The sequence below is a fragment of the Methylobacterium sp. Leaf117 genome, assembly GCF_001422985.1.
In the GTDB taxonomy this organism is placed as follows: domain Bacteria; phylum Pseudomonadota; class Alphaproteobacteria; order Rhizobiales; family Beijerinckiaceae; genus Methylobacterium.
Map to the genome: position 1 here is coordinate 1 of NZ_LMNL01000002.1, position 55,730 is coordinate 55,730.

Sequence of the window (55,730 nt, forward strand, 5' to 3'; positions counted from 1 at the left end):
GACCCGACCCGCACCTCGACACCCCGCCCGGCTCGCGCCGCGGCGGGGTTCTTGTTCGCGTCGGCCCCGGCGACCCATCAGCTCCGGGCCAACACCAGCTCCGGCGAAAACACCAGGGCGAGGTTGTTGGCCGGCAGGTCGAGGCGGGTCTCCAGGCAATCAGCAGCGCGTGAAGCGCGGAGATCCTGCAGCAAGATTGCTCAATCTCGGCCAAGACCGGTCGAAGAGGGCGTGAGCCCTGCCGCACCCGCGGCCAAGCCGCTGGAAGGCCAGTGCGAGCGCTCATGAAGCCTCGTGCGGTCAGCGCTCGCCACTGCGCCCGTCCCTGGCTATACCGACCGTGGCGTGTGTCCGCGCTGCCGCCGCTTCACCCTGCCGACCTCCGTATCGAGGATGGCGCTCCCCTCCAATCCAGGCGGGTCCCCCTCAGGCAGGCGGGCACCCCTCAGGAGCGTGCCGCCGAAGGGATTGCCCGTGTCCGACCGCGCCTGCCATTGCCCGAGCTGATGCCGCCACACCTCCTTCTCGCCACCGCCGCGATCCTGCCCTTCCTCGGCAGCGTGGTCGCGATCTGTCTGCCCGGACAGGCGCGCAACGCCGCCGCGATCCTGGCCGGCTTCGTCATGGTGGTGTCCCTCGTCTGCATCGGGCTCCTGTATCCGGAGATCGCCGGCTCCGGCACCGTCGCCTGGACGGTGGACTGGCTGCCGACGCTCGGCGTCCGCTTCGTCCTGCGGCTCGACGGATTGTCCTGGCTCTTCGCCGTTCTGGTGCTGGGGATCGGCGCGCTCGTGGTGCTTTATGCGCGCTACTACATGGCCGCCGAAGACCCGGTGCCGCGCCTGTTCAGCTACCTGCTCGCCTTCGTGGGCGCGATGCTGGGCATCGTGCTCGCCGGCAACCTGATCCAGCTGGTGGTGTTCTGGGAGCTGACCAGCATCGTGTCGTTCCTGCTGATCGGCTACTGGACCGACAACGCGTCGGCGCGCGACGGGGCGCGGATGGCGCTCACCATCACGGCGGCCGGCGGGCTCTGCCTGTTCGTCGGCATGGTGCTGATCGGCCAGATCGTCGGCAGCTATGACCTCGCCGTGGTGCTCGCCTCGGGCGACACGATCCGCCGGAGCCCGCTATACCTGCCCGCCCTGGTGCTGGTGCTGGCCGGCGCGCTCACCAAATCGGCCCAGTTCCCGTTCCACATCTGGCTGCCGCGCGCGATGGCGGCGCCGACGCCGATCAGCGCCTACCTGCACTCGGCCACCATGGTGAAGGCCGGCATCTTCCTCATGATCCGGCTCTGGCCGGTGCTGGCCGGCACCGAGAGCTGGTACTGGATCGTCGGCACCGCCGGCATGGTGACCATGCTGGTGGGCGCCTGGAGCGCGATCTTCCAGCACGACCTCAAGGGCCTGCTGGCCTATTCCACGATCAGCCATCTCGGGCTGATCACCCTGCTGCTCGGGCTCGATTCCCCGCTGGCGGTGGTGGCGGCGATCTTCCACACGGTGAACCACGCCACCTTCAAGGCCTCGCTGTTCATGGCGGCCGGGATCATCGACCACGAGACCGGGACGCGGGACATGCGCCGCCTCAGCGGCCTGTGGCGGGCGATGCCCTACACGGCGACGCTGGCCATGGTGGCCGCCGCCGCGATGGCGGGCGTGCCGCTTCTCAACGGCTTCCTGTCGAAGGAGATGTTCCTGGCGGAGGCGGTCGACAATGCCGGCGAGCACCTGCTGAACCTCGCCCTGCCGGTGCTGGCGACCCTGGCGAGCGCCTTCACCATGCTCTACTCGGTGCGCTTCATCCGCCAGACGTTCTTCGGCCCGGCGCCGCACGACCTGCCGCACGCCCCCCACGAGCCGGTGCGGTGGATGCGCATCCCGATCGAACTGCTCGTGCTGGTCTGCATCGCCATCGGCCTCGTGCCCAACCTCACCATCGGTCCGCTGCTGGCCGGCGCGGTCCGGTCGGTGCTCGGCGAGCGCACGCCCGATTACGACCTCGCGATCTGGCACGGCTTCAATGCGCCGCTGGCCCTCAGCATCGTCGCCCTGGTGGGCGGGGTGGCGCTCTACCGCGCGTTCGGGCGGCGGATCAACGCCAATCCCCGGGGCGGTCCCTGGCTGATGGACCGCCTCGACGGCGGCCGCCTGTTCGAGCGGACGATGACCGGCCTCGTCCTCGGCGCCCGCCACTGGGAGCGCCACCTCGGCAGCGAGCGCCTCCAGGTGCAGCTGCGCATCCTCTTCCTCACCGTGCTGCTGGCGGCCGCGACGGCGGGGGCCGTCCGGGGCCTCGACCTGTTCGCGCCCGGCCGCAGCACGGCGTTCGATCCCGCCTTCGCGCTGATGTGGCTCGTCGGCGCGGCCTGCGCGATCGGGGCGGCGGAGCGGGCAAAGTACCATCGCCTGTCGGCCACGATCTTCGTCGGCGGCGCCGGGCTGGTGAGCTGCCTGACCTTCCTGTGGCTGTCCGCCCCCGACCTCGCCGTGACCCAGATCCTGGTCGAGATCGTCACCGCCGTCATGCTGCTGCTCGGCCTGCGCTGGCTGCCGAAGCGCGACGCGGCGATCCGGGTCCCGGCCTCCGAAACGGCGCGAGCCCGGCGCCGGCGCATCGTCGATTTCGGCATCGCCGCCGTCGCGGGGCTCGGCCTCGCGGGCCTCGCCTACGCGGTGATGACGCGGCCGGCGGTCGACGGCATCGCCCGCTGGTTCGTGGAGGAGGCCTACCCGAAGGCGGGCGGGCGCAACGTGGTCAACGTGCTGCTGGTCGATTTCCGGGCCTTCGACACCCTGGGCGAGATCTGCGTCCTCGGCATCGTCGGCCTCACGGTGTTCGCCCTGCTGCGCCGCTTCCGCCCCGCCGCCGACAGCCTGGAGCGGCCGCGGCAGCAGGTCAGCCACGACGCCTACGACGCCGCCCGCGCCGGACGCAGCCCCGGCGACACCGCCGCCGACGCGCTCCTCGTCCCCCGGGTGGTGATGACGTGGCTGTTCCCCTTCATCGTCCTGCTCGCCCTGCACCTGTTCCTGCGCGGGCACGACCTGCCGGGCGGGGGATTCGCCGGCGGCATCACGCTCACCATCGCGTTCATGCTGCAATACATGGCGCAAGGGGCCGAGTGGGTGGAGGCGCGCCTGCGCATCCAGCCGATTTCCTGGATCGGCATCGGCCTGCTGGTCGCCGTCCTGGCCGGAGCGGGCTCCTGGCTGTTCGGGCGCCCCTTCCTCACCGCCTTCTTCGCCTATTGGGAGCCGCCGCTGCTCGGCAAGGTACCGGTGGCGAGCGCGCTGCTGTTCGATCTCGGCATCATGGTCCTGGTGGTGGGGGCGAGCGCCCTGATGCTGGTCGCTTTGGCGCACCAGTCCCTGCGCCGCACCCGCACCGTCGAGGCCGAGGCCGAACGGGCCGCCGAGAGGGAGATTGCCTGATGGAAATCGTGCTCTCGCTGGGAATCGGCGTCTTCGCCGCCTCCGGCATCTGGCTGATGCTGCGGCCGCGGACGTTCCAGGTCGTGCTCGGGATCTCGCTCCTGAGCTACGCCGTCAACCTGTTCATCTTCGCCATGGGCCGGCTCACCGTCGGGGCGCCGCCGGTGCTCGGGGCAGGCGCGGAGGTCGTCTCCGTCGACGATCCGGTGCCGCAGGCCCTGGTCCTCACCGCCGTGGTGATCAGCTTCGCGCTGACAGCCCTGTTCCTCGTCGTCCTGCTCGCCGCCCGCGGCATCACCGGCAGCGACCACGTGGACGGTCGCGAGCCGCATCAGGCCGATTCGCAGCCGGACTTCCCGCAGCCGGACTTCCCGCAGCAGGACTTCCCGCAGCAGGACTTCCCACTCCCGAAATTTCCGCAATCATGAGTCCCGCAATCCTGACTGCCTCCGCCGACACCGCCTGGTCGGATCATCTCGTGGTGCTGCCGGTCGTGCTGCCGATCGCGGTGGCGGGCCTGATGTTCCTGCTGGACGAGCGTCGGCGCCGCCTGAAGGCGGCCCTGAGCCTCGGCACGGTGCTGGTCCTGCTCGGCATCGCCCTCGTGCTGGTCGGGCGCGTCGAGGCCGGCGCGCAGGTCTACCGCCTCGGCAACTGGGCCGCGCCCTACGGCATCGTGCTGGTGGCGGACCGGCTCTCGGCCCTGATGCTGGCGCTGGCCAGCGTGCTCGGCCTGTGCGCCCTGGTGTTCTCCTTCGCCCGCTGGGGCCGGGCCGGGCCGCGCTTTCACGGCCTGTTCCTGCTGCTGCTGATGGGCGTCAACGGCGCCTTCCTCACCGGCGATCTGTTCAACCTGTTCGTGTTCTTCGAGGTGATGCTGGCCGCCTCCTACGGCCTCGTCCTGCACGGCTCGGGCGAGGTCCGCATTCGGGCCGGGCTCGGCTACATCGCGGTGAACCTCGTCGCCTCGCTGTTCTTCCTCGTCGGCGTCAGCCTGATCTACGGCACCATGGGGACGCTCAACATGGCCGACCTCGCCCGTCGGCTCGCCGGCCCGGCGACCGAACCGGCCCTGTTCGAGATCGGCTGCGCCGTGCTGGGCATCGCCTTCCTGATCAAGTGCAGCGCCTGGCCGCTCGGGTTCTGGCTGCCGACGACCTATGCGGCGGCGAGCGCGCCGGCGGCCGCGATCCTGGCGATCCTCAGCAAGGTCGGCATCTACGTGGTGGTCCGCCTCAGCCTGCTGCTGTTCGGCGCCGGGACCTCGCAGGGATTCGGACAGACCTGGCTGCTGGCCGCCGGGCTGGCGACCATGGCGTACGGCACCATCGGCCTGCTGGCCGCCCGCGACCTCACCCGAGCGGCGGGCTACGCGGTGATGATCTCGTCCGGCACGGTGCTGGCCGCCCTCGGCACCGGAGGCGACCGGGCGCTGGCGGGAGCGCTGTACTACCTCCTCGGGTCGACGCTGGCGGCCGCCGCCCTGTTCCTGCTGGCCGAGATCCTGCAACGCGGCCGCGACCCGGGCGACGCCCGGCAGGCGGTGTTCGCGGACGAGTACCGCGATCCCTTCGACGACGCCGACGCGACCGAGATCGGCCGGGCGTTTCCGGCGGCGGTGGCGATCCTGGGCTGCGGCTTCGTGGTCTGCACGCTGATGCTGGCCGGCCTTCCGCCGCTCGCCGGGTTCGTGGGCAAGCTCGCGCTGTTCACGGGGCTGGCCGCCGGCCCGATCACGGCCTCGGCCTGGGCCCTGATCGCCGCCCTGACGCTGTCGAGCTTCGGCACCCTGATGCCGCTGGTGCGCCTCGGCATCCTCACCCTCTGGGTTCCGAGCGACGACCCGCCGCCGGTGCTGCATCCCACCGAGTTCGCGGCCCTGGCCGGGCTGCTCGCGGCCTGCATGGCGCTCGCCCTCTGGGGCGGTCCGGCCCTCGCCTACGCGGACGAGACCGTGCGCTGGCTCGCGCAGCCGCAGGCCTACATCCAGGCCGTGCTCGGCAACCAGGAGGGCGCCGGATCGTGACGCGGCTGCTGCCCTATCCCTGGCTGTCGCTCGGCCTCGCCCTGACCTGGCTCCTGCTGAACGCACCGCTGACCCCGGGAAGCGCCGTGCTGGCGCTCCTCGTCGGCCTGGCGGTTCCCGCCGTGATGCGGGCCTTACGTCCCCCGGCGGTCCGGGTGCGCGCGCCCGGCACCCTCGTGCGGCTTGCCGGACTCGTGGTCTACGACATGGTGCGCTCGAACATCGACGTCGCCAGGATCATCCTCGGGCTCCGCCGCGGCGAGCGACGGACCGGCTTCGTCACGATCCCCCTCGACCTGCGCGATCCCTTCGGACTCGCGGCGCTGTCGATCATCCTGACGGGCACGCCCGGAACGCTCTGGGTCCAGTACGATTCCCAGAGCGGGAGCCTGCTCCTGCACGTACTCGACGAGACCGGCGGGGACGAATGGGTGCGGCGGGTCAAAGACCGCTACGAGCGCCCTCTCATGACGATCTTTTCCTGATGGAGTTTCCGGCATGACGGCCATCGCGGTGCTCGATGGGGGGCTCGGCCTCGCGCAGGGAATGCTGGTGCTGGCGATGGCCATCGCCGCCTGGCGGATGCTGCGCGGCCCGCGCGCGCAGGACCGGATCCTCGGCCTCGACACCCTCTACCTCAACGGGATGCTGGCGATCGTCGTCCACGGGATGCGGACCGGCAGCGGCCTCTACTTCGAAGCGGCGCTGATCCTCGGCATGGTCGGCTTCACCGCCACGGTGGCGCTGGCCAAGTTCCTGATGCAGGGCGAGGTGATCCAGTGACCGGCGCGGCATTGCCCGTCTGGGCGGCCTGGCTGGTGGTCGCGCTGGCGATCACCGGCGCCGGTTTCTCGCTGACCGGTGCCCTCGGCCTCATCCGCCTGCGGACGTTCTACGAGCGCGTCCACGCGCCGACGCTCGGTGCCACCCTGGGCATGGCCCTGATCCTGACGAGTTCGATGGTGCTGCTGTCGCTGATCGAGGGGCGCCTCGTCCTGCGCGATGCCCTGATCGGCATCTTTCTCACCATCACGACCCCGGTCACCCTCCTGGTCCTCGCCCGGGCCGCCGCCCAGCGCGACCGCCACGAGGGCAATCCCGGCGCGCCGCCCGAACTCTAATCCGGCAGGGCTCCGGCACCCGCCCGGACGGCGCCCGGATGCCGCCACCTTCCGGGTGGATCAGGGTCCGTCGGCAAACCCGGCGCCCAACGCCGCGATACCCAGATCTCGACACCCAGATCCCGCCACCCAGATACCGACAGCCGGATTTCGACAAAGGCCCCGACACCCCGTTCGGACAGCGCGTTCGTCCCGTCCCGGAGAGCCCCCCCGCATGCGCCTCGATGCCGTCACCGCCGCCCTGGGGCTCGCTTTCGCGGGACTCCTCGCCGCGAACACGCGTCCCGCCCCCGCCCTGGCCGCGCCGGCCGCGTCGGCTCCCGCCCAGCCGGACTCCACCCCGGCCAACCGCGCGCCTGCCCAGATCGCCCCAGCCGAAGTCGCCCCAAATGAAATCGCGACATCCGGGATCGCCGGGCGCCTCGACGGAGTCCATCTCTGGACCCTGCCGGACACGCCGAACGGGCTGCACCCGACCCAGAGCTGGCACGCGACGGGCTCGGCCCCGAACGGCGACCTCTACGTCGCCGGAATGGACCACCGCACCAACGCGGCCCTGTACCGCCTGCCGGCCGGCAGCGACATGCTGCGGCTCGCCGGCGATGCCCGGTCCGCCTCGGAAGCCGCCGGCAACTGGAAGCCCGGCGAGACCGCCGAGAAGTTCCACACCCGGCCGCTGTGGTTCGGCGGCAAGGTCTATGTCGGCACCATGGACCGCTCGACCCTGGACGACGGCTACCGCGACCGGCGCGGCTTCCACCTCTACGCCTACGACCCGGCCACGGCCCGCTTCACCGACCTCAGCGCCGCCGAGCCGGGCGGCACCGGCCTGCCGCATGGCAGCCTGGTGACGCTGGCCGGCGATCCCGCGCGCAACGTGATCTACGGCGCGGTGGTGCCGACCGCCGAGATCGTCCGCTACGACGTCGCCGCCGGCACCACCGCGTCTCTCGGGCGGCCCGCCGCCTACGATCGCCCCTTCGTCTATACCGGCCGCTTCATGTTCACCAATGCGCGCGGGCGCCTCTACTTCTCGGCCGGCAACCCGCTCACCGGGCCGGCGCACGACCCCGCCATCTACGGCCACCTCTACAGCTACGATTCCCAGCAGGGCATGGTGGCGCGGCCGGACTTCGCCCTGCAGGCGCCGCGCGCCCTGGAGGTCGGCCGCTGCCTGCCCGCGCGCGGGCTCTGCTACGCCGCCGACGACAAGGGCTACCTCTACCGCTTCACCGAGGCCGCGGCGGGGACGCCCGAAACCTGGACCGCCCTCGGCCGGGTGACGCTCGACTGGACCGCCAGCTTCTTCTGGATGTTCCAGGTCGCCCCCGACGGCCGGACGGCCTATGCGGCGGTGACCAGCTACGTCCCGGGCACAGGGCCGTCCTCGCTCTACGAAGTCGACCTCGCGACGGGCGCCGCGACCCGCCTGTGCAGCCTCGCCGACCTCGATCCCCGCCTGGAGCGGCTCAACGTCCACACGGGCTCGGATGCCTGGGACGACCAGGGCCGCTTCGCCTTCGCGAGCTTCGCGGGCGACGGATCGAGCGAGGTGGTGCTGACGCGGGTCGATCCCGTGCGCCTGAAGGCGGCGCTCGCCCGACACTGACGCCGGCGTGCTGCGCGGGCGCACCCGTTCGTCGAGCGGGCGTGTCAGTCGAGCGCGCGAAGCTCCTCGCGGTAGCGGCGCCCGTTGGCGACGTAGCTCTCGGCCGTGCGGGCGAGCCGGGCGGCGGCGGCCTCATCGAGGGTCCGGGCGACCCGGGCGGGGGCGCCGACGATCAGGCTGTTGTCGGGAAATTCCTTGCCCTCGGTCACCAGCGCGTTGGCGCCGACGAGGCAGTTGCGGCCGATGCGGGCGCCGTTGAGGATCGTGGCGCCCATGCCGATCAAGGTGCCGGCCCCGATCGTGCAGCCATGCACGATGGCGCGGTGCCCCACGGTGACGTCGTCGCCGAGATCGAGGGGAAAGCCGGGATCGACATGCAGCACCGCACCGTCCTGGATGTTGCAGCGGTCGCCGATCCGGATGGTGTCGTTGTCGCCCCGCAGGGTGGCGCCGAACCAGATCGAGACGTCGCGGCCGAGATGGACCTGCCCGATCACGTGCGCCCCGGGCGCGATCCAGACGCGGCCCGCCTCGGCGAGCTGCGGGTGATGGGGGCCGAGGGCGTAGAGGGTCATGGCGATCCGATCCGGGTTCAGGTGCCCGTCCAGGCGGCGGGCCGCCGGGCCAGGAAGGCCTCGACGCCCTCGGCGAAATCCCGGCTGCCGTAGCACTCGGCGATCAGGTCGGTCGCGTCCGCTTCCGCGTCCCGGGCGAGGCGGCGCAGCATCGCACGGGTCACCCGCAGGGTCACGGGGGCATGGCCGAGAAGCCGGTCGCAGATGCCGGCGACCTCCGCCTCGAGGGCGTCCGGCGCCACCACGGCGGCGAGGTAGCCCAGCGGCGCCAGGGTCTCGGCACTCGGCATCTCGGCCAGCAGCAACATGCGGGCGACGAGGCTCGGGCCGAGGGTCGCGGTCAGGCGGCGCAGGTTGGCGGGCGACAGGCAATTGCCCAGGGTCCGGGCGATCGGCACGCCGAAGCGCGCCCCGGCCTCGGCGATCCGGATGTCGCACGCATTGGCGATGGCGAGGCCGCCCCCCACCGCGAAGCCCTCGATCACCGCCACGGTCGGCACCCGGACGGCTTCCAGACCGGCGATGTAGCCGTCGATGCGGGCCTCGTAGGCGACGCCGTCCTGTCCCGTGAACCCAACGAACTGCTCGATGTCGGTGCCGGCCACGAAGGCCTTGCCGCCGGCGCCGCGCAGCACGGCGACCCGCACCGCCGGGTCGGCCTCGATCCGCCCCAGGGCCTCGGCGAGGGCCTCGTACATCGCAAACGTCATCGCGTTGCGGGCGGACGGGCGGTCGAAGGTGAGATGGGCGACGCCGCCCTCGACCCGGTAGCGGACCGCGCCGTCATCGGCGGGGCGGGTCATGCGGCGAAGGCCCCGTCGTCGCGCAGGCGCGCGATCGCCTCGCTGGTCAGCCCGAACTCGCGCAGGACCTCGTCGGTGTGCTCGCCGAGCAGCGGCGCGTGCCGGCGCACCTCGGCGGGCGTGCCCGAGAGCTTCACCGGGAAGCCGATATTCGGAACGCTGCCCTCGATCGGGTGCGGCACCTCGATCCGCATCTGCCGATGGCGGCCGTGTTCGCTCTCGAAGGCCTCCGGGTAGGTGTTCATGCGCCCGGCCGGGATGCCGGCGGCGAGCAGATCGCTCACCCAATCCTCGGCGTTCCTGGCCGCGAAGCTCGTCTCCAGCGCGGCGATCAGGGCCTCCCGGTGGGCAAGCCGCCCGGCGATGTCGCGAAAACGTTCGTCGGCCAGAAGGTCCTCGCGCCCGAGCACGTCGCAGAGCAGGCGCCAGAGCTTCTGGTTGGTCGCCCCCATGACGAAGTAGCCGTCCGCCGCCCGCACCGCCTGATAGGGCGCGCTCATGCGGTTGGCGGTGCCGAGCGGCTCCGGAATCCGGCCGGTGCCCCAGTATTCGCTCGTATCCCAGATCGAGAAGGCCAGGGCCGAGTCGAACAGCGACGCGTCGATGTACTGGCCCGCGCCGCTGACCTGCCGGCCGATATACGCACTGAGGATGCCATAGACCGCGAACAGCGCGCAGCCGATATCCGCCACCGGCACGCCGGCCTTCACCGGCGGCCCGCCGGGATGGCCTGTGACGCTCATCACGCCGGACATGGCCTGGGCCATCAGGTCGTAGCCCGGGCGCTTGGCCCAGGGACCCGACTGTCCGAAGCCCGAGATGCTGGCATAGATCAGGCCCGGATTGCGCGCCCGCATCGCCTCGTAACCGAGGCCGAGCCGGGCCATGACGCCGGGGCGGTAGTTCTCGACCACGATGTCGGCGGTCTCGGCCATGTCGAGCAGGAGGTCGCGCCCGGCCGGGCTCTTCAGGTTGAGGGCGAGGCTGCGCTTGTTCCGGTTCATGTTGAGGAAGCCCATGCTGTCGGGCCCCTTCATCTTGAACCCCATGGCGCCCCGGGTCTGGTCGCCGGTGCCGGGCGGCTCGACCTTGATCACGTCGGCCCCGAGATCGGCCAGCAGCATGCTGCAGACCGGACCGGCCATCACCTGCGTCACGTCGAGGACGCGCAGGCCCGCGAGGGGCAGGGGGCGCGGGGTGAGGGTGTCGTGCACGGCTTGGTCCATCGTGCCGGGTTCCTGTGTTGTGCCGGAATCGGGCGCAGCCCGCCGGCTGGAATGTCGCTGACGGCGGCAAAGTCCGCCCGCATTTCCTCGCCTCGCTCGCCGGGCACCACGCCGTCATTCCGGCGCGCTGGAGGCGTTCAATCCAGACACTCGGGTGGTGCCGGATCTGACGCCGTCGGCGGCTCTCGAGCTCGGGCTCCGCTGCGCGGCCCCGGGATGACGTGGTGCTGCGCCTGGGTTTCCGACGAGCACAGCGCCAGCCGTGGGGAAACGGGAACGCCCGCTACTCCGCCGGCACGACCCGCCCCAGAGGCACCTCCGGCGCCTCCACGAAGGGCTGCTCGGGGTGCATGGTGAAGGCGAGGCCGGCGCCGAGCAGGCACAGGCCGATGGAGCCGGCGAAGGGCAGGGTCCAGCTTCCCGTCATGTCGACGATCATCCCGAAGACGATCGGCGAGATGATCGCCGCCACCGCCGAGCCGGTGTTCATCAGGCCGGCGGCCGTGCCCGAATATTTCGGTGCGATGTCCATCGGCACCGACCAGATCGGGCCGATCACCAGCTCGGCGAAGAAGAAGCCCGAGCTGAGCAGCAGCGCCACCAGGGTCAGGTCGCGGGTGAAGAACACGCCGGTGAGGCTCGCGGCCGCGCCGAGGAAGCCGACCACGATGACGCTGAGCCGGGCCAGCTTGAGGTTGCCGGTCTTCTTGAGAATGCGGTCGCTGAAGACGCCGCCGAGGGTGTCGCCGACGACGCCGGCGAAGAACACCCCCGAGGCGAACAGGGCCGAGTTCTTCAGGTCGAGGCCGTAATTCAGCTTGAAGAAGCTCGGCAGCCAGCCGAGGAACAGCCACAGGGTCCAGCCGTAGCAGAAATAGGTCACCGTCACCGGCAGCATGCGCCGGGTCAGGCGGCCCCAGGGCACGGTCTGCTTGGCGCCGACCTTGCTCGGCGGCGGCAGCACCGCGAGTTCCTCCGGCGTGATCGCCGGATGGTCCTTGGGGTCATCGCGGAAATACGCGTACCAGACGACGACCCAGGCGAAGCTCGCGACGCCCAGGATGACGAAGCCGATGCGCCAGCCGAACTGGTAGATCAGGAAGGCGACGATGGGGGGCGCCACCGCGTTGCCGAGCCGCGCGAAGGCGTGGGTAATGCCTTGGGCGAAGCCGCGCTTGCCCGGCGCGGTCCAGTTCTGCATGGCGCGGGTGGCGGTCGGGAAGGTCGCGCCCTCGCCGAAGCCGAGCAGCACGCGGGCGAGGAACAGACTGATCAGGCCGCCGACGAGACCCGTGAGGATCGTCGCCGAGGCCCAGATCAGGCCGCAGACCAGCAGGGTCCGGCGGGCGCCGAACTTGTCGCCGACCGAGCCGCCGATGACCTGGAAAATGGCGTAGGGGTAGGCGAAGGCGGAGAGGATCAGGCCGAACTGAGTGTTCGACATCCCGAGATCCTTCATGATCTCGCCGCCCGCCGTCGCGATGTTCACCCGGTCGAGATAGGTGACGAAGTACATCAGGCACAGCAGGAACAGGACCATGTTCGACGCGGAGACGCGTCGTTTGGCAGGGACTGACGCGGAGACGCGTCCAGTTGCTGGCGTCATCGGGGTTTCCTCCAGTTGAACGCGACACCCCGCCCGGTCTGATCGCCGGGCTTTTTTGCGGGGGCACGCAGGATCGGTTTAATCGGCTGGCGTTAGGGGCTTTCAGTTTTACGAAGTCTTCGTCCCAGGCCCTTCGTCATCCCGGGGCCGCGCAGCGGAGCCCGAGATCCAGAACCGTAGGTTCGATCGCGTCCGGCACCGTCGGCGGACCTGGATTCCGGGCTCGCCTTCGGCGCCCCGGAATGACGGTCTGTCGGGTCCGCCGGAGGTGTTGTTCAGTCGTCGAGGCCGGAACGGAGCGCATCCATCGCCGCCAGCACGCCGCCGCGCGTGTGCGGCACGCCGCCCGCCTTCAGGCCCATCTCGACGCCGGACAGGGCCGCCATCAGCATGAGGTCGTTGGTCTCGCCGAGATGGCCGATGCGGAAGACCTTGCCGGCGACCTTGGCGAGCCCGGTCCCGAGGGACAGGTCGTACTTGTCGAGGATCAGGTTGCGCAGGGCGTCGGCGTCGTGGCCCTGCGGCATCACCACGGCGGTGAGCACCGGCGAGTATTCCGACGGCTCCTGGCACAGGACCTCGAGGCCCCAGGCCTCGACGGCGGCACGGGTGGCGGCCGCAAGGCGCTGGTGGCGGGCGAAGACCTCGGGCAGGCCCTCCTCCATCAGGATGGCGATGGCCTCGCGCAGGCCGTAGAGCAGGTTGGTGGCCGGCGTATAGGGGAAGTATCCGGCCGCATTCGGCTTGAGCATCTCCTGCCAGTCCCAGTAGGAGCGCGGCAGCGTCGCGGTCTTCGTGGCGGCGAGCGCCCGGTCCGACAGGGCGACGAGCCCGAGGCCGGGCGGCAGCATCAGGCCCTTCTGCGAGCAGCTCACCGAGACGTCGACGCCCCAGGCGTCGTGAGCGTACTCGGCCGAGCCGAGACCCGAGATCGTGTCGACCAGGAACAGGGCCGGGTGGTTGGCCCGGTCGATGGCCTTGCGGATCTCGGCGATCCGGCTGGTCACGCCCGTGGAGGTCTCGTTGTGGACCACCATCACGGCCTTGATCGACTTCGCGCGGTCCTCGGCCAGGATGGCCTCGACCCGGGCCGGGTCGACGCCGCGGCGCCAGTCGCCGGGCATGAACTCGACCTCGATGCCCCAGCGGGCCGCCATCTGGCGCCACAGGGTGGCGAAGTGGCCGGTCTCGAACATCAGCACCCGGTCGCCGGCCGAGAGCGTGTTGACGATGGCGGCCTCCCAGGCCCCCGTGCCCGAGCCCGGATACAGGATCACCGGGGCGCGGGTCTGGAACACCGCCTGGGCACCTTCCAGAACCGCCCGGCCGAGCTTGGCGAAATCCGGCCCGCGATGGTCGATCACCGGCATGTCCATGGCGCGCAGGACGCGCTCGGGCACGGGGCTCGGCCCCGGGATGTGCAGGAAGTGGCGTCCGGTGCGTGTCGTCATCGCGGGCCTCGCAGGGCGATTGGGGAGCAGGCGACGGGGAAGTCCGGGTCCGAGGCGGAACCGGTCCGACCGGCGGTGCCGGACCGTCCCGAGGACCAGAACGGTGCCGGAAATCCTGCGCGGTGCCGGAACGCAGCGCGCGATTGTCGGCGACGAGCCCCGGTTTCAATTGCGTTGCCCCGAAATTTGCATTCATTTTTCGAACGCACAAGCACTATTTTGCGAACGGTTCCGCTCGACCCCGCCGCTTCGGGCTGATAAATCTGGAACGATGATGCTTGAGTCCGCCCCGGATCCCGCGACCGACGCGGGCGCCGCCGCCGCGCCCACGGGACTGCCAATCCTCGCCGTCGCCTCCCTGCACGGCACGCTCTTGGCCAACCTGCGCGACTACATCGTGGAGGGGAACCTGGCGCCCGGCGCCCGGGTGCCGGAGCGCCTGCTGTGCGAGCGCTTCGGCATCTCCCGCACCCCGTTGCGCGAAGCCCTGAAGGTGCTGGCCTCCGAGGGGCTGATCGATCTGTTGCCGAACCGGGGCGCCCGGGTGCGCCAGCTCGGCGCCGACGAGATGGTGGCGCTCTTCGACGTGATGGGCGGCCTCGAGGCCCTGGCCGGCCGGCTTGCCTGCGAGAAGATCAGCGACGCGGCCTATGCGGAGATCGAGCGCCTGCACCACGAGATGTACGCGTCGTACCTGCGCCGGGACCTGCACGGCTACTTCGCCTGCAACCAAGCGATCCATGACCGCATCGTGCGCGCCGCCGACAACGAGCCCCTGGCCACCACCTACGCCAACTTCGCCGGCCGCCTGCGCCGGGTGCGCTACTCGGCCAATCTCGACCAGAACCGGGACCGGTGGGGCGAGGCGATGCGCGAGCACGAGGAGATCCTCGACGCCCTGCACCGGCGGGCCGGCCATGAGCTGAGCGACATCCTGTTCCGGCACCTGCGCAACAAGCGCAAGGCCGCTGCCGTCCGCGAAGCCGCCCCCGCCCCCGACGCGACCGAGGGCTGACCCGGGGCGATGGCGGTTGCCCTGGCGGTCATCCTGCTCGGTGAGGGTTCGGACCGCGTCCGGTCGATGGACCCGGATGGGCAGAACACGACCGGGTTGGCGAAACCCGGCCCCGAACGACGCTCCTCCCCAGAGGTCATCGCGTCCACGCCTCGATCTCGCAGACCCCGCGAGGGTCTCGTCCCGGCACGGGTCGACCCATCCCCCTCTGCGGGGGAGGGTGGTCGCGCAGCGACCGGGAGAGGGGGTGCGCGGACCCCGCGCTGCGGCCAGACCCGTCTCCGAATCGCGCGAGCGAGCCCCGTGTCAGCCCCGCAGGGCCGACAGCCGTTCGGCCTCGGCCCGGATCACGTCCGCCGCCCGGAGGATTCCGGGTTCGTCGACCTCCAGATGGGTGGTGGCGCGGATCTCGTGGGCGCCGATCGCCCGGACCCGGATGTCCTGCGCCAGGCAGGCCTCGGCGAAACGGGCGGCCGTGACCCCGAGGGGCGCCACCGAGAAGCACAGGATGTTGGACTGGGCCGCCCCGGCCGCGATGGCGAGGCCCGGCGCGCCCGCGATCCGGTCGCGCAGCAGGGCCGCGTGGGCGTTGTCGCGGGCCAGCTGGTCGACATGGTGATCGAGCGCGTAGAGCCCCGCCGCCGCCAGGATGCCGGACTGGCGCATGGCGCCGCCGAGGCGGTACTTCCAGCGCCAGGCCTGGGTGATGAAGTCCCGGTCGCCGCACAGGACGGCACCGACCGGGCAGCCGAGCCCCTTGCTCAGGTCGATCCAGGCGCTGTCGAAACCCTCCGCATAGGCTTTCGCGGCGATGCCCGTGGCCGCCACGGCGTTCAGCAGGCGGGCCCCGTCGATATGGGCCTTGAGCCCACGGGTTTTGGCGATGTCGCGGATGCGCCGCATATCGGCCAGATCCCAGACCGAGCCGCCCGAGAAGCTGGTGGTCTGCTCGATCGAGACCAGGGCCGAGCGCGGCGCGGTGCGAGCCGGAACCCGGATCGCGGCCTCGAACGCCTCCGGCGTGTAGACCCCCGCCGGGGTCTTCAGCGCCGCCACGGACACGCCGCCGATCGCCGCCGAGCCGGCGGCCTCGGTGTTGTAGATGTGAGACTGGTCATCGACGATGATCTCGTCGCCGGGCCGGGTCTGCACCAGGATCGCCACGAGGTTGCACATCGTGCCGGAGGGCATGAACACGCCGGCCTCCTGCCCGAGCAGGTCCGCCACCCGCGCGCACAGAGCCAGGGTGGTCGGATCGGAATCCGATTGCTCGTCGCCGACCTCGGCCGCCGCCATCGCGGCCCGCATCCCCGGCGTCGGCCGCGTCTGGGTGTCGCTGTACAGGTCGATCATGGTGCCCCCCTATTTTGCATGCAGATTTTGCGGGTTATCTTATCCGCATCGCGGCGGGCCGCCACCCTGTCAGGCCTCGGACGCATCGGGTCTTGGACCCGTTCCCCCGGGCGTTCTCCGACTCGCCTTCGTTTCGTCTTGCCTTCCCCCGTCTTGCCTTCCCCCGTCTTGCCTTCCCCCCGTCTCGCGGCGCGGAGGCCCACCGGCCCCGCGCGAGGACCCGATGCATGACCGCCACGGCTGAGCCCTTCGTCGCGCCGCGCGCCGCCACCCGCCGGAATGCCGGGCTGCCCCGGCGGCTGGCCGAGGCGCTGGAAGGAGAGGCGCGCTTCGACGCCTTCACCCGCGGACGCTACGCCACCGATGCCTCGATCTACCAGATCGTCCCGGCCGGCGTGGTCCTGCCCCGCTCCGCCGCCGACATCGCCGCCACCCTGAAGATCGCGGCCGAGCACGACGTGCCCGTCATCCTGCGCGGCGGCGGCACCTCGCAGAACGGCCAGCCGATCGGGCGCGGGCTGGTGGTCGACTGCTCGCGCCACTTCAACCGCATACGCGCCTACGATCCGCAGGCCGGCACCGTCACGGTGGAGCCCGGCATCGTGCTGGAACAGCTCAACAGCCAGGTGAAGGCCGACGGCTGGTTCTTCCCCGTCGAGCCCTCCACGGCGACCCGCTGCACCATCGGCGGCATGGCGGGCAACAATTCCTGCGGTGCGCGCTCGCTGCGCTTCGGCAAGATGAGCGACAACGTCCTCGCCATGGAGGCCCTGTTCCACGACGGGGTTCCGTTCGGCTTCGGGCCGACCGGAAACGACAGCACGGGCGTAACAGGTCTCGGCGTAACAGGTCTCGGCGTGATCGGTTCAGGCGTGACAGGCTCGGGCCGCGCCGAGTCCCTGGCCGCCGCCATGCGGGCGCTGGCCGAGTCGGAGCGCGCGGAAATCCTGGCCCGCTTCCCGCAGGTCCAGCGCCGGGTCGGCGGCTACAACCTCGACGCCCTGATCGAGCCGCGGCCGAACCTCGCCCACCTGCTCGTCGGCTCGGAGGGCACGCTGGCGGCCACCACCAGCGTCACCCTGAAGCTGTCGCGGCTGCCCGCCCACCGGGTCATGGGCGTCTGCCATTTTCCGTCCTTCCGCGCCGCCATGGAGACCACGAAGGCGCTGGTGGACCTCGATCCCGTGGCGGTCGAACTGGTCGACAACAACGTCCTGGTGCTGGGCGCCGACATTCCGCTGTTCCGCACCACGCTCGCCGACATCACCCGCGGCACCCCGAACTGCCTGCTGCTGGTGGAATTCGCCGGCGACGACCGGGCGACGCTCCTGGCCGACCTGAAGCGCCTCGACGCCTGCATGAGCGATCATGGCTTCACCGGCGCCGTCGTGGAGGTGCCCGAACCGGTCCGGCAGAGATCCGTCTGGGAGGTGCGCGAGGCCTGCCTCAACATCATGATGTCGATGAAGGGCGACGCCAAGCCGGTCTCCTTCATCGAGGATTGCGCGGTGCCCCTGGAGCACCTGGCCGACTATACCGACGCCGTCACCGCGGTGTTCACCCGGCACGGCACCCGCGGCACCTGGTACGCCCACGCCTCGGTGGGCTGCCTGCATGTCCGCCCGATCCTCGACATGAAGCAGGGCGGCGACGTCGCCAAGATGCGCTCCATCGCCGAGGAGGCCAGCGCCGCGGTCCGGCGCTTCAAGGGCTCCTATTCCGGCGAGCACGGCGACGGCATCTCGCGCTCGGAGTACATCGAGCCGATGTTCGGGGCGCGCCTGACCCGCGCCTTCGAGGCGGTGAAGGACGGATTCGACCCGGACAACCGCCTCAACCCCGGCAAGATCGTCCGGCCGCTGCGCATGGACGACCGGTCGCTGATGCGCTTCCAGCCGGGCTACGCCGTGACCGAGCCGACCGTGCCGGCCCTCGACTGGTCCGACTGGGGCGGCTTCGGCCCCGCCGTCGAGATGTGCAACAGCAACGGCACCTGCCGGAAGCTCGCCGGCGGCGCCATGTGCCCGTCCTACCGCGTCACCAAGGAGGAGCAGCACCTGACCCGGGGCCGGGCCAATTCCCTGCGGCTCGCCATCTCGGGCCAGCTCGGACCGGACGCCTTCACCGGTCCGGAGATGAAGCGGACCCTGGACCTCTGCGTCTCCTGCAAGGCCTGCCGGCGCGAGTGCCCGACCGGCGTCGACATGGCCAAGATGAAGATCGAGTTCCTGCACCATTACCATGCCCGGCACGGCCTGCCCCTCAAGGAGCGCCTGGTGGCGGCGCTGCCGCTCTACGCCAGCACGGCCGCCCGGCTGGCCCCGCTTCTCAACCTGCGGGACCGCCTGCCGGCCCTGGCCCGCCTGTCCGAGCGGCTGGTCGGCCTCTCGGCGCGCCGGACGCTGCCGCAATGGCGCCGGCCCTGGCGCGAATCGGGCGAGCCCGCCCATCCCTCCGACGTCACCGGCGATTTTCGCGACATCGTCCTGTTCGGCGACACCTTCAACCGGGCCTTCGAGCGCGAGAACCTGGAGGCCGCCGAGCGGGTTCTGCTCGCCGCCGGCTATCGCCTGCACCGGGTCTTCCCGCATCGCGGACGCCGTCCGCTCTGCTGCGGCCGGACCTACCTCGCCTCCGGCCAGACCGACCGGGCCCGGGCCGAAGCGCGGCGGACGCTCACGGCGCTGCTGCCCTATGTCCGGGCCGGCGCCCGGATCGTCGGCCTCGAACCGTCCTGCCTGCTCACCTTCCGGGACGAGTTCGCCTCGCTCCTGCCCGGACCCGAGGCGGCCGAACTCGGACGGGCCAGCCTGCTGTTCGAGGAGCTGCTGGCCGCCGACCTCCAGGCCGGCCGAATCGACCTGCCCCTCGCCGATCAGGGCGGCCGGGTCGCCCATCTCCACGGCCATTGCCACCAGAAGGCCTTCGGCGCGATGGGCGCCGTCGAGACCGTGCTGCGAGCGGTGCCGGGCCTCGACGTCCGGGTGATCGAGTCGAGCTGCTGCGGCATGGCGGGTGCCTTCGGCTACGGAGCCGACACCATCGACGTGTCCCTGGCCATGGCCGAGCTGTCGCTGTTCCCGGCCCTCCGGGCCGCTGGTCCCGACGATCTCGTCGTCGCGGACGGAACCAGCTGCCGGCACCAGATCCACGACGGTCTCGGCCGAGACGCACGTCATGTGGCCCGCGTCCTCGACGAAGCCCGCGCGACCTCGACGCGACCCTCGGGGAATACACGGGTCTGCAATCCCGCGATTTCACCCTGAAGCGCGCGCCGCAGACGCGACGGAAACTCAGCTGACGAGAGCCTGAACGGGCGCAGACGTGCGGCGCAGCACGCGGCTCCGCTTGCCATTTTAAATTATATACGTCATTTATAAAGGGACAGGCCGACAGGTTGGCCCTGCCAGGAGAGCGCCATGGGCCAAGCCATCCAGAAGACCGCCATCGTCACCGGAGCCTCCTCGGGCATCGGCCTCGCCACCGTTCGGGCCCTGCAGGCCGCCGGCTATCGGGTGTTCGGGACGAGCCGGCGGCCCGGCGCCGCCCTGGGAGATGCCGGCACCCTGCTCACCTGCGAGATAACCGACGAAGCCTCCGTGGCCGCCATGGTCCGCACCGTTCTGGACGAGACCGGCCGGATCGATCTCCTCGTCAACAATGCCGGCTACGGCATCAGCGGCGGCGCCGAGGAATCCTCGGTCGCGCAGGCGCAGACGCTCTTCGACGTCAATCTGTTCGGCGTCATCCGCACCATTCGGGCGGTCCTGCCGACCATGCGCGCCCAGAAGAGTGGCCGCATCGTCAACATCAGTTCCGTCCTCGGCTTGGTACCGGCGCCCTACATGGCGCTCTACGCCGCGAGCAAGCATGCGTTGGAAGGCTATTCGGAATCCATCGACCATGAGATCCGTGGCCAAGGCATCCGCGTCGTCCTGGTGGAACCCGCCTATACCCGGACGTCCTTCAACCAGAACCTGGTCGTGCCCGATGCACAACTGAGCATCTACGCAGAGGCCCGCGCCGGTGCGGACACGATGCTGCGGACCGTGATGGCGACCGCCGACGCCCCGGAGGTCGTCGCCCGAACAGTGGTTGAGGCCGCCGCCGCAGCCGTGCCCCGCCGCCGCTACACCGCCGGGAAGGTCGCCCGTCAGGTGAGCCTGCTCCGCCGCTTCGCGCCGGCCCACCTCTTCGACAAGAGCCTGCGTAAGCAGATGGGTCTGCCGAACTGAGCGCCGGACGCCGCCGCGGGATCTAGAATTCCATGCCGAATTTAACCCGAAGGTTGTGCCGCTCGAACTGGTTCAGGCCCAGGCCGCGACTGGCCAGGGTCGAATCCCTGTCCCGGCCCCAGACCTGTCCGGCATAGGCCAAGGTGAACCAGGTCTTCTCGGTGAAGCGGTGATGGAGGGCCGGGCCGACGAAGACCGCCTGGCTCTCCAAGTCGTTGAGAAACGTGCCGTTATAGCCCCGCAGGTAACGGACTTCCGGCCCCAGATAGGTGCTGTCCCCGACCCGCGCCACAAGGGCGTTCGACCAGAGGAAGGTGGACGAGCGATAGCCGGATGCCCCGACGCCGCGCTGGCGCCCGGCCGCCGGCTCGAAGCTGATGTTGCTGCCGTACCAGAGTTTGTCCGGCACCACCTGGACATCGAGTTGCAGCACGCTCTCGATGTCGAAGATGTCGGCTCCGTTGCCCTCAATCGGCAGCACGCGGGCAAACCGGGGCCTCACTTCGAGGGCGAGGCCCAGGGGCTGCTCCTTGCTGCTCTTGAGAAACTGATATTTCACTTCGACGGATATGCCATCGAAGGTGCCGTAGGACTTGTCGTCGAGGTCGGTGATGTTGCGGACGTTTCGAAGGTTGCCGAAGGCTCCGATCTCGATGCTCAACTTGTCCATCGGATCGAACTGATAGCCGAGCTTGGTGTCGAGAACGCGGTAGCGGCCCCGGCCGGGACCGGCCGGCCGCTTGCCCAGCCGGGACACCGTATCGACCACAACCTCCTGCTCGCCCTTCTCGCCCGTATCGGCGCCCTCGGTGAAGCCGAACAGATGTTCGGTATCGACCTCCTTCGCGGCTTTGTCGTCGCCAGCACCGGAATCCGCTCCGGTCTTGGCCGTGCCATCGGTTTTCGGAGACGTGCCCGAAGGCTTCGACCCCGCTCGCTCCGCAGTCCCGGAAGCCTGGACGGCATGCGCGGAGACGTTGGCCAAGACCGCCGCAATCAGCCCGAGCAAAACCCCGACCGGACGCGTGTAACGCGATGTCATCATTGAGAAACCCCGTGGCGTCGCACAACCCGATGACGGTCCGGCAACTGCCGGCACCTTAGATACGCTTCGGCTTATGTTGCCTGCGGCCGCCTGGACACAGATGCAGGAAATGTGAATTTTCCGGGATTAACCCCGCAGCATCACAGCCGTCGCTCCCCGCGGGGAGGGGCCCGGATTCCCGCGCGCGCTGCCGTATCGACCCGGGGAACGGCGCAGGGGCAAGGCTGTTTCTTCGACACAGCAGCCAGGAGTTTCACCATGCGGATCATTGCGACAGCGTCGGCCCTCGCCCTTCTCACCTTCGGCAGCGTCGGGGCGGCGGAAGCCAAGGGGTGCATCAAGGGCGCCATCATCGGCGGGATCGCCGGGCACTACCTCGCCGAGCGCGGCGTCGTCGGTGCGGTCGCGGGTTGCCTCGGCGGTCGCTATCTGGCGAACCGTCAGGCGCGGCGTCAGCGGGAGATCGATTACGGTTCGCGAGTCGAGCCACGCGGCACGGGCTACGGCCAGCCCGCCTCCGGTCCGCGTCGCAACTACAGCTACTGATGCGACGTCGGCTCGGCCCTCATCGAAGGCCGGGCCGACCCAGGGTCAGGGTGCCGCGAAGGTCAGAGGCGCCTCGGGCCGCGTCGCCATCCAGAGAACGTGACGAGGCCCGTCGTTGCCCTCTTTGGCATGAACCCGGACCTCGTCGACCCCGTATCCATGCAGGCGCAGGCGCGCCTTGAAGCGACGATCCGGTTTGCCCGACCAGACTCCCAGGATGCCGCCCTTCCGCAGGGCGTAATGGGCTCGCTTGAGACCCCAGGCATCATACAGGCGGTCATTCTCCCGCCGGGTCATCCCCGAGGGGCCATTGTCGACATCCAGCAGGATGGCGTCGAACTGCTCCGGTCCTGACTGGATCAATCGGTTCACATCCTCCTCCACGATTGTGACGCGGGGATCGTCGAGGCTGCCCGCGAAGAGGTGGGCGAGGGGGCCACGTGCCCAGGTCACCACCGCGGGAATGAGTTCGGCGACGACGATGCACGCCTCCGGCCCAAGCGCGGCGAGCGCCGCCCGAAGGGTGAAGCCCATGCCGAGTCCACCGATGAGGACGCGCGGGGCAGGGCGATCCCGGAGCCGCTCGCAGGCGATCGTGGCGAGTGCCTGTTCCGAGCGACGATCCAGATTGGTCATCAGCTCCGCATCCCCGACCTGGATCGAGTAGGCATCGCCCTGTTGCAGAAGGGTCAGCCGGGCCTTGGTGCCCGGAATGGCGCTGGTGTCGATGGAGACCCAGGGAGGCGAGGGGATCAACGCTGAACTCCGTCCGCGCAGGCATCGGGCCGCGCTCGCACGGGCCTCATCCGAATCCCACCCGAAGGTCAACCGGATTGCGGGCCTGCACCGGGCGGATCAGCGCGTCAGGAATTCGCGGAGCGCCACGTTGACGGCGTCGATCGCCTCATGGTGCAGCCAGTGCGTCGCCTCGGGAAACCAGGTGAGCTGGCCCTGCGTGCAACGGGCCAAACTCTCCGTGGCAAGGCCGGGCGAGAGGGCGAAATCCTTCCGGCCCCAGAGGATGTGTGTCGGCACGCCGATCGGCCCGTCCTGCGTCCGGCGCTTCAGGCGCAATGCCCGATACCAGTTCAGCATGCCCGTTGGCGCACCGCGCTGTGTCCAGGCCTCGGCATAGCGTTCGAGATCCGCTTCGATGAAGGTTCCGGGCCGGCTCGTCAGACGCAAGGTCTGGCGTAGGGCACGGAAGTTTCCCGCACGAAGAGCTGCCTCCGGCAATCGAGGGATCTGGAAAGCGGCGACGTACGAGGATCGGAGTGCCTGGATCGGGTGTCGACGCGTATAGGCCCCGATCACGTCGGGATGGGGCGCATTCAGGATGACGAGGCGACGAATGCGCTCGGGGTTACGGGCGGCGAGCCACCAGGCGACGATCCCGCCCCAATCGTGCCCGATCACCTGAACCTGCTCGGCGCCGAAATGGTCCGCCAGCGCCAGGACATCGTCGGCGAGCCGGTCGAGATGATAGGCCGAGAGAAGCCGAGGCTTGCTGCTCCGGTTGTATCCGCGTTGATCGGGGACGATGATGCGCAATCCTGACGCTGCCAAGGCGTTGATCTGATTGCGCCAGCCGAACCAAGCCTCGGGAAACCCATGGAGAAGGATCGTCGGCGCTCCATCCCGAGGGCCTGCCGTGGCGACCTGCAGGGTGACGTCGGGCAGGGTCAAGAAGCTTAGATCCGGATCACGCGGCGCCATGGTGCCGTCTCTCCTCGGGTCAGGGAGAAGCGAGGGGAACGACCGGCCACTCGGCGCATCCCTCGCCCACGAGATGCCAACGCCGCCCGGACGGCTTTTTCTCCCCTCGCGCCTGTCGAACTCCCCTCGCTCCTGGCGAAATGGGGCTCGCCCATGAACCAGGGGCTCGTCGCAAAGCCGGCCCGGCCGAGGCCGAATTCCCGTCAGGGGATCATGCTGCCGGCTGATGCGGTTGAAAGTCGGGTCAGCCGTGAAACACCAGCCTCCTGCCCCGCCCGATGCCGATACCCTTTGGACGTCCAAAGCTTCCCTCCAGCCAGCAGGACCTCGAGGAATCCGCGCGGCCGACCTACCGGCCGCCCCAACCGTCGGGCCTATCCCCGGTCTTAGCGCGCAACATCGAGGCCTTGCAGCAGCGGCGCGCGGCCGAGGAGCGCCGGTCGAGCGCGGCGGACCGGATCGCGGAGACGATCACCCGCTTCACCGGCAGCATGCCCTTCGTCGTCCTACACGTGGTGGTGTTCGGTCTCTGGACGCTGATCAACACCGGCCTCCTGCCGGTCCTACCGAGATGGGATGCGAGCTTCGTCATCCTCGGCACTTCCGCATCGGTGGAGGCGATCTTCCTCTCGACCTTCGTGCTGATCAGCCAGAACCGCATGGCGGCCGCAGCCGACAAGCGCGCCGACCTCGATCTGCATATCGGACTTCTGGCCGAGCATGAGGTCACGAAGCTGGTCACGCTGGTGTCGGCGATCACGGATCATCTCGGCATCGCCACGGAGGCGGACGCGGAGGTCGGCGAACTCAAGCAGGATGTCTCTCCCAACCTGGTCCTCGATACCATCGCGGAGACGCAGCCGGGCAGAACCTGATGTCCCGGTACCTCTTGGGTCGAGCCTTCAGACCAGGGCACCGGATTGCGCCGGCGCGGCCGCCCGGGCAGCGTCGGGCCCTGGAGTGGGCACTTCGACGGCGGGCGGCTGGACGACCTTAGCGCCCGCCTGCCGCTCGAGTGTCACGACGGTGCGGAAGGCGAGAACGATGCCGGCCAGACCGAACAGGACGGAGCCGGCACCGACCCCCGCGATCACGCCCTTTGGTCCGTAGTAATGGGCGCCGATCAGGGCCGGCGGCACGGTTCCCAACGTGGCGCGGCCCCAGTTCAGGGCGGTCGAATAGAACGGGAAACCGAGGTTGTTGAACGAGGCGTTCGCTAGGAACAGGAGCCCGGTGAAGAACCAGACACCGCCGCTCACGAGGCAGAAGAACCCAAACAGGTCGGCCGCGACGCCCTGAAGTTCGAAGAGCCTGATGAGAGGAGCCGCGCCCAGTGCCAAGGCGAGCCAGACCACCAACACGTAAGCCGCCGTCACCAGGGTGCCGTCACGCAGAACGCCGCGCATCCGGTCGAAGCGTCCCGCGCCCCAGTTCTGGCCGAGGATCGGCCCGATCGACCCCGACATCGCGAACAAGCCACCGAAGGCCACCGGGGTCAGCCGATCCACCACAACATTGCCGGCCACCGCGACGGCGCCGAACTGCGCCAGCGCATGGGCGATGAAGGCACTGGCCACGGAGGGCGCCAGGTTCGTCAAAACGGCGGGCAGGGCGATGCGCATGACGACGGGCGCATCCGCGATCACGTGGGCGAGGCGCGGCCGGGCGAGCATTCGATGCTGACGCACGCCCCAGAAGCCGATGATGGCGAAGGTCGCGCGCGCAAAGCAGGTCGTGATGGCCGCCCCGTCGACGCCGAGGCCCGCGCCAAAGATCAGCAGCGGGTCGAGGCCGGCGGTCACGATCGCCCCCCCGAGCGTGACGTACATGGCCTGACGCGCAGCGCCAACGGCGCGCAACAGGCCGGAAAACATCATGCCGGGTCCCATCAGCAGGTTCGACGGCAGCGTGATCCAGAGGAAGCGCGTCGCCACCGGCAGGGTCTCGGCATCGGCCCCGATCCAGCCCAGGAACATCGGCAGGAACGGCAGCATCCCGAGCACGAGAAGCCCCGACACGACGATGCCGTGGATGGTGCCAGAGGTCGCCAGCCGACGGGCGCCCTCTCCATCGTCGGCGCCGATTGCCCGTGAAACCAGGGCGCCGGCCGCAATCATCAGGCCGATATTGATGGCGATCGCGAAGAACTGGACGATGGTGGCAAAGCCGACGGCCGCCGTGAGGGTCGGATCACCGAGCTTGGAGACGTAGAGGAGAGACAGGAAGTCGACGACGAAGATTGCCATCAGTCCGACCGAACCGGTGGCGCTCATCGTCACGACATGGCGCAGGATCGAGCCTTCGACGAAGCGCGCCGAGCCGCTTCGGGTCACTTCAGCCATCCGATCAGGCATCCGATCAGGCATCCGAGCGAACATCCTGGTGGACGTCGTGCACTTCGAGGGTGCGGGTGGCCGCCTCCCGCTTCTTCGAGCCGATGATGTCGCGGGTCTCGGCGTTGAGCGCGCGTGACGGACGTTGAGGCTCGGTCAGCGGCTCCGGCTTGATCTCGGACACGCCGCGCGTCCAGATCGTCGTGTCCGGCAGGGTGCCGGCCTGTTGCAGCACGAGACGGGCGACGTCGCGCTTGCGAACATCCTCGGCCGTCGCGGCCGCAGCCTCGGCGCTGAGGCCGAGACCTTCCAGGGTCGCGCGTCCGAAGGCGAGAGCGGATTCGACCGTCTCACGCAGTTGGAAATCTACGTCTCGATTCATCAGTTCCACCGCATGCATGCGGTCATAGGCCCTGACGTAGGTCCGCACGGTCGCGAACTCCTCGTGGACGATGTCGATGATTTTCAGGGCCGCCTCGCCGTCGTCGACGCAGACGCAGAGGAGTTCGGCCCGGCCGATGCCGGCGGCACGTAGCACATCGAGGCGGGTTCCGTCGCCATAATAGATGCGGAAGCCGAAGCGCGACGCGCTGCGGATCTGTTCGACATCCTTGTCGATCACCGTGACGCTGATGCCCTCGGCCAGGAGAACCTGAGTCAGGATCTGACCGAACCGGCCGAAGCCCACGACGAGGACGCGGGCCTCGGTACTCTCGATGGCTTCCGGCATCGCCTCGGGGCCTTCGGGACGGCGGGCGAGCACGGTGTCGAGGGCCTTTGCGGCGACCGGACCGACCAGCATGGTGAGGGCGGCGAGCGCGACGGCGAAGCGCGTGCTGGCCGAATCGATCAGACCGAGTTCACCGCCAGCCGGGAGCAGCACGAAGGCGAATTCGCCCGCCGGCGCGAGGATCGCGCCCCCGCGCACAGCATCGAGCCAGGGTGAGCCGAACAGGCGGAACAGCCCCGCCACCAGTGCCACCTTCAGCAGAATCGCGCCGGCCGTCGCCCCGAGAAGGGTCGGCCATTCCGACTTCAACAGACCTCCGTCGATCGACATGCCCACGCTCATGAAGAACAGGCCGAGCAGCATGCCGCGGAACGGCTCGATGTCGGCCTCGAGCTGGTGCCGAAAATTCGACTCGGCGAGCAGCACGCCAGCGAGGAAGGCGCCCATCGCCATCGACAGCCCGACATGCTCCATCAGCATCGCGGTGCCGAGCACCACCAGGAGGGCCGCCGCCGTCATCACCTCGCGGGCGCCGCTGGCCGCCAGCAGGCCGAAGAACGGATTGAGGCCGTAGCGGCCGACCAGCACAACGGCGAGGATCGCAGCCCCGACGGTTCCGGTGGATTGCAGGGCCGAGAGGAGCCAACCATCGCCTCCGCCCATGCCCGAAGAGGCGAAGAGCGGCATCAGCGCCAGGATGGCGACGACCGAAATGTCCTGGAACAGCAGCACCGCGAAAGCGCGCCCGCCATAGGGCGACCCCAGATCGCCTCGCTCCTCCAGCAATTGCAGCGCGACGGCCGTCGCCGACAGTGCGAGCGCGATGCCGATGAGCAGGCTAGCGGAGGGCTTCGCTCCCATGAGGATGCCGACACCTGCGAGCGCCGCCGAACAGACGAGCAGTTGCGTGGTGCCGAGCCCGAAGATGTCGCGGCGCATCGAGACGAGGCGCGAGATCTGCAGTTCGAGCCCGACGATGAAGAGCAGTAGCACGACGCCGAGTTCCGCAACGCTGGCGGCTGTCTCGGGCTCGGCAATGAGCGAGAAACCGAACGGGCCGATCACGACGCCGGCCACGAGGTAGCCCAGTACAGCGCTCTGCCCGATGAGGCGGAAGATCGGGACGCCGATGACCGCCGCCGACAGAAATGTCAGCACGGGTGGCAGGAAGCTGACATGGGTCGTGGCGCTTGCCATGGGAATCCGAGACTGGAGAAATCCGAGACTGGAGGAATCCAGGGCTGAAGGAGGCCAACCTCGATCGAACGTGATCCTGGAGTGCCGGGCAGGCCCGTCTTACCCACGGCCGGGCCATCCGTCACGTCCACGGGTATCCCGATGGCATCTGGGACTGGGTCCAGCGGTGCGAATCATCACCTCACACCGTCCCGGCTGGTATGGGCAGGGTCGGTGCCACCACGCCTCTCAGCGATCGTGCGGAGACCGCGTCTCGACCGAAATGCGGCCACGGCCCTGTCGACGCTCCTCACGACGTCCGATCAGGAAGGTCGATGCATCGCCTTCCAGCAGCAGCATTTCCGAATCCCACACATCCTGGCGGATTAGGCCAATGTCCTTCAACTCTCGATCGGACATCACCGAGAGTTGCCGGACCACGCGGCGGTTGAGAGCGGCCCGTGACAGGCCCTCCGCGATGGCGGTCCTCAAACCAAGCACCCAAACCCTGCATCGCACCGCTGCCGCTCGGACCGCAGCTAAATGTCCGTAACGGATGATCGTCCCTTTCCTCCGGGTTGTGGTGATGGTGTCCATGATGCGCGTCCTCCTTGATGGGCGTGCAAAGCCGCCGCGCGTCAGTCGCGAGCGCCAATGCCGAACAGTGCGGCGACGGTCCTGGCGCCGACAGGGACAATCCAGTACAATCTGGTAAAATTGTCCGGGACAAGGAGCAGGACAGATGAAGGCCGTTCCGCAATCGGCACCAACGCTGGTCGAGACCGTCGCGGCCGTCATCACCGAGAGAATCGACGGGCGTCAGCTCATGCCGGGGGCACGCCTCCCCTCCGTCCGAGCCTTCGCGGAAGCCATGGGTGTCTCCAAGTCCACGGTCGTCGAAGCCTATGACCGCCTCGGAGCCGAGGGGGCGATCGTCGCGCGTCGAGGCTCCGGTTTCTACGTGGCCGGAAAGTTGCGCCCGCTCTGCCTCAAGGCAGTGGGTCCGCAACTCGATCGTGCGGTCGACCCGCTGTGGATCACCCGGCAATCGATGCAGGCCGGCTCGGATCTGGTCATGCCGGGGTCAGGCTGGCTTCCCCCAGCCTGGATGCCTGACGAGGCAGTCCGTCGAGGCCTGCGACAGCTCGCACGCGGAGCCGAAGCGAACCTCGTCGCACACGATCAGCCCCTCGGCTTTCCGCCCTTGCGCGCACAGATCGCCCGGCGTCTGGCCGAGAAGGGGGTGGAGGCGGGCGCCGACCAGGTCGTGCTGGTCGATTCGGCAACGCAGGCCCTGGATCTACTCTGCCGCTTCCTGCTTGAGCCGGGCGATACCGTGCTGGTCGATGACCCCTGCTACTTCAACTACCACGCCCTGCTTCGGGCACAGCGGGCGCGGATCCTGGGCGTGCCGCTGACGCCGAACGGCCCCGATTTGGCAGCCTTCGCGACGCTGCTGGCCGAACACCGGCCGCGCTTCTACGTCATCAATTCCGCGCTCCAGAACCCCACCGGCTCGACCCTTTCCCCCGCTGTTGCGCACCGCATCCTCAAGCTTGCCGAAGCGCACGACACCCTCATCATCGAGGACGACATCTTCGGGGATTTCGAGAGTGAGCCGTCTCCGCGCCTTGCTGGGTTCGACGGGCTTGAGCGGGTGATCCAGATCGGCAGCTTCTCGAAGACCCTTTCCGCTGCCATCCGCTGCGGGTTCATCGCCCTGCGCGATGATTGGGTTGAGCCGCTCGTCGACCTGAAGCTCGCCATGAGCCTGGGCAACAGCCATCTGTCGGCAAGCCTGATGCATTGCCTCCTCACCGATGGGACCTATCGTCGGCACCTCGCAGACGTCCGGGAGAAGCTCGGACGGGCCATGGCGCCGGCCCTGCGGCAGCTGGAGGGCTGCGGCCTCAAGGCTTGGCTGGAGCCGTCAGGCGGGTTCTTCCTCTGGATGCGTCTGCCCGACGGCCTCGACTCGGCCGATGTCGCCCGGTGCGCCCTGGCACGCGGGCTCGTGCTCGCCCCGGGGGGAGCCTTCAGCCCGTCGTCGCTGAGCAACCGCTTCCTGCGCTTCAACGTGGCCCAGTGTGCCGATCCCCGGATGGTCCCCCTGCTGAAAGCAGCCTTGGCCGAATGCGCGGCCGTACGCCCCCTTCCGGCGACCCGAGGGCATGTTCCTGGCGCGTCCTCCGACGTTTGAACGCCATACGGACCCGCTTTCGTGGCACCGCAGGTGCCTGTCCGGGAGTTTTCCGCTATGACAGGTTGACAGGGGCGTCCCCGCCTCGCCACATCCCGGCTATCATGAGCGACGCGAATCTGACGACCTCCCCCGTTTCCGGCGAAGCGGTCAAGCCGCCCCTGGAGATCCTGCTTTGCGCACCACGTGGCTTCTGCGCCGGTGTGGTGCGGGCGATCGACGTGGTGGAGCGGGCGCTCGCCATCTACGGACCTCCGGTCTACGTCCGTCATGAGATCGTCCACAACAAGTACGTGGTCGAGAGCCTAAAGCGGAAGGGCGCAGTGTTCGTGCGCGAACTCGATGAGGTTCCCGACGGCTCCGCCCCGGTGATCTTTTCGGCCCATGGCGTGGCCAAGACCGTTCCTCACAACGCCGATTCCCGCGGTCTCACCACCATCGACGCGACCTGCCCGCTGGTAACCAAGGTCCACCGCGAGGCGGAAATCCATCACAAGCGCGGGCGCCATGTGCTGCTCGTCGGCCATTCCGGCCACCCCGAGGTCGTCGGGACCATGGGTCAGTTGCCAAAAGGCTCGATCACTCTGGTCGAGGATCTGGAGCAGATCGCGGCCCTCGAGCCGGAGAACCGCGACAACCTCGCCTGGGTGACGCAGACGACCCTGTCGGTCGACGACACCCACCACATCGTGGAAGCGCTCAAGAAGAAGTTCCCGACCATCACCGGGCCGCATAAGGACGATATCTGCTACGCGACCACCAATCGCCAGGAAGCGGTGAAGCAGGTGGCACCGCTGGTCGACGCCGTCATCGTGGTCGGTTCGTCGAACTCGTCGAACTCGCAGCGCCTGCGGGAGGTCGCCGAACGCGTCGGCTGCCCCATCACACGCCTGGTGTTGCGGGCCGAGGAGATTGACTGGCCTGCCTTCGAAGGCATTCGCAAGCTCGGCCTCACGGCTGGCGCTTCCGCACCAGAAGTGCTGGTCGAGGAAATCATCGACGCCTTCGCGGCCCGCTACACGGTCACGGTGGATACGGTGTCGACGGTCGTGGAGGACATGTCCTTCCCGCTGCCACGCGAGTTGCGCAGCGAAGCCGCCGAATAAGCCTCACGTCCATTTGGAAAATTGCCGTCAGCAAGGGCGCCATCTGGCGCCCTTGTCCTTTTCATCCCTAAGAATTCAAGCGAAGCGCAGTGGCTGTCTACACAGAGGTCTCCGACGCGGCGCTGACCGCCTTCCTGGCCGCCTACGACATCGGCACCCTGCTGTCGTACAAGGGCATCGCCGAAGGAGTGGAGAACACCAACTACTTCCTACACACCACCGGCGGCACCTTCATTCTCACCCTCTACGAAAAGCGGGTGCGCGCCGACGATTTGCCGTTCTTCCTGAACCTGATGGAGCATCTCGCTGCGCAGGGCCTTGCCTGCCCGCAGCCGATCCGCGACCGGGCCGGGATCGCACTGGGAGAGCTTTGCGGCAAGCCGGCGGTGATCGTCACGTTTCTTGAGGGCGTGTCGGTCAAGCGCCCCGGGATCGACCATTGCCGGGCCCTCGGCGGAGCGCTTGCGGGTCTGCACGCCGCCGGCGCCGACTTCGGCATGCGTCGCGCCAACAATCTCTCAGTGGAAGCCTGGGAGCCGCTGTTTCATCTGGCGGAGCCAGAGGCCGATAAAGTCTCGCCGGGCCTCGGCGAGCGCATCGCCGGCGACCTTGCCATCCTTGAGGCCGGCTGGCCCTCGGGACTGCCCTCCGGGGTGATCCATGCCGACTTGTTCACCGACAATGTCTTTTTCATCGGCGACGATCTGTCGGGCCTGATCGATTTCTATTTCGCCTGCACCGACGCGTTCGCGTACGATCTCGCGATATGCCTGAATGCTTGGTGCTTCGACGCGGACGGCACGTTCCATCGCGAAATGGGCGCGGCGCTGATCGCGGGCTACGAGGCGGTGCGTCCGCTGACCCCCGCAGAGGTCGAAGCCTTGCCGATCCTGTGCCGGGGTGCCGCCCTGCGTTTCCTGCTCACCCGCCTCGTCGACTGGCTCAACGTGCCGCCGGGAGCCCTGGTTCAGCCGAAGGACCCGCTGGAATACGACCGCCGGCTGACCTTCCACCGGAGCATCACGCACGCGCGGGATTACGGTTGGGGCGGGGTGGCCTCGGCCTGACGACACCGACGGCTCGCTGCCCCACCACCCTGAGCCCGCCACATGGGGCACAGGATGGTGCGGTATCGTCGGGCGTCAGAGAGGTGCCCGGAGGCGAAGGATCTTCAGATTACCTTGAGCAGAGCATCGACGCCCGAGATCTCGGTCTTGGCCGGGGAATCCTCCACGTTCAGGATGCGGACGACGCCGTCATCGACGAGCATGGCGTAGCGCTTCGAACGAGGCCCGAGGCCGAAACCGGCGCCATCCATGTCCAGGCCGATGGCCTTGGCGAACTCGGCGTTGCCGTCCGCGAGAAACTCGAGGCTCTCTGCACCGCTGGCCTTCTGCCAGGCGTCGAGAACGAACACGTCGTTGACGGAGGTGATTGCGATCGCGTCGATGCCCCGTGCCTTGATCTCCGCCTGCTTCTCGACAAAACCGGGCAGATGGTTGCGGTGACAGCTGGGCGTGAAGGCGCCCGGGACGCCGACGAGAACAACGCGGCGCCCCTTGAAGAGGTCATCGGTGGTCTTGGCTTCCGGTCCGTCCGTGCCGCTCACACGAAACGTCACCTGGGGGAGGTGGTCGCCAACCTGAATGGTCATCCGTCGTCTCCTGAAGATCGCTGGGGCACCCGAACCATCGGGACCCTGGTCGTGCCACGCATTCCGGCCGTGCGGAACCCGTTGCCCCGCCGCGCAGGCCCGCTTCGCACCGCGCTCGAGCCCCACGAAAAACCGTCTAGCTCGCAGGAGTTAGCGTGTCGAGTTGCAGATCTGTTGCGTCGAGTGCGGCCGGCCTCGGACGTGACCCGGTGGCCCATCCGACACGGCTGCGCCCTGGACAAAGCCGCCATGCGGCGTAGCATGCCGGCATGCAGACGCCTCGACCCCGTGCGGGTGATCCCGCCTATCTCGACGGTCAGTTCCTGGTAGCGATGCCGGGGCTTACGGACTCGCGGTTCGCGCGTTCGGTCATCTACCTGTGCGCCCATTCGGCCGATGGAGCGATGGGGATCATCCTGAACAAGGCGGTATCCGACCTCAATATGCCGGACCTGCTGATTCAGCTCGACATCGCCAGCGAAACCGACGCCATCCGCCTTCGTGAGCGCGTCGGGCACATGCCCGTCCTGATGGGTGGCCCGGTCGATGCCAAGCGCGGCTTCGTCCTCCACACCGATGATTTCCACATCGATCAATCGACATTGATCATCGATGACGGGATCTGCCTGACGGCGACCGTCGACATCTTGCGGGCGATCGCGACGGGCGATGGGCCCGCAAGCGCGGTCCTGGCCCTCGGTTATGCCGGGTGGCAGGCTGGCCAACTGGAGGATGAGATCCTGGCCAACGGATGGCTGGTTTGCCCGGCCGATCCCGATATGATCTTCCATACGGCGCTCGACGCCAAATATGAGCGGACTCTTCGCAACAACGGCATCGACCTCGCGATGCTCTCCGTCAGCGCGGGCCATAGCTGAGCTAAGCCAAGTTTTACGGCTCGACGAAGGGTGCTCCACCGGAGTCGGGGTTCATGCCTTCCACCGGGGGCTTACGGCGCGGGCGGGGTGGGGCCGCCGAGGCGCTCGGTGCCGCCGTGCCGATCGTGACGCCAAGACGGGTGGCGAGGGCGAGCGCCCGCGCTTCGGTGAAGCGTAGATTGCAGAAACCGTGCGTGCCCTCTCGGGCGTAGGTCCGGCACATCTGCTCGCGATCCGAGGAGAAGGCGGCCTGCTCCGTCACCACCGGACGCAGATCCGAGCCCCGGAGACGCTGGCTCATCAGCTTGTAGTTTTCTCGCACCGCCCGATCGGCCCCGCCGCGCGCAGCCTCGAACTCGCCGGCCCGTGGAAGCAAGGTCGCGGCGGCAGGCCCCCAGAGGCCGTTCGGGGTCGTGGCGCAATCGTCTGCCGCGAAGGTGCAATTCGGCCCGGAGAGCGACCGAACCAGCACGGCGCCGTCGAGCACCTCGAAGCGCAGGGGGCACTCCCCACCCGTTATTTCAAAGCGGCTGACACCCTCCGGACGTCCTTCGGAGGAGACCGCGATCGGCGCGCCGCCGTTCAGGGGAACTTTACAGGTCTCGACCGGCTGCGAAATCTTGTTGCCGGGCAGGGTGATCCGGGCCGTCGTGCCACCGCCTGCCTTTTCCAGCTTGAGGCTTCCATTGAGGCCATTGAGCTGCAGGTCCTGCCCCATCACGCTCTCCTCCGATGGAGCCTTGAGTACCACGGGCTGCCGCGGCGCCGGAGGGGCACGAGGGATATCGGCGGCTGGCGGCGGCGCTTCGCCCGGGGCACCCGGCGGCGGAGCCCCGGGTGCGGTGGGAACCCCGCGCGGCGGTACCGGAGGCTTGGCAGCACGCCCGATACCGAACAACTCCTCGAAGAACGACTGAGCGGATGTCGGTTGAGGCATCAACGCCAGCACCGGCAGAAGGAGAAGCACGCGGGTCAGACGCATCGAGACTTTCGGGCCTATGGCAGGGGAGGTACAGGACTGCGCAGCCAAGCATGTTTACCTCATGCTTACCATGCGTGAACCGCCCAGCCGCGGCGGCGACGACACTTTAGCACTGAGCGGATCCTAGTCTGAAGCCGTGGCACGATCCGATCCGCAGCGTGAGCGAACGGCAGACACGACACCTTGGAAACTCCAAGGCGCTGAGACGGGTAACGCGTTTTGCCCGGATCGGATGCACCTCGTCGCGGCACTTCGCCTTGCGGCCCTGAGGCACCCTTCTTATATCGGCCGAGACGCGGGATTAAGACCCGGCTCCGCACCGTTCCGGGGCGCGAACCGGTGCCCGAACCCGTTCTCATACATTCAGTTTCGCACAGCCATGGGCCGAGCTGCTTCGGGGCTCGGCGGTCTGCTTGACCAAACGACAACAGAGGGATCCCACCATGGGTAAGGTTATCGGTATCGATCTCGGCACCACCAATTCCTGCGTGGCCGTCATGGAGGGCACGCAGCCCAAGGTCGTCGAGAATTCGGAAGGTGCGCGGACCACGCCGTCCATCGTTGCCTTCACCGACGAGGGCGAGCGACTCGTCGGCCAGCCGGCCAAGCGCCAGGCGGTTACGAACCCCGAGCGCACCTTTTTCGCCATCAAGCGTCTCGTCGGTCGCACGTATGACGACCCGATGACGCAGAAGGACAAGGGCTTGGTTCCCTACTCGATCGTGCGCGGCGACAACGGCGACGCCTGGGTCGAGGCGGACGGCAAGAAATACTCGCCGTCGCAGATCTCGGCCTTCACCCTTCAGAAGATGAAGGAGACGGCAGAGGCGCACCTCGGGCAGCCCGTGACCCAGGCCGTAATCACCGTGCCGGCCTACTTCAACGATGCTCAGCGTCAGGCCACCAAGGATGCCGGCAAGATCGCTGGTCTCGAAGTGCTGCGTATCATCAACGAGCCCACCGCGGCGGCCCTCGCGTACGGCCTGGACAAGAAGAAGGCCGGCACCATCGCGGTCTACGATCTTGGCGGTGGCACCTTCGACGTCTCGATCCTTGAGATTGGCGACGGCGTGTTCGAGGTGAAGTCCACCAATGGCGACACCTTCCTCGGCGGAGAAGACTTCGACAACCGCGTGGTCGAGTACCTGTCGGCGGAGTTCAAGCGTGAACAGGGCATTGACCTGACCAAGGACAAGCTCGCGCTTCAGCGCCTGAAGGAGGCGGCTGAAAAGGCGAAGATCGAGTTGTCTTCGGCGACGCAGACCGAGATCAACCTGCCCTACATCACGGCCGACGCTTCGGGACCAAAGCATCTCGCCCTGAAGCTCAGCCGCGCCAAGTTCGAGTCGCTCGTGGATGATCTCGTCCAGCGGACGATCGAACCGTGCCGCAAGGCGCTCAAGGATGCGGGTGTTTCGGCGTCCGAGATCGATGAGGTCGTTCTCGTCGGCGGCATGATTCGCATGCCGAAGATCCAGGAAGTCGTGAAGTCGTTCTTTGGCAAGGAGCCCCACAAGGGCGTCAATCCGGATGAGGTCGTGGCGATCGGTGCTGCCGTCCAGGCCGGCGTGCTTCAGGGCGACGTCAAGGATGTGCTACTCCTCGATGTCACGCCGCTGTCGCTCGGCATCGAGACCCTTGGCGGCGTGTTCACCCGCCTGATCGACCGCAACACCACGATCCCGACGAAGAAGTCCCAGACCTTCTCGACGGCCGAGGACAATCAGAACGCGGTCACGATCCGGGTCTTCCAGGGCGAGCGCGAGATGGCGGCCGACAACAAACTGCTCGGCCAGTTCGACCTGATGGGCATTCCCCCGGCGCCGCGCGGCATGCCGCAAATCGAGGTGACGTTCGACATCGACGCCAACGGCATCGTCAACGTGACAGCCAAGGACAAGGCGACGAACAAGGAGCATCAGATCCGGATCCAGGCCTCGGGCGGCCTGTCGGATGCCGACATCGAGCGGATGGTGAAGGACGCCGAAGCAAACGCCGAGGCCGATAAGAAGCGCCGCGAACTGGTTGAGGTGAAGAACCAGGGTGAGAGCCTCGTCCATGCCACCGAGAAATCGGTGAAAGAATATGGCGACAAGGTCTCGTCCGACGACAAGGGTGCCATCGAGACTGCGATCACCGCTCTGCGGACCGCTCTTGAGGGCGAGGACGTCGAGGTCATCAAGACGCGAACCACCGATGTGATGCAGGCTTCGATGAAGCTCGGCGAGGCAATGTACGCTGCCAACCAGGCCGATGAGGCGGGTGCCGCACCGGGCGCCGACGAGGCGAAGAAGGACGACGTCATCGATGCCGACTTCCAGGAAGTCGATGACAAGGACCAGAAGAAGCGGGCATAACGCCAGCATCTGAAAGCGGGGCCGGAGCGATCCGGCCCCGTGTCATGTCCGGGTCCCTTCCACGTGTGCGATGGGGTCGGGACAGCGCTCCTGCAATCATGAAGACGGCGCGGTCCCGTTGGATCGGCGCGCCGGGGGACTTTGAGGACGGGAATGTCGAAGCGGGACTATTACGAGATTCTGGGCGTCTCCAAGACCGCAACCGACGGCGAGATGAAGATCGCCTTCCGTAAACTTGCCATGACCTACCACCCGGACCGCAATCCCGGGAATTCGGAGGCCGAGCTCAAGTTCAAGGAAATCAACGAAGCCTATCAGTGCCTTTCGGACGGCCAAAAACGCGCAGCTTACGACCGTTTCGGCCATGCGGCTTTCCAGCAGGGCGGCGGGGGAGGACCCGGGTTCGGCAACGAATTCGGCGACTTCATGTCGGATATCTTCGACAATTTCTTCGGCGACGGTCGCGCGGCTCCGGGAGCAGGACGTGGCGGCGCACGCAGTGGCCCCGCCCGGGAGCGGGGCGCCGATCTTCGGTACAATCTCGAGATTTCCCTGGAGGAAGCCTTCAGCGGCAAGGCCGAGACCATCAAGATGGCCACGTCGGTCACCTGTGAGGTCTGCTCCGGGTCCGGCGCCAAGGCGGGCTCCAAGCCGCGTCCTTGTCAGACCTGCGGTGGATACGGCCGCGTGCGCGCGGCGCAAGGCTTCTTCGCGATCGAACGCACTTGTCCGAATTGCCATGGGCGCGGCGAGGTGATCGACGATCCCTGCACGGCCTGCAGTGGGGCGGGTCGCGTCACACGGGAGCGCACCCTCTCAATCAATGTGCCGGCTGGCGTCGATGATGGACTGCGGATCCGCCTTGCCGGGGAGGGCGAGACCGGCCTGCGAGGCGGGCCGGCAGGCGACCTCTACGTTTTCCTGTCGATCAAGCCGCACGAGTTCTTCCAGCGGGATGGGGCGGACCTGTTCTGCCGCGTGCCGATCTCGATGGTGACCGCCGCCCTTTCCGGCGAGATCACCGTTCCGGTGATTGACGGCTCGCAGACGCAGGTTCGGATCCCGGCGGGCACCCAGACGGCGAAGCAGTTCCGCATCAAAGCTAAGGGCATGCCGGTGCTTCGCTCACGCGATGTTGGAGATCTCTACATTCAGGTTTTTGTCGAGACGCCGCAGAACCTCTCCAAGCGCCAGCGTGAACTTCTCCAGGAATTCGATCAAACTGCGTCGGATGAGAACCATCCGGAGAGTGCAGGCTTCTTTTCGAAGGTTAAGGACTTCTTCGACGGACTTGGCGGTACCGCCCGTACTTGAGTCATCACAAACCTGCGGATCAAATTGACGCGGCCCCGGTTATCGGATGTGGCGTGCCGGCACCGCCACCCCAATCGTTGTGTGCGCCGGGGTCTGTTCCATGGATGCGCGCTTGACTGCCGAAGAGCTTCGTCGTCTAGCCTTTCCCTCCCACCCGTGATCTGAGGACATAGGGTCTTGCCGCCGCTACGCCGCCCCAGCGCAAAAGCCGACCTCGCCTCCGGTGCCAACCGTACGCGACGGGACCCGCTGGAGGACGAGGCGCGATTTCTACGCTCCTGGTTCGAGCGACCGCTCGTCACCGGAGCCGTGACCCCTTCGGGCAAGATGCTCGCGCGGACCATGGCGTCCTATGTCGACCCGCGCGTCACCGGTCCGGTCATCGAACTCGGTCCTGGTACGGGTCCGGTGACGGAAGCCCTGATCCGCCGCGGCATCGAACAGGAGCGTCTGGTCCTGGTCGAGTACAATCCCGATTTCTGCAAGCTTCTCCAGAAACGCTTCCCGCGCGCGACGATCGTCCGTGGTGACGCTTACAACATCCGCGAGACCCTCGGCGCGATGCTGTCGGACAAAGCTGCAGCGATGGTCTCAAGCCTGCCGCTGTTCACAAAACCCCTGGAGCAACGCCTCGATCTGCTCAACGCTGCTCACGCGATGATGCACGCCAGTGCGCCGTTCGTACAATTCACCTATGCTGTGGTGCCGCCCATCCCGGCACGCTGCGATGCCGGCACCTACACGGCGAGCCGATCGAATCGGGTCTGGCTTAACCTGCCGCCTGCCCGCGTTTGGGTCTACCGCCGCCCCTGACCCATACGCCCGGAAGATCAAATCCGAACGGGAGCTGAAGGGCGAGCTGGGGTTGGGTTCAGGGCTTTCCCTCTATCTCCGAGGTGAGAGCGGGAGGCGCCCGCTCGTTCGAGATAGGATCCGACCATGACCACATCCCCCCTGGGATTGATGCGGGCCGTCAAGGCCTCAATCGTGGTGGCTGCCATCGCGTGCGGCCTCGCGGCCGGAAGTTCGGCCACCGCCATGCCTGCGTTCGCACCCCCTGCCGCTTCGGAGCCGGCTGCGATCAGCACCGTTCAGTACTGGGGTGGGCATGGCGGATGGGGACATCACCGTCACCATGATCGCTACGATGGCGGTCACGAGCGGGGACGCCATCGCGGATGGGGGCACCGCCGGCATGGCTGGGATCATCACGGTGGCTGGGATGAGCGCCGCGGCTGGCACGAGCGCCGGCACCACCATCGTGGGCATGGCCGTTACGAGTACTAAAAGCAGCGATTCCAGCTCCCGACGACTGCGCCCCGTAGAAACCGGGACGGCGTCATTCGGCGATCCGCTCGAGGATGGCGTCGGGCTCTGACATCGGGGCCGGATCGATGCGATAGGCTGCGGACACGGCAATTTCCGCACGGTCCGCGGCGGTCGCATCGGGCGCATGGATCATTGCGAGCACCTCGCCCCGCTCCACTCGCGCACCAACCCGAGGAAGCCGGGTCAGACCGACCCGAGGGTCGATATCATCCTGGGGGCGAGTTCGCCCCCCCCCGAGCCCTATGACGGCCAGCCCCAGCTCTCGGGTGGCCACCGCGGTCACAAACCCACTCGTAGGCGCCGCGATGGTCCGGATGACAGGAGCCACCGGCAGATGGCGCCCGGGACTCTCGACAAGATCGCTCGAGCCTCCAAGCGCGGCGACCATCCGACCGAAGGTTTCGGTCGCACGGCCGGAAGCCAGGGCTTTCTCCAGGGCCGTTACGGCGTCTGCGATATCAGCACGCAGTCCGCCGATCACCAGCATTTCGGCGGCCAGTGCCATGGTGACAGCGTGGAACGTAGGCTCCCGTGATTGTCCGGTGAGATACTCCAGGATGTAGGCGACCTCCAGGGCATTTCCGGCGGAGGAGGCGAGGGGCGAATCCATATCGGTGATCAGCGCCACCGTGGGCAGGCCGGCGCCGTTGGCGACGGCGACGATGCTGCGCGCGAGTCCTTGTGCCTCGGAACGCTGAGCCATGAAGGCTCCCGAGCCGGTCTTCACATCCATCACCAGACCATCGAGGCCAGCCGCAAGCTTCTTCGAAAGGATGGAGGCGGTGATGAGGTCGAGGGACTCGACCGTGCCGGTGACGTCGCGGATGGCGTAGAGCCGACGATCCGCGGGAGCCAGATCTGCGGTCTGCCCGATGATGGCGCAGCCGACCTCCGCGGTGACACGCCGAAAGCGGTCGAGATCGGGCGTCACATCGTAGCCCGGGATGCTCGCGAGCTTGTCGAGGGTGCCACCGGTGTGGCCGAGACCACGGCCCGAGATCATGGGCACATAGCCGCCGCAAGCCGCCACCATCGGCGCAAGCGCGAGGCTGACGGCATCCCCGACGCCCCCAGACGAGTGCTTGTCGAGAACGGGCCCGGGCAAATTCCAGTGCAGAACCGTGCCCGAGCGGGTCATGGCTTGGGTCAGGGCGACGCGCTCCGCCCGCGAAAGCCCCCGGAAAAACACCGCCATGGCGAAGGCCGCCGCCTGTCCCTCGGTGACCCGCCCATCGGTCAGGCCGGCGATGAAGTCGGCAATGTCTTCGGACGGGAGTTCGCCGCCATCGCGCTTCGCCCGGATCAGTTCCTGCGGCAGCCTCATCGGGCCGGCTCTCCGCACGCCGACACCAGTGCGGCGTGCAGACTGCTGGCGCCGAGACGGACAGTGCGGGGCGAGACCCAGGCGGGTCCCATGATGCGATCGGCGAGTGCGAGATAGCGACCGGCATCGGCGACGCTGCGCAATCCGCCCGAGACCTTGAGCCCGACAGAGCGCCCATCTGCCCGGTCCCGGATGGCGAGAAGCATCGCTTCGGCCGCTTCGGGCGTAGCGGAAACCAGACTCTTACCCGTTGATGTTTTGAGGAAATCCGCGCCGGACTCGATGGCGAGGCGACTGGCTGCGGAGATCGCCGTCGATGTCGCCAGCTCGCCGCTCTCGAGGATCACCTTGAGCAGTCGGTCGCCATCGCAGACCTCGCGGATGGCGCCGAGCATCGACCGGCATATCCCGGTCTCGCCAGCGAGGAAGCTGCGATAGGGCAGCACGAGGTCGATCTCGTGCGCGCCGTCCGCCAGGGCCTCCGTCGTGTCGTCCACCGCCCGCTCGATATCGTCGCCACCGGCGGGAAAGTTGATGACGGTGGCGATCCGCACCGGGCTGCCGGCGAGAAGCCGGGCGGCCCGGCTCACGTAATGCGGCCAGACGCAGATGGCGGCGACCCGGCTCGCGCGAGCGTCTCGGCAGAGCGTGTCGATGGCGGCTTCGGAGCAGGACTCGCTGAGATCGGTGAGGTCGAGCAGCGGCAGGGCTCGCCGGGCGATGGCGGCATCGTCGGTCATGAGGGCGTCCTTGCGGGCAGGCGGGCCACGAAGGCCGCGACGAGGCGGGCGAGGTCGTCGCCGGCATCAGCGGCGACCGCCTTGGTCTCGGCATGGTGGGGATTGCCGTCGCCGATGCCGGCGCCGAGGTTGGTCACCACCGACACGGCGGCGACGGGCAGGCCGTAGAAGCGGGCCAGAATGACCTCCGGCGCCGTGGACATGCCGACGAGATCGGCGCCGAGGCGCCCGGCCATGCGGATTTCGGCCGGCGTCTCGAAGCTCGGGCCGGAGAACCAGGCGTAGATCCCGGTGTGGAGTACCAGGCCGGATTCTGCTGCTGCGGCAAGGAGATGGCTCCGGAGCGACGCGTCGTAGGCCTCGACCATGGGCACGAAGCGGCCGTCGCTCGGCTCGCCGATGAGGGGGTTAAGGCCCGACAAGTTGATGTGGTCGGTGAGCGTGACGAGACTGCCGGGACCGACCTCGGGCCGCAGCGAACCGGCCGCGTTGGTGAGAAGAAGGGCTTCTGCGCCAAGCACTTGGGCGACGGCGAGGGGCACCCGCATGATGGCGGCGTCACCCGCCTCGTAGGCGTGCGCGCGGCCCTCGAAGACCAGAACACGGCGGCCGGCGAGGCGGCCGGCATGCAGGCGGCCGCCGTGGCCGCTCACCCCGAGCGCCGGAAAGCCCGGAATCTGCGCGTAGGATACCGAGAGGGTTTCGACGAGGTCACACACCCAGGCACCAAGTCCGGTCCCGGTCACGATCGCACAGGCGAACGGGCCGCCGAACCCCTGAGCGCGAAGCAGGCCGGCGGCGGCCTCGACGGTCGGCTCGGGCTCACCCATGATCGAGACTCTCGGCAGAGACGAGATTTTCGGGCGAGACAGGATTTTCGGGTGAGCCAAGGTTCTCGGGTGAGCCAAGGTTCTCGGGTGAGCCAAGGTTCTCGGGGCCAAACGATTCGGGCAGCAGCGTCCCGAGGGTGAAGGCCGCGCGGATACCCTCGGCATCGGCGACGTGGACCAGAACCGCCGGTCCGGCGAATTCGCGGATGCGCTGGCGGCAGGCGCCGCAGGGTGTCACGAGGCCGGGGCCCGGACCGAGCACCAGGAGTTCGGCGATGGCGCGACCGCCCGCCGCCACCATGGCGGCAATGGCGCCGGCCTCGGCGCAGGTCCCGACCGGATAGGCGGCGTTCTCGACGTTGCAGCCGACATGGACGGCGCCCGAGTCGTCGCGCAGGGCCGCACCGACGGGGAAGCGCGAGTAGGGCGCGTAGGCCCTGGCCTGCGCGGCCCGGGCGGCGTCGAACAGGCGGGCGAGATCCGGGTTCATGAGAGCAGGACGCGGAGCGGCATCCCGCGACTTAAGGCACCAAGTCGCGGGTCTGTCGAGGGTCGGGCGTCATCGACACCGGGCCGGCGCGCTCCTAAGACGGGGGCCAGTGGGCGAATGGGCCGGGAGGCGGCAGGATCATGTTGGGACGTTTCGAGCGCGGAGCCTCCGGCGAGGCGGTGGTGGAGTACGGCGACGGCACCATGCGGGTGGTCAAGCCCGGCAGCTTCGTGCGCTGCGCGGTGACCGGCGAGCCGATCGCCCTCGACGCCCTGCGCTACTGGAGCGCCACCCTGCAGGAGGCCTATGCCAGCCCCGAGGCCGCGATGAAGCGCCTCGCCCAGACCGGGCGGCCGGCTTGATGGCGCGGTCGCCTTCGGCCCGCCGGCGGGCGCGGGGGTGATCGATTCGCCCGGTTGCCGAGCGCCAGCAACCCCGTGATCACGGACGGTCTGCGTCGAGCCCCCATCGCTTCAGGGGGGTGGCGTGTGAAGCTCGGCCGCGACGAGGTCGATGAACCGCCGCACCTTGGAGGCCAGATGGCGGCGGCTGGGGTAGAGGGCACAGATCGGGATGGGTGGGGCGGCATAGTCTGAGAGAACGACGCGCAGGCGGTCGTTCGCGATGTCCTCGTCGACGACGTAGCTCGGCAGGTAGGCGAGGCCGGCTCCGGACAAAGCGGCATCGCGCAAGGCCTCGCCGCTATCGAGCGCGAGCCGCGCACGGGGCCGGATCGCGATCGTCTTGCCCTCGGCGACGAAACGCCAGGCCCGGTGCCGCCCGGCGCTGAGATAGCTCAGGCAGGTCTGCTCGGTCAGGTCGTCCGGGTGCCGGGGCAGCGGCCGCGTGGACAGGTAGCCCGGGCTTGCCACGACGAGGTCCTGCTGGCGCGTCAACGTCCTGGCGATCAGGGTCTTGGCGATCAGGCTGCCGTTCTCGCGCGGATCACCGATCCGGATCGCCAGATCGTAGCCGTCGTCGATGATGTCGTTGACCCGGTCGGTGAGACTGACCTCCGCACGCAGCTTCGGCCACGCCGCCAGGAACCGGTTGAGCACGGGCAGAACCACCACCCGTCCGAAGGTCGCCGGGGCCGTGAGGCGGAGGATGCCCTGCGGTTCGCCGCCCCCCTCGGCCAGCGACAGTTCCGCATCCTCGAGATCCGAGAGGATCTGCGTACACCGATCGAGGAAGAGGCGGCCGTCGTCGGTCAGGGCGAGGCTTCGCGTCGTGCGATGGAACAGCCGCACGCCGAGGCGGCTTTCGAGGCGCCCGACGCTCTTGGCGATCCCGGATCGCGTCATCGACCGGAGGCGCGCCGCGGCGACGAAGCTTCCGGCCTCGGCCGCGGCGACGAAGGCTGCGATGTCGCCGACATGCCCGAATGACATCCGCGCCGTTCCATCCCCGCAGTGTTGACGCCCATTCGCCAATCGTCGGCGTATACCGGCCATTCGACGCAATTGACAGCACTTGCGACAAGACTTGCAACAGCACTGGACGGGTGTCTCATGGCCTTCAACGATCTCGTGACCCATCGGCTCGCACAATGGGCCGGCAGCCTGCAGGACCTTGGACCGGTCATCCTCGGCGAGACCCGGGGCGCGACGCTGGAGGAGATCCGTCGCGCCTACATCGACACGATGGCGCAGCATCCGACGCCCGAGGGCGTTCGGATCGAACCCGTCGATATGGGCGGCGTCCCGGGCACCCTGGTGACGCCGGACGACGTCGTCGGCGACCGCGTGCTGTTCTACATCCACGGCGGGGCCTACATCGTCGGAGGACCGGGCGGATATCACGGCCTGGCCGGCGCCTTCGCCAAGGCGATGAAGGCCCGCGTCTACCTGCCGGATTACCGGCTGGCTCCCGAGCATCCCTTCCCGACCCCGATCGACGATACCTTCTCGGCCTATCGCTGGCTGATCGACCAGGGCCAGGACCCGCGTTCGGTCACCGTCGCGGGAGATTCGGCGGGTGGCGCCATGGTGGTCACCGTGATGGTCATGGCGCGCAACGCGGGCGTGCCGTTGCCGGCTGGCGGGGCCGCCCTCTCCCCATGGGCGAACCTGGAGCATACCGGCGCCTCGATGTTCAACCGCGAGGGCCTCGATCCGCTGAACACCAAGGCGGGTCTCGACCTGATGGCCCGGACCTTCCTCGGCGGGGCCTTGCCGAACAGCCCGGAGGCTTCGCCGGTCTTCGCCGACGTTCGCGGATTGCCACCGATCCTGGTGCAGATCGGCGAGGCCGAACTGATGCTCAGCGACGCCATCCGGCTCGCCAGCCATCTCGGCGAGAATCGCGTCCGGGTCTCCCTGGAGATCTGGCCGAACATGTTCCACGTCTGGCACATGTTCCAGGCCGAGCTGGCCGAGGGCCGGGCAGCGATCGGAAACGCCGCCACCTTCCTCGAACAGGCGATCGCCTCGGCGCAGGCCGGATCGTGACCTGACGGTCGAAGGGGCGGGATCGCGTGCCCGCTTCTCTCGCGGGTCGAAGGGCCTAATCGTCGATCGGTCGTGAAGACGCGGATCGACCGTGAACCGTCCCCGAATCTGGCGTTTTGCTTTGTCGGGTCAGGATAACGGGTTTCCGCCGATCCCCGACACATTCTAGCCCGAGGCTCGGCCGAGCAGCGAGCGCAGCTGCGCGAGGAGCGGCGCTTCGTCGGCGAAGGCGAGGGTGACGGGCAGGATGGCGACGCGGGCGGCGAACGGGGCCTCGAGGCGGACGTGGTCCTTCTCGGTGGTGACGAGGTCGGCGCCGAGGCGTCGCGCCTCCGCCGTCAGCGCCGCCGCGTCGGCAGCGGCGTAGGGGTGGTGATCCGCGAAGGCGCGCCGGCCGACGAGGGTGGCGCCGGCCTCGGCGAGGCTCGAAAAGAACTTGTCGGGGCGCCCGATGCCCGCGAAGGCGAGGACGCGCCGACCCGCGAAATCGGCCCCCGGGATCAGGCGGGCGCGGTGGACCGGCAGCCCGCGCGCCCGCGCCGCCTCGGCCACGACCGCGCCGCGCGGGCCGTCGCCGATCAGCACGATCCCGTGGACGTGGCGCCACTGGCGCGACACCGGAACCCGCAGGGGGCCGGCCGGGAAAGGCCGGCCGTTGCCGAGCCCGGCTCCGGCATCGACCACGGCGAGCGACAGGGTCTTGGCCAGGCTCGGGTTCTGGAGGCCGTCATCCATCACGATGACGTCGGCGCCCTCCGCCACGCACAGGCGGGCGCCGGCCGGGCGATCGCGCGACAGGATGGTGGGAGCGGACCGCGCCAGCAGGCGAGGCTCGTCGCCGGTCTCGGCCACGGTCTGCATCGTCGGATCGACCCGGATGGGACCGGCGAGGCGTCCGCCATAGCCTCGGGTCAGGAAGGCCGGGCGGGCGCCGAGGTCGCGCAGCAGGGTCGCCAGCGCCAGCGCGGTCGGCGTCTTGCCGGCGCCCCCCAGAGTGAAGTTGCCGATGCACAGGACGGGGCAGGGCGCGGCGGCACCGGGGCGATCCATGCGGGCGGCGGTGTGGCGGCCGTAGAGGGCGCCGAGGGGCGCCAGCAGACGGGCCGCCGGGTGGCCGGGCCGCGCGTCCCAGAAGGCGGGGGGCCGCATCAGTCCGGGCTCACGAGGCGGTCATCGCCGTCAGGGTCATCTGGGCGATGAAGGGGTCGAGCACCGACAGGGTGCGGGCGACCGCGCCCTCGAAGGGCTGGAGTGCGGCGGCGCCGGCCTGGTTCAGCGCCGCAATACGGGGCCGGTCGCCCAGCAGGTCGTCCAGGGTGACGGCGAGGTCGTCGGCATCCAGCACCAGCAGGGCGCCGCCGGCGCCGTCGAGGGCGCGGTAGACCTGGGTGAAGTTGTGGACGTGCGGCCCATGCAGCACAGCGGCACACAGGCGGGTCGGCTCGATCGGGTTCTGCCCGCCATGCGGCACCAGGGAGCCGCCGAGATAGACGATGCGGCTGAGCCGATAGAACAGGCCGAGTTCGCCCAGCGTGTCGGCGACGTAGAGGTCGACGCCCCCATGCGGGCGCCCGCCCTGCGAGCGCCGGGCGCTGCGCAGACCTTCGGCGCCGGCGCAGTCGGCCACGTCGCCGCCACGGTGGGGATGGCGCGGCACGACGATGGTGAGGAGACGGGGCCAGCGCGCCTGCAGGCGGGCATGGGCGCGGGCCGCCATCGCGTCCTCGCCCGGATGAGTGCTGGCCGCGACCCAGACGGGCCGGTCGCCGATGAGATCGCGCAGGTGGGCGAGTTGCTGCCCGTCCGCCGGGGGCACCTCGGAATCGTATTTGAGATTGCCGGCGATCTCGACCCGCGGGGCACCGAGGCGGCGGAAGCGGTCGGCATCCTCGTCGGTCTGGGCGAGGCAGATCGCGATGCGGGCCAGGAGCGCCTCGGCGGTGCGCGGCGTGCGCGCCCAACCCTGGAACGAACGCTCCGACAGCCGCGCATTGACCAGAAGCAGCGGGATGCCGCGCCGGTGCAGGGACAGGATGGTGTTCGGCCAGATCTCGGATTCGGCGATCAGCGCCAGATCGGGGCGCCAATGGGCGAGGAAGCGCTCGACCCAGCGCGGCGCATCGAGGGGCATGTACTGGTGTACAGCCCCGGCCGGCAGGCGGCGCCCGATCAGGTCGGCCGCGCTGCGCGTGCCCGTCGTGACCAGGACCGAGAAGCCGCGCGCGATCATGCCGTCGACGAGGCCGACGAGGGACAACGCCTCGCCGACGCTCGCCCCGTGCATCCAGACCAGACGCCCGAGGGGGCGGGCCCGGCCCGGCAGGCCGCGCCGCTCGGCGAGGCGGCCGCCATCCTCCTTGCCCCGGCGGGCGCGCCAGCCGAGCAGGCCCACCAGCGCCGGCTCGCCGAGATAGAGGCCGTAGCGGTAGGCCCCGAGGAGCGCCGTGAGGGGCGGGGCCTTCGCCATCGCCTTCATGCGGGCGTCCCGGCGCGGGGTTCGGCCGCGCCCCGGTCCGGATGGGTGACGCGGTCCGGATGGGTCACGCGATCATGGGGTCCGACGCGGTCGGGGCGGCCGACCAGGGTGTAGGCGCGGTCATGAACCCGGTTCATCTCGGCCTCCAGCTGCCGGCGCAGTGTTTCGAGGACATCGGGCGCGACGTCGCGGGGCACGACGATCGGGTCTCCGAACACCATCGCGCCGCGGCCCAAGGGCAGGCCGAGGCAGGCCCGGTCCCAGCTGTTGAAGCGCCAGTGCCGGCTCGTCACCACCGCCACGGGAATGATCGGCCGGCCGGAGAAGCGCGCCAGGGTGAGGATGCCGGCATCGGCGCGGCGCGAGACCTTCGGCACGTCGGCGCTGAAGGCGACCGATTCGCCGTCCTTCAAGGCCCGCAGCATGGCGCGCAGGCCCTCGGCCCCGCCCTTCGCCTTGGCGTCCCGCAGCACGCGGCCGCGCGCGCCCGAGGCCCGGATGACCCGCACGCCCATCCGGGTGAGCGCGATGGCGTTGATGTTGCCGTCGGCCGACCGGGAAATGATGGTGGCGATCCGGTCGTGCGGCCGGCGCATGAACGAGATCATCGTGTGCTGGCCGTGCCACATGCCGGCGATGAAGGGGCTGTGCCGGTCGAGCCAGGCATCGGGGCCGGCCGGCTCCACGGTGAAGCGGTTGGTGCGGCGGACCAGGCGCAGGTAGCCGCCGGCGAGGATGCCGAGGGCCTGCTGGACCGCCGGCGCGCGGCCGATGCGTTTGACGAGGCTCATCACTTCGCTTTCGCGGCGCCGAGGGGCCGGTCGCGGAGCCGTCCCGCACCTTGCGGCGACGACCGGGACGGACGGGCAGCCGGCTGTCTAGCTCCGATCGCCGGACCGGTGCAACGCCGCGGGAAGGCCGAAACCTTCGCTTTGGGTGACAGAAAGGGGCATCCGGCGCTTGTTTGGAGCCGTTCCAATCTATAGATTGGAATCGATCTAAACAGGTCGCGAGGCCGGAGAGGATGCACGCGATGACGATGTCACAGGCCCACGGAGTCGCGGGATCGGCGGCGCCGCTCGACCCCGCAGCGGCAGAAGCGCACCGGGCTTTCGTGCTGCGCTACGTCCAGCCGGGCCTCGCCGGGCTGATCGACGGCTCGGTCTCGACCCTGGCGCCGATCTTCGCCGCTGCCTTCGCGACCCACAGCAACGGGGCGACCTTCCTGGTGGGGCTCGCCGCCTCGATCGGGGCCGGCATCAGCATGGGCTTCACCGAGGCGCTCTCGGATGACGGGCAGATCACCGGGCGGGGCACGCCGTGGATGCGCGGCCTCGTCTGCGGGGTGATGACCACGCTCGGCGGTCTCGGCCACACGCTGCCCTACGCGATCCCGGACCGGTGGCCGAACGCCTTCGGCCTCGCCACCGCCCTGGCGATCGTCGTGGTGGTGGTGGAGCTGCTGGCGATCGCGGCCATCCGCACCCGCTACATGGCGACGCCGTTCTGGCGCGCGGCGATGCAGGTGGTTCTCGGCGGCGCCCTGGTGCTGCTGACCGGGATCGCCATCGGCAGCGCGTGAGCGTTGGGCGAGAGCTTTGGGGGCGAGAGCCTTGGGGGCGAGCAAAGCCGTGAGCCCCGGTGCGGGTGGCGAATCGCCCCGCGTGGGTTGACCCTCGGGGCCGGATGAGGCGATGCGGAACCCCGAAATCCCGATCATCGATCGTGCACCGGGGGATGATGTTCCGCCTCGCCCACCTGACCGACCCCCATGTGGGACCGCTGACGCGCCCGCGCCTGCGCCAGCTCCTCAGCAAGCGCGCCACCGGCTACGTGAACTGGCAGCGCGGCCGCAAGGACGCGCACGACATGGAGGTGCTGGCCGCCCTGGTGGCCGACCTCCAGGCCCAGGCGCACGACCACATCGCCTGCACCGGCGACCTGTGCAACATCGGTCTGCCGAGCGAATGGTCGACCGCCAAGGTCTTCCTCGAAGCGCTCGGCACGCCGGACGCGGTGAGCTTCGTGCCGGGCAACCACGACGCCTACGTGCGCGGCTCCCTCGAAGGGCTGCTCCTCGCCTGCGGGGCCTGGACCACGGGCGACGACGGCACGCACGGGCACTTTCCCTACCTGCGCCGGCGCGGGCCTGTCGCGCTGATCGGATTGTCCTCGGCGGTTCCGACCAAGCCCCTGATGGCGAGCGGGCGCCTCGGGCCGCAGCAGATCGCCGCGACCGAGGCCCTGCTTCGGGCGCTCGGGGCCGAGCCCGAGCCCCCCTACCGCGTCGTGATGATCCACCATCCGTCGCATCCCGGCGGCACCTCGTCCGGGCGGGAATTGAAGGATGCGGGCGCGTTCACCGCCATGGTGGCACATGCGGGGGCGGAGTTGATCCTGCACGGGCACAACCACGTCCGCAGCGTGGCGTTCGTGGCGGGGCCGGGGGGCCGGTCGATCCCGGTGGTGGGCGCCGCCTCGGCCTCGGCTCGGGGCGATGCGCGGCACCACCGCGCGAGCTACCACCTCTATACGATCACCCGCGCGGCGGCGGGCTACACCGTCGCCGGCATGGAGCGGGGCCTGACCGAGGCCGGCATCATCGCGGATCTCGGACCCCTGGCACTGGTCCGGGCCTGAGGCGCCCGGTGCCGGGTCGAGGGGGCGTCAGGCGTCTTCCAGCACCGGCTCCTCGGCCAGATTCTCCCGGTAGCGCTCCGCCTGGAGGAGCGTCAGACCGCTCACCAGCACGGCCTCGCCGCGATAGACCGTGTAGGTGCCGTCATGGGTCGGCTTCACGCGAATCACGTTGGACATGGCTGTCACCTTGTCAAAGGAGGTTAAGCGCGAGTTGATTTGGAACGAGCCGGAACCTTAATCCGCCGTTCAGACTACGCAAGTGATTGGCTGGAGATATTCAGTATTTCGATCCCGCATCGCAGCGACGACGCCTGGGGAAAGTCACCCGTCGGGCGAAAACCGCAACGTCCTCAACGAACCGCTACGCTTGCACCGCAGCACCGATGGCGGGGGATGACGGACTCGCCGATCGTGCGGCTGGCTCTGCCCGGGGTGCGTGGGACCGGAAGCGATTCGCGGATCCGCCTCGTCGACGGAGGAACCGCCTCTACCGGCCGAGGGTGGATTCGAGGAAGTCGCTGATCTTGCGCAGGTAGGCCTGGAGCCCTTCGACTTCCGCCTCGGCCTTGCGCACTTGGCGCCGGGCCTCGTGGGCGGCCTGTTCGGCCTCGCGGCGCGCCATCTCGGCCTCGCGCGCCCGAAGCTGGGCCTCGCGCGCCAGCAGCTCCGATTCCATGGCCTGACGCCGCCACTCGGCCGCCTCGGCGCGGGCCTGGGTCAATTCGACCTCCCGTTCGGCCCGCTCCCGGTGGGTGAGGACGATCAGGTCCCGGGTCTGGGCCGAGATGCTGTCCACGCGCCGATGCAGGAGCCGGATGGTCTCCATGCTGCGCTCGACCAGCCGCAGGGTGGTGGCGCCGAGAACCGAGCTTGGGGGCGCCGCCTCGTAGGGCACCAGCGCCTGCGAGCGCGACAAGTCCCGAACGCCCTCGCGCGCGGCCTCCTGCGCGACCGCAGGGGCCATTGTAGGAGAAATGGCAGGAGCGAGGGCAGGAGCAAGGGTCTGGGCGTCGGCGTCCTGAAGGACGACCATCGGGGCGAGCACGGTGCCCATCAGCGGCGATCGAGCAGGGGAGGCGGCTGCGGACATGGTGGCACGGACCCGTTTTCGGGAGGGTCGAGCGCGCGGGGCGGGGTGGCCTGGCGCGGTTCAACGGGAGCCGGTCGGGACCGGACCGGGGCGAACAGGATCAGGCGGCGGAACTCGTGGCCTGCGCCGCCGGCGGGGCGGCCTTGCGGGTGAAGCCCTCCACCACGGCATCGTGCAGGCGCGCCAGCCATTCCTCGGCCTCCTCGGCCCGGCGCTCCGCCTGCTCGGCCCGGGATTGGGCGGCAGCAACCTGCGCTTCGAGAGCCGAGGCCCGCTCCAGGGCGCGCGCCACGGTGCGCTCGAGCTCCTGTTCCAGTTCGGCCGCCCGCTCCTCGCTGATGCGGATCGCGGCCGTCGCCTCGTGGATGAGATCGAGGGAGGCGGACCAGTCCCGTCGCGGGCCAGCCTCGGCGCCGGGCGTCACGTCCCGCATCGCACCGGGCTTCGCCGGCTCCGTGGGCTGAGCCGGTTCGGGCGTGCCGGCCGGACGATGCGGCGTCGGCAGGCTGCGCATCAGCCAGGCCCCGGCGGAAGACGTCTCTCGGTCGCGTAGCGCGGTCTCGGACATGGCTGCTTTCCTGCGCGGGGTGTGCTCGCGCGGCATCGCGGTGGGGTGGAGGAACGGGTCGAGCGGGAGATCCGCCCGGCCGATCGACCGGCGGGCTTACTTCTCGGACGGGGGCGTGAACGGTCGGACGTTGCTGACCTCGGCGGGGGCAGAGGCTTGGGTTTGCGCTTGGGTTTGGGCGGGCGCCGATTCGGATCGCGCCCCGGCCTCCTCTCCGGCGAAGTTGCGGGCGGAGCGCCGCAGGGCCTCGTGCTGCTTCTGGAGCGAGACCCGGCTCTCGCGGGCGATGTCGAGGGCGCCCTGGGCCAGCTTCCGCTCGGAGCGCTCGTGCTGAAGCTCCTCGATGAGACGATGGTTGACGGTCTCGAAATCGGCCCGCTCGACCTCCTGGCGATGGACCAGATGGTCGATCCGGTCGGACAGGCTGGAGACGCGGCCGAGCGCCTGTTCGAGGGCCGCATCCTTGGCCGCCATCGCCTTGGTCAGCATCTCGCAGCGATGCTCGAATTCCGAGCGGGCGCGCTGCATCTCGAGGAAACGCTCGGTCTGGCGGGCGAGATCCGCCTGGGCGCTCTCCAGGCGGCGGTCGAGGGTCACCCGCTCGATCAGGGCCTCCTTGAGCCCGCGCTCGGCCGAGCGGCCGGCCTCGTCGCGCTCGCGCAGCTGGTTGCGCAGCTGCGCCAGCATCTGCTCGGTGCTGGCGAGGCGGCTCGTGCTCGCCTCCGCCCGCATGGCGAGGCTCGCGCGCTCGGTGCGATGATTGGCGACCTCGGCCTCGTACTGGGCCTCGGCTTTCTGCGCGGCGGTGACCTCGGCGGCGAGCTGCTGCTCGACGTTGCGCAGGGCGATGCGGCCGGCTTCGGCCTGCGTCTCGAAGTCCTGCGCTCGTGCGGTCAGCTCGGCCAGCTGGGCGGCCTGGGCCTCGCTGAGGGTCTGGAGCCGCAGATTGTCCCGATCGAGGGCGTGGCGGCTTTCGCGCAGGTCCTGCAACTCGCTGTCCGAGCGGGCCAGCGCCTGATCGAGGGCCTTGGCCTCGCCTCGCAGGGCCTTGCTCTCGCCCTGGAGGGCGCGGGTCTGCTCGGTCTCGGCAAACAGGCGCCGCTCCAGGTTCTCGACCTGCAGGGTCTTGTCGCGCAGGGCGAGGCGTACTTCCTCCGCCGCGGCGTCGCGGGCCTGGAGGCTGGTTTCGAGGTGGTGCAGCTGGATCTTGGCGGCCGACACGTCGTTCGTGGCCACGGCGAGCCGGCCCGTCGCATCGGCGAGGTCGCGCCGCAGGGTCGCGGCATTGGCCTGCTCGACGCCCAGCAGCGTCTCCAGCTCGGCCGTCCGGACCTTGGCCCGGGGCAATTCCTCGGTGATCGCCACGATCGGCACCAGGAGAGCCGAGAAATCCGATTGCAGCGACTTCAGGTCGTCGAGCCGCTCGGACATCTCCGCCACGCGGAAACGCAGGCTCTCGTTGTGCTGTCCCAACGAATCCAGCGACAGGTCCTCGACATGAGGTTCAGGCTCTGAATTGTCGACTTCCTCACCGACCCGCAGAAAGGGTGTCGTGAGTATTGGAGCGCGCAACATCGCATCCGTCTGCTCGGGAGACTGCGTCTTGGTCTCACCGGCGGTAAACTTACGGAGCGAGATCCAGCTCATTTCTGTCGTCCATCCCCATCGCGGATCTGCCACGACATAAGGTGATCAAAGTTGTAATTTGCCAGCGCTGTCAATCACGTCAAACCGGATGCGTTAGCAAAATTTTAACGTATGGCTTTTGTGGCGCATGAGGCGCTCGAAGCGCGAACGCTCGGATCGACTTCGTCGATACCAGCGCGAATCTGCCACCCCGCGGGCGAATGCGCAGCGCGGGCGTCGAACATCCAGCGGCGCGCGACGGTGCGGGGCTGGGTCCAGGGCTGGGTCCGGGGCCGGGTCCGCCGCGACGGCGGGGCAGGATTTCGACCCGTCCCCGGCGTCATCGATGGGGTCGGCATCACGCAAGCGTGATGCGTCCACGGGGTGACCGGGGCGGCCGCAGCGCAGGCCCGGCGGGCGCAGCGGGTTAGGCTTCGTCGGACTCGGGGTCGGTCGGGCCTGGGAGCGGGGCTGCAAGGCGGCTGAAGTCTCCCCAGGCCTCGCGTGCCGCACGCCAGTCGTTCAGGTTGTCGAGGGGCAGTCGGACCTCCACCACGAGGTCGTCGTCCAGCAGACCCGGAACGATGTCGGTGGTGGCGCCCGGGAAGGTGGCGACGACGATGGCCTGGATACGCCCGAGGCGCGCCATCTGGTCCGCCGTCGGCTCGACGATGATGTGTTTGATGACCCGGATCATGCCCGCTCATCGCACGAGGGAGACGAGTCCGTCAGCCGGACAGCTTGTCCTAGTGGCCGGACGTCTGCTTCGCCGCGTGCCGGCGCAGGTCGAGCCTCATCGCGGCGCGGACGACAAGAGAACCGTCAGGGGAAAGTTGTTGGCGCGCCCACGGGGAATCGAACCCCGGTCTGATCCGTGAGAGGGACCTGTCCTAACCGCTAGACGATGGGCGCGGATCGGAGGGAGGGGCGCGGTCATCGCTGCTGCGATCCGTGCTTCCCGGCCGATGGGCGATCGTATAGCGAGGGTCGCGCGACGCCACAAGGGCCGAAATCGCCTCCGCGTCGCCCAAGCGACATTTTGAACCTCGGAAACGCCGCTTGTCGGGAAAGGAACACCTCGTGTCGGGACAGGAACACCTCGGGCCGGGACAGGACCCGGTTTCGGGACAGGACTTGCTGGATCTCGAAGCCGAGGTTCTGGATCACGACGCCCTCGATCAGGACTCCCTCGATCAGGACGCAACCGGCGAGCGCCGCGCGACGATCGCGGAACGCCGCGCGACGATCGGGGAGGAGGCCGCGACCGAGCGCCTCGACCGCGCCCTGGCGCGGATCTTCCCCGACGTCTCGCGCTCGCGCCTGCAGGATCTCGTCAAGGCCGGGCAGGTCCGCCGCAACGGCGCCGTCAGCCTGGACCCGTCCGTCAAGGTCGGCCCCGGCACCGAACTCGCCGTGACCATCCCCGAGGCGGTGGCGCCGGAGCCGCGCGCCGAATCCCTCGACCTCGTCATCGTGTACGAGGACGACGACCTCATCGTCATCGACAAGCCGGCGGGCCTCGTCGTCCACCCGGCGCCCGGCCATGAATCCGGGACCCTGGTGAACGGGCTCATCGCCCATTGCGGCGACAGCCTGTCGGGCATCGGCGGCGTGCGCCGGCCGGGCATCGTCCATCGCCTCGACAAGGACACCAGCGGCCTGCTGGTGGTGGC

At 69.0% G+C, this 55,730-nt stretch carries 49 protein-coding genes, 1 tRNA gene and 3 pseudogenes (1 of these 53 running past the window's edge); 25 read left to right on the forward strand and 28 right to left on the reverse strand.

What is annotated here, in order from left to right; all coding sequences use genetic code 11:
- Positions 1–506 precede the first annotated feature (506 nt).
- The 7 genes and pseudogenes from ASF57_RS03795 to ASF57_RS03825 all read left to right on the forward strand — a co-directional run bounded on the left by ASF57_RS03795 (position 507) and on the right by ASF57_RS03825 (position 8,193).
- Positions 507–3,437: a monovalent cation/H+ antiporter subunit A gene (locus tag ASF57_RS03795; RefSeq protein ID WP_056480496.1), complete on the forward strand. Its 2,931-nt coding sequence runs from the start codon at positions 507–509 to the stop codon at positions 3,435–3,437.
- Positions 3,437–3,766: pseudogene (locus ASF57_RS03800) on the forward strand (Na+/H+ antiporter subunit C); the annotation flags it as partial. The gene ASF57_RS03795 and the pseudogene ASF57_RS03800, both read left to right, overlap by 1 nt.
- Positions 3,767–3,861: 95 nt before the next feature.
- The gene (locus ASF57_RS03805) at positions 3,862–5,463 is read left to right on the forward strand and encodes a monovalent cation/H+ antiporter subunit D (RefSeq protein ID WP_056480268.1); all 1,602 of its coding nucleotides are present in this window, start codon (positions 3,862–3,864) and stop codon (positions 5,461–5,463) included.
- Positions 5,460–5,948, forward strand: coding sequence for a Na+/H+ antiporter subunit E (locus tag ASF57_RS03810; protein ID WP_056480272.1), 489 nt, complete (start codon positions 5,460–5,462; stop codon positions 5,946–5,948). The genes ASF57_RS03805 and ASF57_RS03810 overlap by 4 nt, the downstream gene beginning before the upstream one ends.
- A 13-nt stretch (positions 5,949–5,961) precedes the next feature.
- Positions 5,962–6,246 (forward strand): K+/H+ antiporter subunit F, encoded by a 285-nt coding sequence (locus ASF57_RS03815; RefSeq protein ID WP_056480275.1) that lies wholly within the window; start codon positions 5,962–5,964, stop codon positions 6,244–6,246.
- Positions 6,243–6,584: a monovalent cation/H(+) antiporter subunit G gene (gene mnhG / locus ASF57_RS03820; protein WP_056182705.1), complete on the forward strand. Its 342-nt coding sequence runs from the start codon at positions 6,243–6,245 to the stop codon at positions 6,582–6,584. The genes ASF57_RS03815 and mnhG overlap by 4 nt, the downstream gene beginning before the upstream one ends.
- Positions 6,585–6,798: 214 nt before the next feature.
- The gene (locus ASF57_RS03825; protein ID WP_056480278.1) at positions 6,799–8,193 is read left to right on the forward strand and encodes a hypothetical protein; all 1,395 of its coding nucleotides are present in this window, start codon (positions 6,799–6,801) and stop codon (positions 8,191–8,193) included.
- A 44-nt stretch (positions 8,194–8,237) separates the two neighbouring features.
- On the opposite strand, the gene ASF57_RS03830 is transcribed toward ASF57_RS03825, so the two are convergent.
- The 5 genes from ASF57_RS03830 to ASF57_RS03850 all read right to left on the reverse strand — a co-directional run bounded on the left by ASF57_RS03830 (position 8,238) and on the right by ASF57_RS03850 (position 13,854).
- Positions 8,238–8,768 carry a gamma carbonic anhydrase family protein gene (locus ASF57_RS03830; RefSeq protein ID WP_056480281.1) on the reverse strand — a complete coding sequence of 177 codons (531 nt, stop codon included), beginning with the start codon at positions 8,766–8,768 and terminating at the stop codon, positions 8,238–8,240.
- 17 nt (positions 8,769–8,785) lie between these two features.
- Positions 8,786–9,571 (reverse strand): enoyl-CoA hydratase, encoded by a 786-nt coding sequence (locus ASF57_RS03835; RefSeq protein ID WP_056182714.1) that lies wholly within the window; start codon positions 9,569–9,571, stop codon positions 8,786–8,788.
- The gene (locus ASF57_RS03840) at positions 9,568–10,797 is read right to left on the reverse strand and encodes a CoA transferase (protein ID WP_056480284.1); all 1,230 of its coding nucleotides are present in this window, start codon (positions 10,795–10,797) and stop codon (positions 9,568–9,570) included. Before ASF57_RS03840 ends, ASF57_RS03835 begins: the two co-directional genes overlap by 4 nt.
- Before the next feature lie 283 nt (positions 10,798–11,080).
- On the reverse strand, positions 11,081–12,403 hold the full coding sequence (locus ASF57_RS03845) for an MFS transporter (RefSeq protein WP_056480287.1): 1,323 nt from the start codon (positions 12,401–12,403) through the stop codon (positions 11,081–11,083).
- A gap of 275 nt (positions 12,404–12,678) precedes the next feature.
- Positions 12,679–13,854, reverse strand: a complete 1,176-nt coding sequence (locus ASF57_RS03850) for an aminotransferase class V-fold PLP-dependent enzyme (protein WP_056480290.1) — start codon at positions 13,852–13,854, stop codon at positions 12,679–12,681.
- Between the two features lie 271 nt (positions 13,855–14,125).
- Here ASF57_RS03850 and ASF57_RS03855 point away from each other — a divergent pair, with 271 nt between their 5' ends.
- Positions 14,126–14,869: a GntR family transcriptional regulator gene (locus tag ASF57_RS03855; RefSeq protein WP_056480296.1), complete on the forward strand. Its 744-nt coding sequence runs from the start codon at positions 14,126–14,128 to the stop codon at positions 14,867–14,869.
- A gap of 306 nt (positions 14,870–15,175) precedes the next feature.
- On the opposite strand, the gene ASF57_RS03860 is transcribed toward ASF57_RS03855, so the two are convergent.
- Positions 15,176–16,222 (reverse strand): threonine aldolase family protein, encoded by a 1,047-nt coding sequence (locus ASF57_RS03860; RefSeq protein WP_056480298.1) that lies wholly within the window; start codon positions 16,220–16,222, stop codon positions 15,176–15,178.
- 227 nt (positions 16,223–16,449) lie between these two features.
- Between ASF57_RS03860 and ASF57_RS03865 the strand changes: the two genes are divergently transcribed.
- Entirely contained in the window at positions 16,450–19,488 is a 3,039-nt protein-coding gene (locus tag ASF57_RS03865) for an FAD-binding and (Fe-S)-binding domain-containing protein (protein WP_056480302.1), read from the forward strand.
- 153 nt (positions 19,489–19,641) lie between these two features.
- A complete protein-coding gene (locus tag ASF57_RS03870; RefSeq protein WP_056182735.1) occupies positions 19,642–20,457 on the forward strand; it encodes an oxidoreductase in 816 nt (271 codons plus the stop codon).
- Positions 20,458–20,479: 22 nt separating this feature from the next.
- Here the strand turns inward: ASF57_RS03870 and ASF57_RS03875 are convergent, their stop codons facing one another.
- Positions 20,480–21,502 carry a hypothetical protein gene (locus ASF57_RS03875; RefSeq protein WP_244476798.1) on the reverse strand — a complete coding sequence of 341 codons (1,023 nt, stop codon included), beginning with the start codon at positions 21,500–21,502 and terminating at the stop codon, positions 20,480–20,482.
- 258 nt (positions 21,503–21,760) lie between these two features.
- Here ASF57_RS03875 and ASF57_RS03880 point away from each other — a divergent pair, with 258 nt between their 5' ends.
- On the forward strand, positions 21,761–22,048 hold the full coding sequence (locus ASF57_RS03880; protein WP_056182738.1) for a hypothetical protein: 288 nt from the start codon (positions 21,761–21,763) through the stop codon (positions 22,046–22,048).
- A 45-nt stretch (positions 22,049–22,093) separates the two neighbouring features.
- Here the strand turns inward: ASF57_RS03880 and ASF57_RS03885 are convergent, their stop codons facing one another.
- The gene (locus ASF57_RS03885; RefSeq protein ID WP_244476799.1) at positions 22,094–22,804 is read right to left on the reverse strand and encodes a hypothetical protein; all 711 of its coding nucleotides are present in this window, start codon (positions 22,802–22,804) and stop codon (positions 22,094–22,096) included.
- 99 nt (positions 22,805–22,903) lie between these two features.
- Positions 22,904–23,764, reverse strand: a complete 861-nt coding sequence (locus ASF57_RS03890; protein ID WP_056480305.1) for an alpha/beta hydrolase — start codon at positions 23,762–23,764, stop codon at positions 22,904–22,906.
- A 278-nt stretch (positions 23,765–24,042) separates the two neighbouring features.
- Here ASF57_RS03890 and ASF57_RS03895 point away from each other — a divergent pair, with 278 nt between their 5' ends.
- The gene (locus ASF57_RS03895) at positions 24,043–24,639 is read left to right on the forward strand and encodes a DUF1003 domain-containing protein (protein WP_056480308.1); all 597 of its coding nucleotides are present in this window, start codon (positions 24,043–24,045) and stop codon (positions 24,637–24,639) included.
- A gap of 27 nt (positions 24,640–24,666) precedes the next feature.
- Here ASF57_RS03895 and ASF57_RS03900 read toward each other — a convergent pair whose 3' ends face one another.
- From ASF57_RS03900 to ASF57_RS03910, 3 genes are all read right to left on the reverse strand, one after another.
- Entirely contained in the window at positions 24,667–26,106 is a 1,440-nt protein-coding gene (locus ASF57_RS03900; RefSeq protein ID WP_244476800.1) for an MATE family efflux transporter, read from the reverse strand.
- A 16-nt stretch (positions 26,107–26,122) separates the two neighbouring features.
- The gene (locus tag ASF57_RS03905) at positions 26,123–28,024 is read right to left on the reverse strand and encodes a monovalent cation:proton antiporter-2 (CPA2) family protein (protein WP_056480314.1); all 1,902 of its coding nucleotides are present in this window, start codon (positions 28,022–28,024) and stop codon (positions 26,123–26,125) included.
- A 228-nt stretch (positions 28,025–28,252) separates the two neighbouring features.
- Positions 28,253–28,600 (reverse strand): DUF1127 domain-containing protein, encoded by a 348-nt coding sequence (locus ASF57_RS03910; protein ID WP_056182751.1) that lies wholly within the window; start codon positions 28,598–28,600, stop codon positions 28,253–28,255.
- A 145-nt stretch (positions 28,601–28,745) separates the two neighbouring features.
- On the opposite strand from ASF57_RS03910, the gene ASF57_RS03915 reads away from it, so the two are divergent.
- From ASF57_RS03915 to thrB, 3 genes are all read left to right on the forward strand, one after another.
- A complete protein-coding gene (locus ASF57_RS03915) occupies positions 28,746–30,203 on the forward strand; it encodes a PLP-dependent aminotransferase family protein (protein WP_056480320.1) in 1,458 nt (485 codons plus the stop codon).
- Positions 30,204–30,307: 104 nt separating this feature from the next.
- Positions 30,308–31,309 (forward strand): 4-hydroxy-3-methylbut-2-enyl diphosphate reductase, encoded by a 1,002-nt coding sequence (gene ispH, locus ASF57_RS03920; RefSeq protein ID WP_056182755.1) that lies wholly within the window; start codon positions 30,308–30,310, stop codon positions 31,307–31,309.
- A gap of 89 nt (positions 31,310–31,398) precedes the next feature.
- Positions 31,399–32,376 carry a homoserine kinase gene (gene thrB, locus ASF57_RS03925; protein ID WP_056480324.1) on the forward strand — a complete coding sequence of 326 codons (978 nt, stop codon included), beginning with the start codon at positions 31,399–31,401 and terminating at the stop codon, positions 32,374–32,376.
- Between the two features lie 104 nt (positions 32,377–32,480).
- Here the strand turns inward: thrB and ASF57_RS03930 are convergent, their stop codons facing one another.
- Positions 32,481–32,963, reverse strand: a complete 483-nt coding sequence (locus ASF57_RS03930) for a peroxiredoxin (protein WP_056182759.1) — start codon at positions 32,961–32,963, stop codon at positions 32,481–32,483.
- A gap of 269 nt (positions 32,964–33,232) precedes the next feature.
- Here ASF57_RS03930 and ASF57_RS03935 point away from each other — a divergent pair, with 269 nt between their 5' ends.
- The gene (locus ASF57_RS03935) at positions 33,233–33,841 is read left to right on the forward strand and encodes a YqgE/AlgH family protein (RefSeq protein ID WP_056182762.1); all 609 of its coding nucleotides are present in this window, start codon (positions 33,233–33,235) and stop codon (positions 33,839–33,841) included.
- 13 nt (positions 33,842–33,854) lie between these two features.
- Here ASF57_RS03935 and ASF57_RS03940 read toward each other — a convergent pair whose 3' ends face one another.
- Positions 33,855–34,823, reverse strand: coding sequence for a hypothetical protein (locus ASF57_RS03940; protein WP_056480327.1), 969 nt, complete (start codon positions 34,821–34,823; stop codon positions 33,855–33,857).
- Positions 34,824–35,266: 443 nt separating this feature from the next.
- Here ASF57_RS03940 and dnaK point away from each other — a divergent pair, with 443 nt between their 5' ends.
- The 4 genes from dnaK to ASF57_RS24310 all read left to right on the forward strand — a co-directional run bounded on the left by dnaK (position 35,267) and on the right by ASF57_RS24310 (position 39,781).
- A complete protein-coding gene (dnaK, locus tag ASF57_RS03945) occupies positions 35,267–37,180 on the forward strand; it encodes a molecular chaperone DnaK (protein WP_056480330.1) in 1,914 nt (637 codons plus the stop codon).
- A 153-nt stretch (positions 37,181–37,333) separates the two neighbouring features.
- Positions 37,334–38,494, forward strand: a complete 1,161-nt coding sequence (gene dnaJ / locus ASF57_RS03950) for a molecular chaperone DnaJ (protein ID WP_056480333.1) — start codon at positions 37,334–37,336, stop codon at positions 38,492–38,494.
- 177 nt (positions 38,495–38,671) lie between these two features.
- Positions 38,672–39,307, forward strand: a complete 636-nt coding sequence (locus tag ASF57_RS03955) for an rRNA adenine N-6-methyltransferase family protein (RefSeq protein WP_056480336.1) — start codon at positions 38,672–38,674, stop codon at positions 39,305–39,307.
- A gap of 126 nt (positions 39,308–39,433) precedes the next feature.
- On the forward strand, positions 39,434–39,781 hold the full coding sequence (locus ASF57_RS24310; RefSeq protein WP_200935807.1) for a hypothetical protein: 348 nt from the start codon (positions 39,434–39,436) through the stop codon (positions 39,779–39,781).
- Between the two features lie 52 nt (positions 39,782–39,833).
- On the opposite strand, the gene deoA is transcribed toward ASF57_RS24310, so the two are convergent.
- From deoA to ASF57_RS03980, 4 genes and pseudogenes are all read right to left on the reverse strand, one after another.
- Positions 39,834–41,147, reverse strand: a complete 1,314-nt coding sequence (gene deoA, locus ASF57_RS03965; RefSeq protein ID WP_056480342.1) for a thymidine phosphorylase — start codon at positions 41,145–41,147, stop codon at positions 39,834–39,836.
- Positions 41,144–41,887 carry a deoxyribose-phosphate aldolase gene (gene deoC, locus ASF57_RS03970; protein WP_056480344.1) on the reverse strand — a complete coding sequence of 248 codons (744 nt, stop codon included), beginning with the start codon at positions 41,885–41,887 and terminating at the stop codon, positions 41,144–41,146. The genes deoA and deoC overlap by 4 nt, the downstream gene beginning before the upstream one ends.
- On the reverse strand, positions 41,884–42,717 hold the full coding sequence (locus ASF57_RS03975; RefSeq protein WP_056480347.1) for a purine-nucleoside phosphorylase: 834 nt from the start codon (positions 42,715–42,717) through the stop codon (positions 41,884–41,886). Before ASF57_RS03975 ends, deoC begins: the two co-directional genes overlap by 4 nt.
- Before the next feature lie 91 nt (positions 42,718–42,808).
- Positions 42,809–43,207, reverse strand: a pseudogene (locus tag ASF57_RS03980) (cytidine deaminase); the annotation flags it as partial.
- Between the two features lie 140 nt (positions 43,208–43,347).
- Here ASF57_RS03980 and ASF57_RS03985 point away from each other — a divergent pair.
- Complete coding sequence (locus ASF57_RS03985) at positions 43,348–43,569, forward strand: DUF2093 domain-containing protein (protein ID WP_056480352.1); 222 nt, start codon at positions 43,348–43,350, stop codon at positions 43,567–43,569.
- A 111-nt stretch (positions 43,570–43,680) separates the two neighbouring features.
- Here the strand turns inward: ASF57_RS03985 and ASF57_RS03990 are convergent, their stop codons facing one another.
- A complete protein-coding gene (locus tag ASF57_RS03990) occupies positions 43,681–44,598 on the reverse strand; it encodes a LysR family transcriptional regulator (RefSeq protein ID WP_056480355.1) in 918 nt (305 codons plus the stop codon).
- A 120-nt stretch (positions 44,599–44,718) separates the two neighbouring features.
- On the opposite strand from ASF57_RS03990, the gene ASF57_RS03995 reads away from it, so the two are divergent.
- A complete protein-coding gene (locus ASF57_RS03995; RefSeq protein ID WP_056182796.1) occupies positions 44,719–45,657 on the forward strand; it encodes an alpha/beta hydrolase in 939 nt (312 codons plus the stop codon).
- 165 nt (positions 45,658–45,822) lie between these two features.
- Here ASF57_RS03995 and lpxK read toward each other — a convergent pair whose 3' ends face one another.
- Genes lpxK through ASF57_RS04010 form a run of 3 tightly spaced genes read right to left on the reverse strand, consistent with a single transcriptional unit; the run spans position 45,823 to position 48,924 of the window.
- Positions 45,823–46,806: a tetraacyldisaccharide 4'-kinase gene (gene lpxK / locus ASF57_RS04000; RefSeq protein ID WP_056480358.1), complete on the reverse strand. Its 984-nt coding sequence runs from the start codon at positions 46,804–46,806 to the stop codon at positions 45,823–45,825.
- 10 nt (positions 46,807–46,816) lie between these two features.
- Positions 46,817–48,133: a 3-deoxy-D-manno-octulosonic acid transferase gene (locus ASF57_RS04005; protein ID WP_244476801.1), complete on the reverse strand. Its 1,317-nt coding sequence runs from the start codon at positions 48,131–48,133 to the stop codon at positions 46,817–46,819.
- A complete protein-coding gene (locus ASF57_RS04010; RefSeq protein ID WP_056480364.1) occupies positions 48,130–48,924 on the reverse strand; it encodes a lysophospholipid acyltransferase family protein in 795 nt (264 codons plus the stop codon). Before ASF57_RS04010 ends, ASF57_RS04005 begins: the two co-directional genes overlap by 4 nt.
- A gap of 299 nt (positions 48,925–49,223) precedes the next feature.
- Here ASF57_RS04010 and ASF57_RS04015 point away from each other — a divergent pair.
- Positions 49,224–49,715, forward strand: a pseudogene (locus tag ASF57_RS04015) (VIT1/CCC1 transporter family protein); the annotation flags it as partial.
- 158 nt (positions 49,716–49,873) lie between these two features.
- On the forward strand, positions 49,874–50,773 hold the full coding sequence (locus ASF57_RS04020) for a metallophosphoesterase (RefSeq protein WP_056480508.1): 900 nt from the start codon (positions 49,874–49,876) through the stop codon (positions 50,771–50,773).
- 27 nt (positions 50,774–50,800) lie between these two features.
- On the opposite strand, the gene ASF57_RS26325 is transcribed toward ASF57_RS04020, so the two are convergent.
- From ASF57_RS26325 to ASF57_RS04045, 6 genes are all read right to left on the reverse strand, one after another.
- Positions 50,801–50,950, reverse strand: coding sequence for a hypothetical protein (locus tag ASF57_RS26325; RefSeq protein ID WP_200935808.1), 150 nt, complete (start codon positions 50,948–50,950; stop codon positions 50,801–50,803).
- 310 nt (positions 50,951–51,260) lie between these two features.
- The gene (locus tag ASF57_RS04025; protein ID WP_156375955.1) at positions 51,261–51,863 is read right to left on the reverse strand and encodes a DUF4200 domain-containing protein; all 603 of its coding nucleotides are present in this window, start codon (positions 51,861–51,863) and stop codon (positions 51,261–51,263) included.
- A gap of 100 nt (positions 51,864–51,963) precedes the next feature.
- On the reverse strand, positions 51,964–52,431 hold the full coding sequence (locus ASF57_RS04030; protein ID WP_056480370.1) for a hypothetical protein: 468 nt from the start codon (positions 52,429–52,431) through the stop codon (positions 51,964–51,966).
- A 96-nt stretch (positions 52,432–52,527) separates the two neighbouring features.
- On the reverse strand, positions 52,528–54,078 hold the full coding sequence (locus ASF57_RS04035; protein WP_056480377.1) for a hypothetical protein: 1,551 nt from the start codon (positions 54,076–54,078) through the stop codon (positions 52,528–52,530).
- A 406-nt stretch (positions 54,079–54,484) separates the two neighbouring features.
- A complete protein-coding gene (locus ASF57_RS04040; RefSeq protein WP_056182816.1) occupies positions 54,485–54,754 on the reverse strand; it encodes a hypothetical protein in 270 nt (89 codons plus the stop codon).
- A 140-nt stretch (positions 54,755–54,894) separates the two neighbouring features.
- Positions 54,895–54,969 (reverse strand) — tRNA-Glu (locus ASF57_RS04045).
- A 312-nt stretch (positions 54,970–55,281) separates the two neighbouring features.
- On the opposite strand from ASF57_RS04045, the gene ASF57_RS04050 reads away from it, so the two are divergent.
- Positions 55,282–55,730 carry the 5' portion of an RluA family pseudouridine synthase gene (locus ASF57_RS04050; protein WP_056480511.1) on the forward strand. Its footprint extends 538 nt past the window's final position, so only the first 449 of its 987 coding nucleotides appear in the window; it begins with the start codon at positions 55,282–55,284; its stop codon lies beyond the right edge, outside the window.

Excerpts from the sequence above, each read along its gene's own strand:
- ASF57_RS03795 (WP_056480496.1), top strand. The coding sequence starts at position 507 with ATGCCGCCACACCTCCTTCTCGCCACCGCCGCGATCCTGCCCTTCCTC.
- ASF57_RS03805 (WP_056480268.1), top strand. The coding sequence starts at position 3,862 with ATGAGTCCCGCAATCCTGACTGCCTCCGCCGACACCGCCTGGTCGGAT.
- ASF57_RS03815 (WP_056480275.1), top strand. The coding sequence starts at position 5,962 with ATGACGGCCATCGCGGTGCTCGATGGGGGGCTCGGCCTCGCGCAGGGA.
- ASF57_RS03825 (WP_056480278.1), top strand. The coding sequence starts at position 6,799 with ATGCGCCTCGATGCCGTCACCGCCGCCCTGGGGCTCGCTTTCGCGGGA.
- ASF57_RS03830 (WP_056480281.1), bottom strand. The coding sequence starts at position 8,768 with ATGACCCTCTACGCCCTCGGCCCCCATCACCCGCAGCTCGCCGAGGCG.
- ASF57_RS03835 (WP_056182714.1), bottom strand. The coding sequence starts at position 9,571 with ATGACCCGCCCCGCCGATGACGGCGCGGTCCGCTACCGGGTCGAGGGC.
- ASF57_RS03840 (WP_056480284.1), bottom strand. The coding sequence starts at position 10,797 with ATGGACCAAGCCGTGCACGACACCCTCACCCCGCGCCCCCTGCCCCTC.
- ASF57_RS03845 (WP_056480287.1), bottom strand. The coding sequence starts at position 12,403 with ATGACGCCAGCAACTGGACGCGTCTCCGCGTCAGTCCCTGCCAAACGA.
- ASF57_RS03850 (WP_056480290.1), bottom strand. The coding sequence starts at position 13,854 with ATGACGACACGCACCGGACGCCACTTCCTGCACATCCCGGGGCCGAGC.
- ASF57_RS03855 (WP_056480296.1), top strand. The coding sequence starts at position 14,126 with ATGATGCTTGAGTCCGCCCCGGATCCCGCGACCGACGCGGGCGCCGCC.
- ASF57_RS03860 (WP_056480298.1), bottom strand. The coding sequence starts at position 16,222 with ATGATCGACCTGTACAGCGACACCCAGACGCGGCCGACGCCGGGGATG.
- ASF57_RS03865 (WP_056480302.1), top strand. The coding sequence starts at position 16,450 with ATGACCGCCACGGCTGAGCCCTTCGTCGCGCCGCGCGCCGCCACCCGC.
- ASF57_RS03870 (WP_056182735.1), top strand. The coding sequence starts at position 19,642 with ATGGGCCAAGCCATCCAGAAGACCGCCATCGTCACCGGAGCCTCCTCG.
- ASF57_RS03875 (WP_244476798.1), bottom strand. The coding sequence starts at position 21,502 with ATGATGACATCGCGTTACACGCGTCCGGTCGGGGTTTTGCTCGGGCTG.
- ASF57_RS03880 (WP_056182738.1), top strand. The coding sequence starts at position 21,761 with ATGCGGATCATTGCGACAGCGTCGGCCCTCGCCCTTCTCACCTTCGGC.
- ASF57_RS03890 (WP_056480305.1), bottom strand. The coding sequence starts at position 23,764 with ATGGCGCCGCGTGATCCGGATCTAAGCTTCTTGACCCTGCCCGACGTC.
- ASF57_RS03895 (WP_056480308.1), top strand. The coding sequence starts at position 24,043 with ATGCCGATACCCTTTGGACGTCCAAAGCTTCCCTCCAGCCAGCAGGAC.
- ASF57_RS03900 (WP_244476800.1), bottom strand. The coding sequence starts at position 26,106 with ATGGCTGAAGTGACCCGAAGCGGCTCGGCGCGCTTCGTCGAAGGCTCG.
- ASF57_RS03905 (WP_056480314.1), bottom strand. The coding sequence starts at position 28,024 with ATGGCAAGCGCCACGACCCATGTCAGCTTCCTGCCACCCGTGCTGACA.
- ASF57_RS03910 (WP_056182751.1), bottom strand. The coding sequence starts at position 28,600 with ATGGACACCATCACCACAACCCGGAGGAAAGGGACGATCATCCGTTAC.
- ASF57_RS03915 (WP_056480320.1), top strand. The coding sequence starts at position 28,746 with ATGAAGGCCGTTCCGCAATCGGCACCAACGCTGGTCGAGACCGTCGCG.
- ispH (WP_056182755.1), top strand. The coding sequence starts at position 30,308 with ATGAGCGACGCGAATCTGACGACCTCCCCCGTTTCCGGCGAAGCGGTC.
- ASF57_RS03930 (WP_056182759.1), bottom strand. The coding sequence starts at position 32,963 with ATGACCATTCAGGTTGGCGACCACCTCCCCCAGGTGACGTTTCGTGTG.
- ASF57_RS03935 (WP_056182762.1), top strand. The coding sequence starts at position 33,233 with ATGCAGACGCCTCGACCCCGTGCGGGTGATCCCGCCTATCTCGACGGT.
- ASF57_RS03940 (WP_056480327.1), bottom strand. The coding sequence starts at position 34,823 with ATGCGTCTGACCCGCGTGCTTCTCCTTCTGCCGGTGCTGGCGTTGATG.
- dnaK (WP_056480330.1), top strand. The coding sequence starts at position 35,267 with ATGGGTAAGGTTATCGGTATCGATCTCGGCACCACCAATTCCTGCGTG.
- dnaJ (WP_056480333.1), top strand. The coding sequence starts at position 37,334 with ATGTCGAAGCGGGACTATTACGAGATTCTGGGCGTCTCCAAGACCGCA.
- ASF57_RS24310 (WP_200935807.1), top strand. The coding sequence starts at position 39,434 with ATGACCACATCCCCCCTGGGATTGATGCGGGCCGTCAAGGCCTCAATC.
- deoA (WP_056480342.1), bottom strand. The coding sequence starts at position 41,147 with ATGAGGCTGCCGCAGGAACTGATCCGGGCGAAGCGCGATGGCGGCGAA.
- deoC (WP_056480344.1), bottom strand. The coding sequence starts at position 41,887 with ATGACCGACGATGCCGCCATCGCCCGGCGAGCCCTGCCGCTGCTCGAC.
- ASF57_RS03975 (WP_056480347.1), bottom strand. The coding sequence starts at position 42,717 with ATGGGTGAGCCCGAGCCGACCGTCGAGGCCGCCGCCGGCCTGCTTCGC.
- ASF57_RS03985 (WP_056480352.1), top strand. The coding sequence starts at position 43,348 with ATGTTGGGACGTTTCGAGCGCGGAGCCTCCGGCGAGGCGGTGGTGGAG.
- ASF57_RS03990 (WP_056480355.1), bottom strand. The coding sequence starts at position 44,598 with ATGTCATTCGGGCATGTCGGCGACATCGCAGCCTTCGTCGCCGCGGCC.
- ASF57_RS03995 (WP_056182796.1), top strand. The coding sequence starts at position 44,719 with ATGGCCTTCAACGATCTCGTGACCCATCGGCTCGCACAATGGGCCGGC.
- lpxK (WP_056480358.1), bottom strand. The coding sequence starts at position 46,806 with ATGCGGCCCCCCGCCTTCTGGGACGCGCGGCCCGGCCACCCGGCGGCC.
- ASF57_RS04005 (WP_244476801.1), bottom strand. The coding sequence starts at position 48,133 with ATGAAGGCGATGGCGAAGGCCCCGCCCCTCACGGCGCTCCTCGGGGCC.
- ASF57_RS04010 (WP_056480364.1), bottom strand. The coding sequence starts at position 48,924 with ATGAGCCTCGTCAAACGCATCGGCCGCGCGCCGGCGGTCCAGCAGGCC.
- ASF57_RS04020 (WP_056480508.1), top strand. The coding sequence starts at position 49,874 with ATGTTCCGCCTCGCCCACCTGACCGACCCCCATGTGGGACCGCTGACG.
- ASF57_RS26325 (WP_200935808.1), bottom strand. The coding sequence starts at position 50,950 with ATGTCCAACGTGATTCGCGTGAAGCCGACCCATGACGGCACCTACACG.
- ASF57_RS04025 (WP_156375955.1), bottom strand. The coding sequence starts at position 51,863 with ATGTCCGCAGCCGCCTCCCCTGCTCGATCGCCGCTGATGGGCACCGTG.
- ASF57_RS04030 (WP_056480370.1), bottom strand. The coding sequence starts at position 52,431 with ATGTCCGAGACCGCGCTACGCGACCGAGAGACGTCTTCCGCCGGGGCC.
- ASF57_RS04035 (WP_056480377.1), bottom strand. The coding sequence starts at position 54,078 with ATGAGCTGGATCTCGCTCCGTAAGTTTACCGCCGGTGAGACCAAGACG.
- ASF57_RS04040 (WP_056182816.1), bottom strand. The coding sequence starts at position 54,754 with ATGATCCGGGTCATCAAACACATCATCGTCGAGCCGACGGCGGACCAG.